Origin of the sequence: Collinsella aerofaciens (assembly GCF_040926185.1) — a bacterium.
GTDB lineage: Bacteria > Actinomycetota > Coriobacteriia > Coriobacteriales > Coriobacteriaceae > Collinsella > Collinsella aerofaciens_BC.
The window spans coordinates 1-47,023 of record NZ_JBCOIQ010000016.1 but is presented as its reverse complement, the minus strand read 5'-3'; the positions used below and the strand labels follow the sequence as shown (position 1 = coordinate 47,023).

Annotated in this window: 40 protein-coding genes and 1 tRNA gene; 12 read left to right on the top strand and 29 right to left on the bottom strand. The window is 59.5% G+C overall.

Features of this window, described 5'->3' with window-relative positions; all coding sequences use genetic code 11:
• Positions 1-274: 274 nt before the first annotated feature.
• Positions 275-2,056, bottom strand: coding sequence for a tRNA adenosine(34) deaminase TadA (gene tadA / locus AB5750_RS07345; protein ID WP_368154967.1), 1,782 nt, complete (start codon positions 2,054-2,056; stop codon positions 275-277).
• A gap of 51 nt (positions 2,057-2,107) precedes the next feature.
• Between tadA and AB5750_RS07340 the strand changes: the two genes are divergently transcribed.
• Positions 2,108-2,197 (top strand) — tRNA-Ser (locus AB5750_RS07340).
• Between the two features lie 2 nt (positions 2,198-2,199).
• On the opposite strand, the gene AB5750_RS07335 is transcribed toward AB5750_RS07340, so the two are convergent.
• Positions 2,200-2,784, bottom strand: a complete 585-nt coding sequence (locus tag AB5750_RS07335) for a TetR/AcrR family transcriptional regulator (RefSeq protein ID WP_368145953.1) — start codon at positions 2,782-2,784, stop codon at positions 2,200-2,202.
• 211 nt (positions 2,785-2,995) lie between these two features.
• On the opposite strand from AB5750_RS07335, the gene AB5750_RS07330 reads away from it, so the two are divergent.
• Positions 2,996-3,547 (top strand): LemA family protein, encoded by a 552-nt coding sequence (locus AB5750_RS07330; RefSeq protein ID WP_171021549.1) that lies wholly within the window; start codon positions 2,996-2,998, stop codon positions 3,545-3,547.
• Positions 3,548-4,026: 479 nt separating this feature from the next.
• On the opposite strand, the gene AB5750_RS07325 is transcribed toward AB5750_RS07330, so the two are convergent.
• Together AB5750_RS07325 and AB5750_RS07320 are read right to left on the bottom strand one after the other, a co-directional pair.
• Complete coding sequence (locus AB5750_RS07325) at positions 4,027-5,079, bottom strand: branched-chain amino acid aminotransferase (protein WP_368145954.1); 1,053 nt, start codon at positions 5,077-5,079, stop codon at positions 4,027-4,029.
• 289 nt (positions 5,080-5,368) lie between these two features.
• A complete protein-coding gene (locus tag AB5750_RS07320; RefSeq protein ID WP_117800261.1) occupies positions 5,369-6,016 on the bottom strand; it encodes a VTT domain-containing protein in 648 nt (215 codons plus the stop codon).
• 223 nt (positions 6,017-6,239) lie between these two features.
• On the opposite strand from AB5750_RS07320, the gene cysE reads away from it, so the two are divergent.
• The gene (gene cysE / locus AB5750_RS07315; protein WP_349110954.1) at positions 6,240-6,944 is read left to right on the top strand and encodes a serine O-acetyltransferase; all 705 of its coding nucleotides are present in this window, start codon (positions 6,240-6,242) and stop codon (positions 6,942-6,944) included.
• A 108-nt stretch (positions 6,945-7,052) separates the two neighbouring features.
• On the opposite strand, the gene AB5750_RS07310 is transcribed toward cysE, so the two are convergent.
• The 4 genes from AB5750_RS07310 to AB5750_RS07295 all read right to left on the bottom strand — a co-directional run bounded on the left by AB5750_RS07310 (position 7,053) and on the right by AB5750_RS07295 (position 11,755).
• Entirely contained in the window at positions 7,053-9,059 is a 2,007-nt protein-coding gene (locus tag AB5750_RS07310) for an ABC transporter ATP-binding protein (protein WP_368145955.1), read from the bottom strand.
• A gap of 1 nt (position 9,060) precedes the next feature.
• Complete coding sequence (locus tag AB5750_RS07305; protein ID WP_368154965.1) at positions 9,061-10,785, bottom strand: ABC transporter ATP-binding protein; 1,725 nt, start codon at positions 10,783-10,785, stop codon at positions 9,061-9,063.
• Positions 10,785-11,285: a MarR family winged helix-turn-helix transcriptional regulator gene (locus AB5750_RS07300; RefSeq protein ID WP_368145957.1), complete on the bottom strand. Its 501-nt coding sequence runs from the start codon at positions 11,283-11,285 to the stop codon at positions 10,785-10,787. The genes AB5750_RS07305 and AB5750_RS07300 overlap by 1 nt, the downstream gene beginning before the upstream one ends.
• Before the next feature lie 179 nt (positions 11,286-11,464).
• On the bottom strand, positions 11,465-11,755 hold the full coding sequence (locus AB5750_RS07295) for a hypothetical protein (protein WP_006235631.1): 291 nt from the start codon (positions 11,753-11,755) through the stop codon (positions 11,465-11,467).
• A gap of 294 nt (positions 11,756-12,049) precedes the next feature.
• Between AB5750_RS07295 and AB5750_RS07290 the strand changes: the two genes are divergently transcribed.
• The gene (locus tag AB5750_RS07290; protein ID WP_196033289.1) at positions 12,050-12,571 is read left to right on the top strand and encodes a nitroreductase family protein; all 522 of its coding nucleotides are present in this window, start codon (positions 12,050-12,052) and stop codon (positions 12,569-12,571) included.
• 64 nt (positions 12,572-12,635) lie between these two features.
• Here the strand turns inward: AB5750_RS07290 and AB5750_RS07285 are convergent, their stop codons facing one another.
• The 3 genes from AB5750_RS07285 to AB5750_RS07275 form a co-directional block, all read right to left on the bottom strand.
• A complete protein-coding gene (locus AB5750_RS07285; protein ID WP_368145958.1) occupies positions 12,636-13,211 on the bottom strand; it encodes a hypothetical protein in 576 nt (191 codons plus the stop codon).
• An 84-nt stretch (positions 13,212-13,295) separates the two neighbouring features.
• Entirely contained in the window at positions 13,296-14,513 is a 1,218-nt protein-coding gene (locus tag AB5750_RS07280; RefSeq protein WP_368145959.1) for a helix-turn-helix domain-containing protein, read from the bottom strand.
• A 266-nt stretch (positions 14,514-14,779) separates the two neighbouring features.
• The gene (locus tag AB5750_RS07275; RefSeq protein ID WP_368145960.1) at positions 14,780-15,814 is read right to left on the bottom strand and encodes a YeiH family protein; all 1,035 of its coding nucleotides are present in this window, start codon (positions 15,812-15,814) and stop codon (positions 14,780-14,782) included.
• 193 nt (positions 15,815-16,007) lie between these two features.
• Between AB5750_RS07275 and AB5750_RS07270 the strand changes: the two genes are divergently transcribed.
• A complete protein-coding gene (locus AB5750_RS07270; protein ID WP_226790702.1) occupies positions 16,008-16,709 on the top strand; it encodes a GntR family transcriptional regulator in 702 nt (233 codons plus the stop codon).
• 113 nt (positions 16,710-16,822) lie between these two features.
• On the opposite strand, the gene glmS is transcribed toward AB5750_RS07270, so the two are convergent.
• Entirely contained in the window at positions 16,823-18,670 is a 1,848-nt protein-coding gene (gene glmS, locus AB5750_RS07265) for a glutamine--fructose-6-phosphate transaminase (isomerizing) (protein WP_368145961.1), read from the bottom strand.
• 312 nt (positions 18,671-18,982) lie between these two features.
• Between glmS and AB5750_RS07260 the strand changes: the two genes are divergently transcribed.
• Positions 18,983-20,092 (top strand): LacI family DNA-binding transcriptional regulator, encoded by a 1,110-nt coding sequence (locus tag AB5750_RS07260; protein WP_227790790.1) that lies wholly within the window; start codon positions 18,983-18,985, stop codon positions 20,090-20,092.
• A 113-nt stretch (positions 20,093-20,205) separates the two neighbouring features.
• Here the strand turns inward: AB5750_RS07260 and AB5750_RS07255 are convergent, their stop codons facing one another.
• Entirely contained in the window at positions 20,206-20,856 is a 651-nt protein-coding gene (locus AB5750_RS07255) for an HAD family hydrolase (protein ID WP_368145962.1), read from the bottom strand.
• Positions 20,857-21,029: 173 nt separating this feature from the next.
• On the opposite strand from AB5750_RS07255, the gene larE reads away from it, so the two are divergent.
• The gene (larE, locus tag AB5750_RS07250; protein WP_368145963.1) at positions 21,030-21,908 is read left to right on the top strand and encodes an ATP-dependent sacrificial sulfur transferase LarE; all 879 of its coding nucleotides are present in this window, start codon (positions 21,030-21,032) and stop codon (positions 21,906-21,908) included.
• A gap of 783 nt (positions 21,909-22,691) precedes the next feature.
• On the opposite strand, the gene AB5750_RS07245 is transcribed toward larE, so the two are convergent.
• From AB5750_RS07245 to AB5750_RS07220, 6 genes are all read right to left on the bottom strand, one after another.
• Positions 22,692-23,144 (bottom strand): PTS sugar transporter subunit IIA, encoded by a 453-nt coding sequence (locus AB5750_RS07245; RefSeq protein ID WP_117746490.1) that lies wholly within the window; start codon positions 23,142-23,144, stop codon positions 22,692-22,694.
• An 11-nt stretch (positions 23,145-23,155) separates the two neighbouring features.
• The gene (locus AB5750_RS07240; RefSeq protein ID WP_368145964.1) at positions 23,156-24,094 is read right to left on the bottom strand and encodes a transketolase family protein; all 939 of its coding nucleotides are present in this window, start codon (positions 24,092-24,094) and stop codon (positions 23,156-23,158) included.
• Positions 24,094-24,924, bottom strand: a complete 831-nt coding sequence (locus AB5750_RS07235; RefSeq protein ID WP_117746489.1) for a transketolase — start codon at positions 24,922-24,924, stop codon at positions 24,094-24,096. Before AB5750_RS07235 ends, AB5750_RS07240 begins: the two co-directional genes overlap by 1 nt.
• Positions 24,925-24,987: 63 nt before the next feature.
• Entirely contained in the window at positions 24,988-25,671 is a 684-nt protein-coding gene (fsa, locus tag AB5750_RS07230; protein ID WP_006235616.1) for a fructose-6-phosphate aldolase, read from the bottom strand.
• Between the two features lie 125 nt (positions 25,672-25,796).
• A complete protein-coding gene (locus AB5750_RS07225; RefSeq protein WP_006235615.1) occupies positions 25,797-27,071 on the bottom strand; it encodes a class II D-tagatose-bisphosphate aldolase non-catalytic subunit in 1,275 nt (424 codons plus the stop codon).
• 144 nt (positions 27,072-27,215) lie between these two features.
• Positions 27,216-28,688 carry a PTS fructose transporter subunit IIC gene (locus AB5750_RS07220; RefSeq protein WP_006235614.1) on the bottom strand — a complete coding sequence of 491 codons (1,473 nt, stop codon included), beginning with the start codon at positions 28,686-28,688 and terminating at the stop codon, positions 27,216-27,218.
• A gap of 415 nt (positions 28,689-29,103) precedes the next feature.
• Between AB5750_RS07220 and AB5750_RS07215 the strand changes: the two genes are divergently transcribed.
• Positions 29,104-30,114, top strand: a complete 1,011-nt coding sequence (locus tag AB5750_RS07215; protein ID WP_040359542.1) for a LacI family DNA-binding transcriptional regulator — start codon at positions 29,104-29,106, stop codon at positions 30,112-30,114.
• Between the two features lie 119 nt (positions 30,115-30,233).
• Positions 30,234-31,217 (top strand): DNA/RNA non-specific endonuclease, encoded by a 984-nt coding sequence (locus AB5750_RS07210; protein ID WP_368145965.1) that lies wholly within the window; start codon positions 30,234-30,236, stop codon positions 31,215-31,217.
• A gap of 114 nt (positions 31,218-31,331) precedes the next feature.
• On the opposite strand, the gene AB5750_RS07205 is transcribed toward AB5750_RS07210, so the two are convergent.
• The 4 genes from AB5750_RS07205 to AB5750_RS07190 all read right to left on the bottom strand — a co-directional run bounded on the left by AB5750_RS07205 (position 31,332) and on the right by AB5750_RS07190 (position 36,127).
• Complete coding sequence (locus tag AB5750_RS07205; protein ID WP_128620655.1) at positions 31,332-33,407, bottom strand: elongation factor G; 2,076 nt, start codon at positions 33,405-33,407, stop codon at positions 31,332-31,334.
• Positions 33,408-33,717: 310 nt separating this feature from the next.
• Positions 33,718-34,482 (bottom strand): amino acid ABC transporter ATP-binding protein, encoded by a 765-nt coding sequence (locus AB5750_RS07200; RefSeq protein ID WP_349070973.1) that lies wholly within the window; start codon positions 34,480-34,482, stop codon positions 33,718-33,720.
• Positions 34,475-35,128: an amino acid ABC transporter permease gene (locus AB5750_RS07195; protein WP_006235606.1), complete on the bottom strand. Its 654-nt coding sequence runs from the start codon at positions 35,126-35,128 to the stop codon at positions 34,475-34,477. Before AB5750_RS07195 ends, AB5750_RS07200 begins: the two co-directional genes overlap by 8 nt.
• A gap of 138 nt (positions 35,129-35,266) precedes the next feature.
• The gene (locus AB5750_RS07190) at positions 35,267-36,127 is read right to left on the bottom strand and encodes a transporter substrate-binding domain-containing protein (protein WP_368145966.1); all 861 of its coding nucleotides are present in this window, start codon (positions 36,125-36,127) and stop codon (positions 35,267-35,269) included.
• 338 nt (positions 36,128-36,465) lie between these two features.
• On the opposite strand from AB5750_RS07190, the gene rlmD reads away from it, so the two are divergent.
• Complete coding sequence (rlmD, locus tag AB5750_RS07185) at positions 36,466-37,908, top strand: 23S rRNA (uracil(1939)-C(5))-methyltransferase RlmD (RefSeq protein WP_368145967.1); 1,443 nt, start codon at positions 36,466-36,468, stop codon at positions 37,906-37,908.
• Positions 37,909-37,987: 79 nt separating this feature from the next.
• Here rlmD and AB5750_RS07180 read toward each other — a convergent pair whose 3' ends face one another.
• From AB5750_RS07180 to tilS, 5 genes are all read right to left on the bottom strand, one after another.
• Entirely contained in the window at positions 37,988-38,809 is an 822-nt protein-coding gene (locus AB5750_RS07180) for a phosphatase (RefSeq protein WP_349117146.1), read from the bottom strand.
• 165 nt (positions 38,810-38,974) lie between these two features.
• Positions 38,975-40,159 (bottom strand): pyridoxal phosphate-dependent aminotransferase, encoded by a 1,185-nt coding sequence (locus AB5750_RS07175; protein WP_368145968.1) that lies wholly within the window; start codon positions 40,157-40,159, stop codon positions 38,975-38,977.
• A 189-nt stretch (positions 40,160-40,348) separates the two neighbouring features.
• The gene (ftsH, locus tag AB5750_RS07170; RefSeq protein ID WP_368145969.1) at positions 40,349-42,484 is read right to left on the bottom strand and encodes an ATP-dependent zinc metalloprotease FtsH; all 2,136 of its coding nucleotides are present in this window, start codon (positions 42,482-42,484) and stop codon (positions 40,349-40,351) included.
• Position 42,485: 1 nt separating this feature from the next.
• Entirely contained in the window at positions 42,486-43,034 is a 549-nt protein-coding gene (gene hpt / locus AB5750_RS07165; RefSeq protein WP_006235600.1) for a hypoxanthine phosphoribosyltransferase, read from the bottom strand.
• Positions 43,035-43,181: 147 nt separating this feature from the next.
• Entirely contained in the window at positions 43,182-44,720 is a 1,539-nt protein-coding gene (tilS, locus tag AB5750_RS07160) for a tRNA lysidine(34) synthetase TilS (RefSeq protein ID WP_368145970.1), read from the bottom strand.
• A 48-nt stretch (positions 44,721-44,768) separates the two neighbouring features.
• Here tilS and AB5750_RS07155 point away from each other — a divergent pair, with 48 nt between their 5' ends.
• Positions 44,769-45,578 (top strand): MBL fold metallo-hydrolase, encoded by an 810-nt coding sequence (locus AB5750_RS07155; RefSeq protein ID WP_368145971.1) that lies wholly within the window; start codon positions 44,769-44,771, stop codon positions 45,576-45,578.
• Positions 45,579-45,660: 82 nt separating this feature from the next.
• Here AB5750_RS07155 and AB5750_RS07150 read toward each other — a convergent pair whose 3' ends face one another.
• Complete coding sequence (locus AB5750_RS07150) at positions 45,661-46,092, bottom strand: Hsp20/alpha crystallin family protein (protein ID WP_055286214.1); 432 nt, start codon at positions 46,090-46,092, stop codon at positions 45,661-45,663.
• Positions 46,093-46,369: 277 nt separating this feature from the next.
• Here AB5750_RS07150 and AB5750_RS07145 point away from each other — a divergent pair, with 277 nt between their 5' ends.
• Positions 46,370-46,837 carry a hypothetical protein gene (locus AB5750_RS07145; protein WP_368145972.1) on the top strand — a complete coding sequence of 156 codons (468 nt, stop codon included), beginning with the start codon at positions 46,370-46,372 and terminating at the stop codon, positions 46,835-46,837.
• Positions 46,838-47,023: the final 186 nt, after the last annotated feature.

Sequence of the window (47,023 nt, the reverse complement as noted above, 5' to 3'; positions counted from 1 at the left end):
CGAGCTCCTGTGCGAATTGAAGGGAGCGCTCCCGCAAACTGCCTATTGACAACTTATAGGAGCGTCGGTTTTGTTTTTGCAAATTCCGGAATGGTCGAGGGTGGCCGGTTTAACGTAGTAGATGGTCGCATTTCGTGGCAAACGGTCCGACCCAAGACCCAAGGCAGCCAACCTCGAATGGACATTCTCGAAGTTGCGGTGGAATACGGACTGAATTGGCACCTTAAAGGCAAAAACACTCCGTATTTCACCGCAAGTTATTGGGGGATGGGTTTTAGAGGCGGGCGAGGTCGTAGGCTTGGGCAGTTGCCTCGCCGGCGCAGATGAGGTTGGTTGTGGCTTCTTGCGGATCGAGTGCCTGCTCCAGATCCATGGGCTTGCGGCAAATCGGCAAAACCAAGTCGATACCCTGCTCATACACCGTGTCCAGGTTGACGGCGCGACCGCCCACGACGGCGACCACCGGCTTGCCATATCGCTTCGCACGACGAGCCACACCCACCGGCGCCTTACCGGCGGCGGACTGCTCGTCCATATTGCCCTCGCCCGTTATGACTAGGTCGACATCGCATACGCGCTCGTCAAACCCAATCAGATCGAGCACCGTCTCCACGCCCGAACGCAGCTCCGCGCCGAGCGCCAGCAGCGCGGCACCCAGGCCGCCGGCGGCACCGGCACCGGGCACGCCGAGCACCGAGCCAAATGTCCGTGCGCCCTTGGGCGTGCGCAGCAACCCCTGAGCCCGCGCCCTAGCAATTGCCGTATCGAGCAGGCGGCCGTAGCCGACCATCCAGCTGTCGCACTTGTGAAGCGCCTCGGCGTCATCTGTCGGCAGGCCTTTCTGCCCACCGAACACCGCTAGGGCGCCTCGGCGTCCCACAAGCGGATTCTCGACATCGGAAAGCACCACGACACGCGCGCCGTTCAGCGCCCGAAGCGCTGGCGCCAAATCGATACTCACCACGTGTTCGAGACCTGCGAGACCGGGAGCGATATTGCGGCCACACTCATCGACAAGGTGAGCGCCCAGCGCCTGCAGCATGCCGGCGCCGCCGTCGTTGGTGGCACTGCCGCCCAAGCCAATATAGATCGTCTTTGCACCCGCGCGAACCGCACGAAGCATCAGTTCGCCCACGCCATAGGTTGTGGCCGCCAACGCCGCCGACTCCGTGCAAGGCGAATACCCAATACCCGCCGCCTCGGCCATCTCGATTACGGCCGAGTCGCGCTCGTCGTCCACCAGCATCCGGGCAGACACGCGATCGCCTAAGGGGCCTGCAACCTCGTAGGTTGAGAGTTCGCCACCGCATGCGGCAATGGCATCGAGCGTTCCCTCGCCACCATCTGCCAGCGGCAATGCGGCCACCTGGGCATCGGGCCACACGCGGCGCACACCTTCGGCAACCGCCGACTCCGCCTGTGCACTCGAAACGCTGCCCTTAAAGGAGTCGATCGCCAACAGCACACGGCGGGGCCGGCGACACGCGACACCAAAGTCAACCGCCTCAACGGCAATATCTTCGGCACACGTGAGCGCCTCGGCATGAGCGGCATGCGCCTCAAGATCGGCCCCACAACCGCAGCCAGCACCATCGGCGCCACGCAGCCCACTAAAATAGCCGCTCAACACCTCACGACACTCATCCGCCAGCACGCCGGCGGTCACATTAAACCGATGGTTCAGGCGCGAATCGGCATTGAGGTCGTACAGCGAGCCCAGCGCACCCGCCCTGGCATCGGCCGCGCCATACACGCAGCGTCCCACGCGCGCGTTAACCATAAGCCCCGCACACATGCAGCAGGGTTCGAGCGTTACGTAGACCGTGCAATCGGAAAGGCGCCAGCGTCCAAGCGCCTGAGCGGCGGCGCACAGGGCCGCGAACTCTGCATGCGCCGAAGGGTCCTGATCGAGCTCGCGACGATTATGCGCCCGCGCGACAATCTCACCCGCGCGCACCACCACGGCGCCAATGGGCACTTCGCCCACTGCCGCGGCAGCGCGCGCCTCGGCCAGCGCCTCGCGCATGAACTTCTCGTCGATTTCGGTGATCGTCATCGTTCGCCTTCCCTGTTGCAAATTCAAAACGATGCTATCATTACGACTCACGGAGAGATGGCAGAGCGGTTGAATGCGGCGGTCTTGAAAACCGTTGAGCGCGAGAGCGTTCCGGGGGTTCGAATCCCCCTCTCTCCGCCACTTTAGTGATTCACCGGTGTCATGGTCCGCTCAAACAGTGCATCGACCACGTCGGCTATCTCGGGTCGACGCTCAAGATCGTGGCCCGATTCCCACCATATCGTGAAAAGTCGAATAATACCGCCGGCGACAAACTCAGACGTCGTCTCGAGTGACACGGGGGCCAGGGCATCCTCGGCAAGCATGTTCATCACACGCTCGCGGATGGAGCGGGCAATGCGGTCGCAAATAACGTTGGTCAACATACCCGACATGCTGCTTGCCAAAATGTTATCCATGAGCCGCTCGTGTGCCAGAATCAAATCCATGGCATCGTCCAAAATCGCGTGTCGAAGCGCGTGCACGTCCTCGGCAGACACTGCGCCGGCCTCATCGGGCTGTTTTTGCGGCAAGCCCGACATAAGCTCATCGATATAAAAGGCAAAGTAATCGTTCTTGTCGCGAAAATGCTTGTAGAACGTCGTGCGGCGAATCATGGCACGGTCGCACAGCATGGCAACCGTCAGGTCCTCAAAACGATGCTCTTCCAAAAGCTCGGTAAAGGCATCGAACAGGGAGCGGTAGGTTTTCTTAATGCGAAGGTCCACTGGTATCGCCATCCTCAGGGCAAAGACAACACTCGTCAATCTGTCGCATATCTTACACCTGTACCTCGCGCGCTTTGCCCCGGTGCCGACCCCGCCGAAAACACAACGCTTACCGGAAAGTTCGGCACGGCAAAACGTTGCGGGTATACTAGTAGCGTTATACCAACGGCAGCTGGCGCATGCCGCCGCGGCCATTCGAAACGGAGACATCATGCTTCCCGTCATCATCGGCATCGTTGTTGTCATTGTGATTGCCTGCGCCATCGCCGGCATCTACAACAACATGGTCACCAAGCGTAACCGCATCGATAACGCCTGGCAGAACATCGATACGCAGTTGCAGCGCCGCAACGACCTGATCCCCAACCTGGTCGAGACCGTCAAGGGCTACGCCAAGCACGAGCAGGAGACGCTCTCCGCCGTGATCAGCGCGCGTAACACCGCCGTCAAGGCCACCACGCCCGAGGCCAAGATGGAAGCCGACAACGTGCTGACCGGTGCGCTGCGCCAGCTCTTCGCCGTAGCCGAGGCCTATCCCGATCTTAAGGCAAACACCAACTTTACGCAGCTGCAGGCATCGCTCGAGGATACCGAGAACAAGATTAGCTATGCACGCCAGAGCTACAACGATTGCGTGCTCAGCTACAATAACGCCATTCAGACGTTCCCGGCTGTCATCTTTGCCGGCATCTTCCAGTTTAAGGAGCGCCAGGGCTTCGAGGCCGCCGAAGCAGCCCGCCAGGCCCCGACTGTCAAGTTCTAGTAGTTTGGCAGCGCATCCTTAATCGGCCAAATGCATAAACCGCCCCGTCGAATGCATACTTCGACGGGGCGGTTTCCTTTTTCGCGAAGGTCCCCCTCTAAGCGCCGTGCATTTTTAGGAGTATTCAACATAACCAAGAGCTTCGGGCGCCACGATAAGTGCCAAAGACCGCGAATATCCCTGCAAATCAAACGCTGTCAGCCCGTAACCCCGCCCATCATCCGTAGAAAACATCGAGAAATCCCGATTTTTTGCCCGAGGTCGGTATGCAGGGGCCTTCGATTGCAGAATACTCGCAAAAATGCACGTCGCCACCGGCCCCACATGGCGCGAAGCAAAACAAAAGGGCGACCTTCCTTTCCGGCGCACTCCGCAGGACGAAAGAACCTCCGCCGCACAAAGTGCGCAGCGGAGGTTCTTTCATGTCCGAGGACGCGCCGGAAAGGAAGGTCGCCCTCGGGCCGGACAGCTAAGACAGCTTACGCGACGGTGTAAACCCAGTTGTGCTTGTCCTCGACAGCACCGGACTGGATACCAGTCAGGGTCTCGCGAAGCTTCTTCATCACGGGACCGATCTCGGTGTAGCCAGCCGGGAAGGTCACGGTCTCGTCGGCACCATAGACCTTGTTGTCGATCTCGCCAACCGGGGAGATGACGGCAGCGGTGCCGCACAGGCCGCACTCCACAAAGGTGCCGGCCTTGACCTCGGCCCACTCGACGGGACGCTGCTCAACGGTCATACCCAGGTCCTGAGCAACCTGAACGAGCGAACGACGGGTGATAGAGGGCAGGATGGAGTCGGTGTGCGACTGCGGAACGACGAGCGTGCCGTCCTCCTTCACGAACAGGACGTTGGCGCCACCGGTCTCCTCGACATAGGTGCGGGACTCGGAGTCGAGATACAGGTTCTCGGCATAGCCCTCGCGATGGGCCTCCATCGTGGGCTTGAGGGACATGGCGTAGTTCAGGCCGGCCTTGATGTTGCCGGTGCCGTGAGGTGCCGCACGGTCATACTCGGAAACGCGCAGCTTGACGGGCTTGAGGCCACCCTTAAAGTACGGACCGACCGGGGTCACGAGAATGCGGAACGTGTACTCAGGAGCGGGAGCCACGCCGATCACGTCACCGGAGCCGATCATAAACGGACGCACGTACAGGGTCGCACCGGAACCGAAGGGCGGAACCCAGGCGGCGTTGGCAGAAACGACCTGCTTGACGGCTTCAACGAACTTGTCCTTGGGGAACGGGGGCATCTCGAGGCGCTGCGCAGAGTTGTACATACGCTCGGCGTTCATGTCGGGACGGAAGCAGACGATGCTGCCGTCCTCGGCGGTGTAGGCCTTCAGGCCCTCAAAGACCTCCTGGCAGTAATGGAAGATGCCGCCGCACTCGGAGACATGCAGGGTGTGGTCGGTGGTCAGGCCGCCCTCGTCCCACTCGCCATCCTTCCAATGAGCCTCGTAGCTGTAATCGGTCTTCATGTAGCCAAAGCCGAGGCTACCCCAATCGATATCCTTCTTCTCGACAGTCATATGTCGCTCCTTACATACACAGTTGCAAACTCGCGAACCCGCACGCAAGGACCGAGGCCGACCGCGTCGCAACGTCGCACGCCCGGAGCGTAGAGCCGGACGGGACACGCGAACAGCATCAAAGCCGATGGCACGTCGATTCGCATGCACGAGATTGTACTCCCCGTACGCGTCTGATAAAACGCTTTTCTTTAACTAAGTAAAGTATTTTCATTTGACCGAAACTAAAGAGGCCCGCCACCGTAAGCGGTGACGGGCCTCAACGGCACGGTTTGCGCGCTGGCTCGAGCTACGCGTTCTTTTTGCCCAGCTTAGCCTTAACCAGGCCGACCACGGTCGGGATGATCGACACGGCAACGATGCCGACGATTAGCAGCTCAAAGTGCTCCTGCACAAAGGGAATGCCACCAAAGAAGTAGCCCAGCAGTGTAAAGAGCGTTGACCAGGTAATGCCGCCCAGCACGTTAAAGATAACGAAGTTACGCCAGTGCATGCCGCCCATGCCGGCGATAAAGGGCACAAAGGTGCGGATAAACGGGAAAAAGCGGCCCAGGAAGATGGCCAGGTGACCCCACTTGTCCAAGAAGTCCTCGGACTTTTTGATGCGCTCGGGCGTCATGGCCTTGACCTTGCCCGAAGCGATGATCTTTTTGCCAAAGAAGTGGCCGATCATAAAGTTGCACTGATCACCCAAGATGGCAGCCGCCCATGCGACGGCCAGCAGGGCCACGATGTTAAAGCCGCCATTGTGGGCAAAGAAGCCCGAAGCAAACAGCAGTGAATCGCCGGGAAGGAACGGGAAGAACACCACGCCCGTCTCGATAAAGATGATCAGGAACACACAGCCGTAGGCCATAAGCGGGCCGGCGGCGATCCAGCTGGCGATCGCGGTGCGCGGGTCTTTGAGCAGCTCGGCAATAAAATTGATGAAACCCATGAAGTAAAACCTCTCAGTTGTGGGCGCGGATACGTCCAAGTTGACCAGTATACGGTTGCGGTGCCCCCTCGTGCGCAAACCCACAAAAGCATGACTCCATTACCAGCAAGTTTGCATAACTGACACCTGTAGCGCAAAGCCGCCAAGATTGTCCTTCCTAATCCCTAGCGAATCGCTATACTTTATTGAATCGCATTGCCATGGCGCTAAGGGAGGGCGGCCGGTGAGCTTTATCAATACCATTCGCGAGGACATCAAGACCGTCCAAGCGCAGGACCCCGCCGCGCAAAACGGTCTGGTCATCTTCCTTTCCTATCCTGGCCTGCACGCCAAGTGGAACCACGTGCCCGAGCACTGGCTCTGGGAGCACGGTCATCGCTCGCTCGCCCGCGTGCTCTCGCAAATCACCCGTCACATCACCGGCGTCGAGATTCATCCCGCCGCACAGATCGGCAAACATTTCTTTATCGACCACGCCATGGGTGTCGTCATCGGCGAGACCACCATTGTGGGTGACAACTGCGTGCTCTACCAGGGCGTCACGCTCGGCGGCACCGGCAACGAGACCGGCAAACGCCACCCAACGCTCGGCGATAACGTCACCGTGGGCACGGGTGCCAAGGTGCTCGGCAACATTCGCATCGGCAACAACGTCAAGATCGGCGGCAACTCGGTTGTCGTCAAGGACGTGCCCGACAACTGCACCGTCGTGGGCGTGCCGGGACGCATCATCAAGCGCAACGGCTGCCGCGTGTTCGAGGAGAGCTTCGATGCCAAGCAGCATCGCGAGTACATGCCCGACGATGCCGCCGAGCAATCCGCGCTCAACCGTCAAGGCATCACCGAGAACGCCCGCCGCGTCAAGGAACTCGAGCGAGAGGTGGCCGAGCTCAAGGCCCTCGTCGCCAAGCTCGCGGACGAACGCTAGGGCTGCGAACGGTACAAGCCCGCATCAACACAAGAAGGCGCGCCAGGGAATTCATCCCCGGCGCGCCTTTCTTTTTGATGTGACATGCGGGACTGTCCCTTTGCCACATTATGCGAACTGGCTCAGATAGAGGTCGGCGTAGGCACCCTCGGCAGCCAGCAGCTCCTTATGCGTGCCCTGCTCGATAATGTTGCCGTGATCCATGACCAAGATCAGGTCGGCATCAACAATCGTCGACAGGCGGTGCGCGATCACAAAGCTCGTGCGCCCGCGCATGAGCGCGTCCATGGCACGACCGATGGCAAGCTCGGTACGCGTATCCACGCTTGAGGTCGCCTCGTCCAGGATGAGAATCGCCGGGTTGTTGAGCAGCACGCGTGCGATGGTCAGCAGCTGACGCTGGCCCTGGCTGATGCTTTCGGCATCGTTGGCCACGCGCGTGTCGTAGCCCTGCGGCATGGTGCGCACAAAGAAGTCAACCTGGGCGGCGCGCGCAGCCGCAACAATCTCCTCGCGCGTTGCCTCGGGGCAGCCGTAGGCGATGTTCTCGGCAATCGTGCCATCGAACAGCCAGGCGTCCTGCAGCACCATGCCAAACTGCTGCCGTAGCTCGCCGCGATCCATGCGGCTCGTATCCACGCCGTCGAGCGTAATACGCCCGCCGTCAATCTCGTAGAAGCGCATGAGCAGGTTGATGAGCGTCGTCTTGCCTGCGCCCGTGGTTCCCACCACGGCAATCTTCTGGCCCGGCTCGGCGGTAAACGACACGTCGCGCATAAGCGGCTTGTCGGGCGAATAACCAAAGCGCACATGCTCAAAGGAGACGCGGCCCTCCACGCGACCCGGCAGCTTGGCGGCCTTGTCCGGCAGCGGATCGGCCTCCATCTCGGGCTCATCGAGCAGGTCGAACACGCGCTCGGCGCTCGCCAGCGCGCTCTGCAGCGAGTTAAAGGTAAACGACAGCTGCGTCATGGGCTCGGACGCCTCATAGATAAACTGGAAGAACGCCTGGAACACGCCGACGGTCATATGCCCGGCAACCAACATGCTGCAGCCCACAAGCGCAATAACGATCTGCGCCAAACGGCCGATAAAGCGCACTGCGGGGCCGACAGCATTGATCATAAAGTCGGCCTTGGTGCTCACACGAGCCAGTTCCTTCGAAGCCTCGTGCACCTCAGCGGAGCTCTGACGTTCGCGGTTAAACGCGCGGATCACCAGACGGCCCGAATAGCCTTCCTCGACCGCACTCGTAATCTTGGACACCCACTCCTGGCGCTCGCCCGTCACATCGTGTGTGCGGCGCGAGACGACCTTCGTCACCAGCAGCGACAGTGCCGTAAAGAACAGAAAGACGAGCGTAAGCTGCACGCTGAACACGAACATCACGCTCACAGCACCAACAACCGTGCCGATCGACACGAGCAGCTGCAGCAATCCGCGCTGCATGCTCTCGGACATCTTGTCCAGGTCGTTGGTCGCGCGGCTGACGACCTCGCCGGGACGATGCGCGTCAAAATAGGCGAGCGGCAGACGATTGAGCTTTTGGGCGATGCGGTTACGCAGACGCAGGTTGAGGCGTTCGGCCACGCTCGACATCAAAAAGCTCTGGAGCGCGTAGAACGAGGCAGCGGCCGTCCAAATCATAAAGTAGATGAAGATGGTCCTGCCGCAATTCTCCCAGGTGATGTTGAAGGTGGTGTCGTTGGCAAACGCCACCTGAATGTGGCCCCACAGCTCATCGATCACACGGGCGCTATATGCCGGCGCAGCGGTGTTAAAGATGGCATAGAACACAATGCTCGCGAACACGATATAGAAGCGCCAATGGTCGCCGGCAGCCTCGCTCCACAGGCGGCGCACCGTCGCCCAGGTGTCGCGGGGTTTCTCGTCTTCGTCTTCGTCGTCCACGTCGCGCATACGCTCTGCCTCAGCGCGAGCGCGCTCGTCCTCGGCGCGCTCGTTTTCCTCGTAGAGCGCTTGGCGGCGAGCCTCGCGCTCGGCTGCAGCCTTGGCGGCGTCATCCAGCTCGGTCGACGCGGCAGCCGTTTCCTCGACCAGTCCCGCGGCAGCGGTGTCATCAACGCCGCCCTGCTTCTTGAGCTCCTCGGTCATGCTACTCACCTCCCTTCATCTGCGATTCCGCGATGGCGCGGTACACCTCGCAGGTTTCCATAAGCTCGCCATGCGTGCCCAGACCCACAACCTCGCCATCCTTGAGCACGACGATCTGGTCGGCGTGCAAGATCGTCGAGATGCGCTGCGCGATGATGAGCACCGCAGCGTCACGCGTCTCGTCTTGCAACGCATGACGCAGGGCGGCATCAGTCTTAAAGTCCAGGGCCGAAAAACTGTCATCGAAGATATATAGATTGGCATGCTTCATGAGCGCACGGGCGATTGCCAAACGCTGGCGCTGGCCGCCCGAAAAGTTCGTACCGCCCTGCGCCACCGGGGTATCGAGCCCCTGCGGTTGGTCGAGTACAAAGGTGCTCTGGGCAACCTCAAGCGCGTGAAGCATGTCGCCCTCGGTCGCGCCTTCGTTACCAAAGCGAAGGTTGCTCGCCACCGTGCCCGAGAACAGCCACGCCTTCTGCGGCACATAGGCAATGCGCCCGCGGATTTCATCTTGCGTAAGCTCGCGCAGGTCCACACCATTCAGGCGAATGGAGCCCTTGGTGGCATCGTGGAAGCGCAGCAGAAGCTTTGCCACCGTCGATTTGCCCGAGCCTGTCGAGCCAACGATCGCAGTCGTCTGACCGCGACGGCAGGCAAAGCTCAGGTCGCACAGGGTGTCCTCGTCGGCATCGTCAAAGCGAAACGACATATGGTCGAACACAGCCACCGCATCGGCTTCGTCTTGGGGCTCGCGCGCCCCGTCATCCAGCGTGCGCTCGCCATCGACGATGCTCGGCTCAATCTCCAACACCTGCTGCGCGCGGTTGAGGCACGCCGCAGCGCGCGGAAGCGTCAGAATCACCATCTGCGCCATCATCACAAAGAACAGGATCAAGATCGCGTATTCCAACACGGCCGAGATGCTGCCGATTTGCATGGCGTGGACGCCCGCGCGGTTGCCGCCCACCCACAGCACCGCCACCTCGGCGATATTCATCAAAAAGAAGCTGGAACTGTCGAGACCCACAAACAGGTGGTTGACCTTGATGGCGTTGGCCGCGTAATCGCTAAACACCTCGTCCAGGCGCTGCTCCTCGTGGCGCTCCTTGTTAAATGCGCGGATGACGCGCACGCCCACGATGTTCTCGCGCAGCACCACGTTCATGCGGTCGATAAAGCTCTGCAGGCGCATAAAGATCGGCGCGGCGTTAGCCACCGTAAAGACCGCCGCCACCAGCACGATCGCAACGACCACACCCAGCAGCGTGCCCATGGCGGGATCGATGAACCAAGCAAAAATGATGCCTGCCACGGCCAAGAACGGCACCGGCAGCACCAACTGAATCGTCTGAAGGACAGCTTGCTGAATCACGTTGATGTCGTTGAGCGAGCGTGTGATCATCGAACCCGTGCCAAAGCGCTCAAAGTCGCTAGCCGCGAGTTCGAGCGACTTGTCGTACACGGCATTGCGGATATCGCAGGCCACGTTGGCGGCCAGGCGCGCCGAAAGATAGCAGCCCAGCACCGTGCCGCCGCTGGCCATGCCGGTCGCGATAAGCATGTACAGGCCGTTGCGTAAAATATAGTCGATATCGCCCGTGGTAATACCGGTGTTGACCATGTTCGCCAGCATCGTGGGAACCAACAGCGTACCGACGTTATCTATCAGCACCGCAAACAGCGTCACCGCAATCAGCCCGCGATACGGCCTCATAAACCTCATTAAGAGTCGCATGTCTCCCCTTCGCTCTTATCGTCAGCCTCGTTCTCAGCGGCCACTTGCCGTTTAAATGCCTCGCACTCTTCGTTAAGAACATGGGAGAACTTACCGACCAAGCGCATGATCTCGCGCTGTTCCCACGGCTCGAGCGCCTCGAATGCCTGTTGCTCGGCTTTTTGCGCTGGCAACGCGTAGCGCTTGGCAAACCGCACGCCTTCTTCGGTCAGTCGCACAACCTTGTTCTTACGACTACCTTCGGCAAACTCCAACGTCGCAAGCCCTCGCGCCCTAAGCGTCTTGATCGCCGAATTGATGGTCTGTTTGCTGTAGAACCATTCACTCGTCAGCCGACTCACGGCAACGCTTCCGCCCGCCGCACTCGTGTCGACGAGCATCCAGTAGGCGCAGTCCGAAAGACCGCAGGCGCGCGCGAACTCCGAATAGATACGGTCAGGCCCGTTGAGCATCCGGTCGAAATCGACCGGGCTAACTGCACTATTCATCTCTCCCACCATTCGATAGTCCGAGTTTTGACCAATTAATATCTCTTCATTAGTCCGAGTTTTGACTATCGTCAACAAGCTCGTTGTTTATGGTCGGCTCTACATAAGCATATCGACAAAAAAGACCGCCGGCGCGGGGGCGGCGCCGGCGGTTGCGAGAGAATATCGAGTGTTGGCTGTTAAGCAGCGACGGCCTCATAGACCGTAGCACCCGAGAAGCTGTCATGCAGGCTCTTGCCGGCAATCCACGGCAGCTCGACGACCTCGCAGACCGTGTTGACCAGCTCGGAGCAGTCAGTAAAGTGGCCCTTGTCGTTGAGGGCCTCGCAATCCTGAACACGCCAATAGCCATCGGTGTGCGTGATGTAGTACTCGTGATCGTTGATCGACACGAAAGCGCGCGTCTTGGAACGCAGCAGCTTCAGAAATCCTTCGAAATCGGTCTCGACGACATCTCCAGCCTGGAACATGATGTTACCTCCTGGCCCGGCGCCACCACGGCGCATTGATAAACGTTGGTACTCCTTTAGTAAAACCTTTATCAAAGGTTATGCGTTCGTCATTTAGGCAAGTGGTAAAAAACCGCAGGGTAGACGGGATAAAACGTTTAACCATCCCATTTGTTTGTCACATTCTGAAGGTACTTTTATGCAAACCTACTTTCCCAATTGGAATCTATCCTTTTGGCCGGGCAATTGACCGTCTATCGTTTAAGCCCGACGGGTATGAACGGGGCATCTGCAACGCCACCGCAAGGAGACACCATGGAGACTATCGAAGCACTCATTCACCGCCGCAGCTGCCGCAACTACAGCGATCGTCCCGTCGAGGCTGAAAAGCTTGCACGTATTATCGAAGCCGGCCAATATGCACCGAGCGGCATGGGCCGCCAGCCGGTGACGTTTGTCGCCGTCACCGACCCCGCGACCGTCGAGCATCTCTCACAGCTCAACGCCCAGGTCATGGACAGCAACAGCGACCCCTTCTATGGCGCCAAGACCGTTGTGGTGGTGCTGGTTGACCGCAGCGTGCCCACACATCTGGAAGACGGCTCGCTCGCCATGGGCAACTTGCTCAACGCCGCCTATGCACTGGGTGTCGATTCGTGCTGGATTCACCGCGCGCATGAGGTCTTTGACTCGCCCGAGGGCCTGGAGCTGCTGGCCAGCTGGGGCCTGCCCGCCGACGGCAGCCTGCGCGGCGTCGGTAACTGCATTCTTGGCTACGCCGAGGACACGCTACCCGAGGCAAAGCCGCGCCGCAACAACGTGGTGTACGTGAAATAGTACAGGAACGTCAGCAGGGGTAGCTAATTTGGGACGGGGCTATTTTAGCTACCCCACTCGCAACTTATATTGACGTCGCCGTTGTCGTTGTTTCGTTCGTCTGGGCCGTTTCGACGTCGTCGCCTTGCTTGTCTTCGTCCTTTTGCGCATCGGCGATGGTGGAGGCCGCCGCGACGATACCGCGCTGGGGCGCAACGCCCGTCTGGGTCTGTGCGCCCTCGACAACTTCTGTGCCTGCATGCGCGAGCTCGGGCGATTTAAACATTGCGTCCAAGTTGGCGCCACCGCCGGCATATCCGAGCGCAGCGAGCGCGATGACGATCACTGCAACGGCGGCCACAATCGGCACGTAGCGATGCCAGCCGGCGGGATTGAGCCCGCTGCGGCGAGCCGCCCCGCGGCTGATGTAGCCGAGCGTTCCGTCGTGCTTGAGCTTTGATCCCACCACGCGTTTGCGGCCCAACAGCGAGGACTCTGCCTGCATTGCCAAGCGGGCGCTTGCCGAAGGATAGCCGTATTTAGTGCGCTTGAACGAGCCATCAAACCCCGAGGCGTGTTTGCCCCACGTCACCGATGTTGTGCGTCGGTTGACCGGCGCGGCACTCCGCCTTCTGCGGCTCGGTTTTGAAGTCTCAGCCATATGCCCTCGCACGCCGTAACCAAATCGAAGCAATAACGCTTTGGACTGTAGCACACGCGTCGCGCGCGGTCACGGGCGCCTCGCTCAACGGTCATCGTCCTTCAGCAAGCGCCACAGCGTTGTACGGCTTATGCCCAGCACCTCCGCCGCACGGGTTCGGTTGCCGTGGAGATGATCTACAACCAGATGCGCGATATCTCGCTCGGTATCGGCCAGCGGTCGCAGGATATACAGGTCACTTTCGAGCGTCGGGGCGCCAAAGGTTGCGGTCTTAATCACGTCCTCTTGGGCGAGCACTTCCTCCGCCACAGCGCGGTCCACCGTGCCCGCCCCCACCAATATATACAGTCGTTCCGAGACCTCGCGGAGCTGCAGATAATTGCGCGGCCAGCGGTAAGCATCGAGCGTCTTCGTCGCCGCGACAGACAGCGTGGGCGCTGCCGTCCCAAATGCATCAGCGAGATATTCCAAATAGCGCGCAGCCTTCGTCGACGCGGCTCCCTGCTCGGCGATTGCCGGCGCCACGCTCACCGCACAGGCGAAGCGCTCGGTCACAAAGGCGGCTTGATCACTTTCGCCGCCGCCCGGCATGTCATTCGCCGTCAGCACCACATGGCAGCGCGTCGCCAACGCGGTGTCGGTCATCGTGGAGACAAGCTCGCGGAGGCGCTGGGGGCCAACCGCGTTCCAGCCCTCAATGCAAAGTGTCAGCCCCGTTTGGAACAGCGGCGATTCGGAGCTTTTGAGCACATGGCGCCAACCGCGATCGGTGAGTTCATCGAGCGCGACGGAAACAAAGGGTTGATCGACAAAAGGGCCAGCCAGATAGAGGCGCTTGGCAATCTCGACCTGACCAGCGCCAAGCTCGCCCTCGAGCATAAGGGGCACGCCGCGCGCATAGCTCTCGGCAACCGGCGCAGCCACCGAGGCCGCCCCCTCAACGATGCCGTACGCACTCGATTCGTAGCGGGCCTCAACTTCGTCGGCGTTGAGCCACTCGATGCCCGCATGCGCCGCGGCGCCGCGCACCTCGCGGACCACGACGACCCAAAGGCCCCCGCCCTCTTTGTCGGTGGGGCGAACGGTCAGGCTCAGGCGCGTACCCGCACGCCCCATAACAAGGCGCGCACCGTCTCCTATACGGTCGAGGCGTTCGGCAACAAAAGCCGCCACATCCCGCTCAAGTGCCGCGTCATTCATGGTCGAGATCGCGACGTCCCCACGCGCATCGATTGCCAATGCCGAGGCCCCGGCAGCAGCCAGGGCCCCAGTCAAGATGTTCAGCTTGGCATCGCTATCCATGATTTGCCCCTGTCCGCAGCGACGTGCAACCGCTGACGGTCGCACGACCAAGTGTTTCAAAATTGAACGATATTGCTCACCAAACACTATAGGGCAGAAAGCGCCGTCCTGCGAGTATAGGTGTTGCCCCGCATCGCCATCCTGGCGGGGCGATAAGAGCTCTTCGGGACTTATAAACCTGCGGACAAGCCATACCCGCAAGAGCTCCTATCGCTCCACCGTGAGAATGCGCTCACCGGCACGCAGCACGCAAATAAGCTACTTCTCTACCAGATTCCCAGCACGTGCTGCATTCCCAAACTCATGCACGCAATGCCAATCCAGCAGCAAAAGCCCAGCGCGATGGGCTTGCCGCCCTTTTTGATCAGCTCGACGATATCGGTATTAAAACCAATAGCCGCCATGGCCATCACGATAAAGAACTTCGACAGCTCCTTGATGGGCGCCGTAAAGGACGCGGGAAGCTGAAGCACCGTGGTGATCACGCTCGCCAGCACAAAGAACAGCACAAACATGGGAAACGCGCGTTTAATCGAGAACGTGCTTTTGGCGTCGCCGCCGGCCTTGCGCGCCAGATGCATCTGCCAGCAAGCAAGCGCCAACGTGATGGGAATAATGGCCAGCGTCCTGGTGAGCTTGACCACCGTGGCGCTCTCGAGCACATTGGCGCCGGGATGCATGCTGTCCCAAGCGCTCGCCGCGGCCGTTACGGACGAGGTGTCGTTGATGGCGGTGCCGGCAAACAGGCCAAAGCCCTCGTTGGTCAGCCCGAGCATGCCGCCGAGCGTCGGAAACACGAGCGCCGCGATAACGTTAAACAGGAAGATGACCGAAATGGCCTGGGCAATCTCGCGATCGTCGGCATCGATGACGGGTGCAGTCGCGGCGATAGCAGAACCGCCGCAAATCGACGAACCCACACCCACAAGCGTCGCGATCTTACCCGGCACATTCATAACGCGGCAGAGCACAAAGGCGATGACAAGCGAGGTCGAGATTGTCGCCACGATAATGGGCAGCGACTGGGCGCCCTTGGACAGGATCTGGGAGAGGTTCATGCCAAAGCCAAGCAGGATAACCGCGTACTGCAAGACTTTTTTGGACGTATAGGTAACGCCGGCGGCGAGCTGTTCGCGACGATTCTTGGGAAAGACGAGCGCCAGGACCATGCCAAAGAGGATGGCAAATACCGGACCGCCGACCACTTCAATCTGTTTGCCGAGCAACGTCGCGGGGATAGCGATGATCAGGCAGAACAAGACGCCTTTCCAGCGCTCGCGTACGATATTTGCCAGTTGCATATGGGATTCCTTCTTTCTATTTCACGTTTGCGACGGCTTATGATACGGCAACATTGAGCGCAGCCTTGCGCAAACACAGACTAAGATGCCGCAATAGTTCTCGGGCGACAGCCGAATTACCCACCGCGGAGAGCTGATTCGCGGCATAATTAACAACTGACATATGAGTTTGATAGAACAGTTGCGAGGCGCTATGGAAGAATCGATGCACGTCGGCGAGCAGGAAACGAGCCTACAGGACCAGTCCTACCACACCATTCGACGCAAAATCGTCTACCTGGACTACAAGCCGGGCGAAAAGCTGGGCGTCAAGCAACTCTGCGACGACCTGGATATGGGTCGCACGCCCGTGCGCGAGGCTTTGGTTCGCTTGGCGCAGGAAGGCCTGGTGCGCACCGTGCCCCAGAGCGGCACCTACGTCTCACCCATCAACCTCACCCTTGCCGAGAGTGCCTGTTACATCCGCGAACATCTGGAAAAGCAGGTGATCGTGGAATGCTGTGCGCGCGCCACGTCGGCCGGCATCGAGCAGCTCGACCGCGCCATCGCGCTGCAGGAAAAGGCCATGGCCGAAGAGGATCGCATCGGCTTCTTTTTGAGCGACAACCTCATGCATCACATGATTTTTAGCATCGCATGTCGCAGCACCGTGTGGTCGTGGCTCGAAGAGACCAATGCCGACCTGGAGCGCTTCCGCTGGCTGCGCGCTGCCACGCAGGTTCTCGACAATCAGGACATCGTGAACGAGCACAAGCAGATTCGCCGCGCTATCGCCGGTCGCGACCCCATCGAAGCGAGCTTTTTGGTCAGCAAGCACCTGCACATGATGTTCCGCAACCAAACCGAGGTTCTGGACCAGTTCCCCGAGTACTTCGAGACCAGTAAGCTCCGCTAACCTGCCAAATAGGGACAGGTTCATTTTGGCAGGTTTTATCCGGGCAAATGCAACAAGGCCCGGCTCCGTCTTGATGCGGAGCCGGGCCTTAGTCGCTAGAACGGCGGAACCAACTACTCTACCGTGACGCTCTTGGCGAGGTTTCGGGGCTGGTCAACGTCGCAACCGCGCAGGATGGCGACCTCGCGGGCGAGCAGCTGCAGCGGGACACTCGCCGTGATGGGGCTGAACACGTCGCGGACTGCTGGCACGCGGATAATGCAGTCGGCGATCTTGTTGATCTCCTCGTCGCCCTCGGTGGCAACGACGATGACCTTGGCACCGCGCGCCTTGCACTCCATAAGGTTCGACACGGTCTTGTCGTAGGTGGCACTCTTGGTGGCCACAGCGATGACAGGGAAGCCCGGGTCGATCAGGGCAATGGGGCCGTGCTTCATCTCGCCGGCGGCGTAGGCCTCGGCGTGCAGGTAGCTGACCTCCTTGAGCTTGAGCGCACCCTCGTAGGAAATAGCGGCACCCATGCCGCGGCCCACGAACAGCGCCGACTGCGCATCCTTGCACAGCAGGGCAGCCTCATGCACGGCATCGGTCTGCGTGTCCAAAATCCACTGGATCTGCTCGGCAGTATCGGAAAGCTCGCGGAACAGCATGCGTGCCTGTTTGGTGGTCAGGCGGTACTTGACCTGCGCCAGCAGCAGGGCCAGCAGCGTCAGGCTCACAACCTGGCCGATGAAGCTCTTGGTCGAGGCGACCGCGATCTCCTTGTTGGCCTTGGTGTAGATGACGCCGTCGCTCTCACGCGCCACGGGGCTGCCCACCACGTTGGTGATGCCGAAGACCTTGGCACCCTTGATGCGCGCGTCGCGAATGGCGGCAAGGGTATCGGCCGTCTCGCCCGACTGGGACACGGCAACGACAAGCGTCGTCGGCGTAATGATGGGGTTGCGATAACGGAACTCGCTGGCCGCCTCCACCTCGGTGGGGATGCGAGCCCAGCCCTCAATGAGATTCTTGGCAATGAGGCCAGCGTGATAGCTGGTGCCGCAAGCGATCACGTAGACGCGGTCGATGTCGTTGAGCTCCTCGAGCGAAAGGCCCAGCTCGTCGATGTCGAGCTCGCCGGCCGGCGTCATACGACCAACCAGCGTGTCGCGCACGACGCGCGGCTGCTCGTGAATCTCCTTGAGCATAAAGTCGGGATAACCGCCTTTTTCTGCCATGTCCAGGTCCCAATCGATGTGGGTGACCTTGGGCTCGATAACGTTGCCGGCCTCGTCGGTGTACTCGACGCCTGCGGGCGTGAGCTTGGCAAACTGACCGTCCTCGAGCACCACGACATCGCGGGTGGCGTCGATGAGCGCGATGACATCGGAGGCGACATAGGAGCCGGTTTCGCCCACACCGACTACGATCGGGGAATCCTTGCGGGCCACGGCGATCACGCCGGGCTCGTCAGCGCACACGGCGGCCAGACCATAGGCACCGACCACGTGGGTGCAAGCCTCGCGCACGGAGGCCATCAGGTCGTGCGTCTCGGCATAGGCCTCTTCGATCAGATGCGCGAAGACCTCGGTATCGGTCTCGCTCTTAAAGTGGTGGCCTCGACCCTCCAACTCTTCGCGCAGCTCGGCGAAGTTCTCGATGATGCCGTTGTGGACGATGGCGATACGACCGTCGCAGCTGGTGTGGGGGTGAGCGTTAACGACGGAGGGCTTGCCGTGGGTGGCCCAACGGGTGTGGCCGATACCGCAGGTAGCGTCGCTGTCGATGTTGGAAAGCTCGCTCTCCAAGCCCGCGACCTTGCCCACGCGGCGGATGACGTCGAGGTGCACCGCGGCGTCCTCGCCCACCTCGAGCGCGACGCCCGAGGAGTCATAGCCGCGATACTCCATACGCTTGAGGCCCGTGACCAGGATGTTCTTTGCAATATCAGAGCCGGTGTAGCCGACGATTCCGCACATAAGATAAATCCCTTCGTTCGCGTGACTGCAAGACGTCCACGCACAAAGGGCGCTGAGACGTACAACGTTCGAGTATTGTACTCACGCAAACGCAAGCTGATATACCAGAAGTGGTATCTCAACTTAGATACCACTCGATGCACACACGTCCAGCCGGTCCAAACCACCACAAAGGTACCTGCCCCCTTCGTGGTGGTCGCGCTGGCAACAGCGTTTCCCCAGATAAAACCTGCCAAAATAAACCTGTCCCTTTTTGGAAGGTTTGGGATGCTACAATCTGGCTTGTACTTGAAACGCATCAAAGGGGCCGCTATGGCAAAGGTTAAAATCAGCGACGTCGCGCGCGAAGCCGGGGTTTCGTTGGGCACGGTTTCCAACGCGCTCAACCATCCCGAAAAGCTGCGCCCCGAGACCCTCAAGCTCATCAACGAGACCATCAGTCGCCTTGGCTACCTGCCCAACCAAAGCGCTCGTCAGCTCGCGGGCGGCGCCACCAAGTCCTTTGGCCTGGTGCTCCCCCGTCTCGATCACGGCTTTTCGCTCCAAATCGCCAGCGGCGCCCACAACGAGGCCCGCAAGCACGGCTACGACTTGCTCATCGCCAACGCCGATAACGACGATATTCTCGAGGACCATTACCTGCGCTACTTTATGGGCACCCAGATGTCCGGCGTCATGGTTCAGCCCATGGCATCCCCCGACTGGCACCCCGCCATGACCAAGATGCCCGTGCCGATCGTCCATCTGGACATCCATTGCTCTGAGCCCGGCTACTACGTAGCGGCCGACAACGAGGCCCAGGGTCGCATCATTGCCGAGCTTGCTATCGCCCGCGGCGCGCACCATATTGTCGTCGTCGGCCGAGCAGCATTTATGCAACTCACCCTGCGCGTCCTTGGCATTCATAAGGCGCTCGCCCTGCACCCCGATATCAAGATCGAAGTCATCGACGCCGGCGAATGGAATACCGCTGCCGACGGCTACGGCATCGGTGCCCAAATCGCCGAGCGCCCCGCGGACGAACGTCCCGATTTTGTCGTCGGTCTGACCGATGTGTTGGCCTCGGGCGTCGTTTCGGCACTGGTCGACAAGGGCATCTCTGTCCCCGGGCAAGTACGCGTGGCCGGATGCGACGGCAACCCGCTCGCTTGGAGCGGATCGGTCCCGCTCACTACGGTAGCGCCCCCGGGCTACGAGATTGGCCGCAAGGGTGTCCAACTGCTGATGGAGCAAATCGAGAACAAGGCCCCGGCAAAGATCAAGCATATCCGTGTCGGCTCCGCAGCGCGTACCGTCACCGCAGTCGCCGCCGAGGATATCAACCGCCAAGAACTGGTACGTCCGTTCCTACTGGAACGCGCCAGCACCCAGGCAAGCAGCCAGACCGACGCCACGGCCATCAACCTCGGTGCGTATCTATAGCACGCCCGCGAGTATGCTAAGTCGCCGCTTAAGCAAAAGGGGCCCGACCATTGCCGGACCCCTTTTGCTTAAGCGCAAACGTAAGCAATTGCTCGTTTCAACGCCGCAATTGTCTAGCGCACGGCCTTGACCGCCGCCGCCAGATCGAACAGCGTATCGAGCACGGCCTCGCAGCCATCCACCACGTCCTGCGGCAGCGGCACGATATCGGGGACGGCAAAGACATGGCAGCCGGCCGTAATGCCCGAGACGCAGCCGTTGCGCGAATCCTCGACCACGGCACATTCCTCGGGAGCAAAGCCCGCGCGCTCGCAGGCAAGCAGATACATCTCGGGGTCGGGCTTGCCGTGCACGACGTCCTCGCCACACGTTACCGTTTCAAACTTGTCAAAGAGGCCAACCATCTTAAGGTTGCGCTCGGCCGTAACGAGGCGCGACGACGTCGCTAGACCAACGTGATAGCCCGCAGCCAGCAGCTCGTCTAGGCACTCGGCGGCGCCGGCCTTAAGTTCCAGTTCGGTCTTGACCATCTCGTCGCGAATCTCCTTGTGGCGACGATAGATCGCCTCGGTGGTTTCGTGGCTGCCGCAATGCTCATCAAGGATATCCATAACATCGGGCAGCGTGCGGCCGATAAACTGATGGATCAGCGCTTCATCAATCGCGAGCCCCAGCTCAGCGGCGCCTGCCTTCCAGGCCTTAATCCCCAAACGCTCGGTATCGACCAGCGTTCCATCCATGTCAAAAATAACAGCCTTGATCATATCGGTCCCCCATCGACTCTCGCTGTCGCGTTGCTGTAACTCTACCGCATTTGGCAACTTGTATATAACGTATATACCATATTGCACTTTCGTTACATAGGTAGAAGTCTTATGGCAAGTAACGCATTAGGATTATAGTTTTCGATCGAGTACTCAACGATAAGGACCGTTTCATGATTTTAGACACCACGGCACCCGCAGAGGAGCTTCAAGACAAGCTATCGGCGCTCGAACAGCTGCTTTTGGCATACGGGCGCGTGGCTATCGGGTTTTCCGGCGGCGTTGACAGCAGCTTTTTGGCCGCCGTATGCGCCCGCATCATGCCTACCAATACCCTCCTCGTCCATCTCACCACGCCGCTCATCGGCACGCCCGAGCAGGCCTCGTTTGAGCGGTCCGTTGATGGACAAGCCAATGAAGGGGCACATTTTAAGCTCCCCGTGCTCAATCTTTCGGTCGATCAGCTGCAGCTCCCCCAAGTAGCCTGCAACGATGCTAATCGCTGCTACCACTGCAAGCACGCTGGCTTTACCGCCATCGTCAACCACGCCAAGTCGCTCGGCTTTCCCACCGTCATCGATGGCAGCAATGCAAGCGATCGCGGTGACTACCGCCCCGGCATGCGTGCGGCAGAAGAGCTCGGCGTACGCTCACCCCTTATGGAGGTCGGCTTTACCAAGGACGAAGAGCGCGAGCTGCTGCGCGCATGGGGTTATCCCGTTTGGAACCTGCCGGCGGGAGCATGTCTTGCCACGCGCGTCCCCACGGGCGAGGAGCTTACGCGCGAGAAGGTCTCCCTGATTCGCGCCTGCGAGGATTACCTGCACGATCTTGATCTGGCACAGGTACGCGCGCGCCTGGTCGGCGGCTGCATGCATATCGAGGCCGCACCCGCAGATGTCGCCAAGATTGCCACCCTCGGCGGTGCCGCCGTCGACGACAAGGGCAAGACCCCGCTGCCCGCCGTTATCAAGTCCGCGCTGCGCGAACTGGGCTGCGACCATATCTCCCCCGAGGTCACCCCCTACATTCACGGCAACATGAATCTTTAAGTTACGCCGTTTTACAAACGGCGTAACCGCTCGGCGCTGCGCAGGCCCCGGGCACGGCAATCTGACGCTCAACTTCACGGGCGCGACCAAAAGGTCAGCGCCCGCTTGTTTCACGTCACCTTACCGCACCCGGAGCCCGCTCGCTCGCATATGCTCAACCTGCACTGCGTTAACTGACCTGCCAATAAGGGACAGGTTTATTTTGGCAGGTTTTATCTGGGGAAATATCGCGAGGCAGTCGCCCCCCCTAGCACCCATCTCACTTCGAGAGACACAAGAGGGGCGACTCGCCTGCATCTACTTCTTCCGATAGCGGCGGTTGCGGCTCGTCGATGAACCCATTACTTCGATGAGCCCTTTATCCGTCATTTTTGGCAGATGGTAGCTGACGGACGAATTTTGGCATTCCGTCTCTCTAAAACAAGGCGCTCATCTCTCTAAAGTTAGAGAGATGAGCGCCTTGTTTTAGAGAGACATTAAGAGAGATGTATCGAATTCGCTGCTAGATTGCCTAATGCTATCTCTCTAACCAACCTTCTCTTTAGAGAGACATTTAGCGAGATGAGCGCGACCTCTCTAATCATGGGCTCCACTCTTTAAGGTGCACACTTCCTAACCGTGCCCTAAGTTGCGGTGAAATAGTCCCCGATTAACCTGCCAAAAAGGGACAGGTTTATTTTGGCAGGTTTTATCTGGGGAAACGCAAATAGGGCCGTGACACCCATACGGCGTCGCGGCCCTTTTCCTTGGAGAAGGATCAATTGATTGAACGGGATGACCGTTCTAGTCTTCGAGTCCGCTATTGATGAGCTCCGCAATCTCAACGGGATCGGTGCTCGCGCGCACCTTGTCACGGAAGCCGGCGTCCATCAGCATCACGGCAGCCTTGGAGAGCAAGCGCAGGTGCGTGGTTCCTGCCTCGCCGGCAGGCACGTACAGCGCGAGCGCAACATCGACGGGCACACCATCGAAGCTCGGCCATTCAACGGGCTCGACCAGCTTAAGCACGGCAACGCCCGGCGTGTGGATAGCATCGCTTTTGGCATGTGGAACGGCAAAACCGGCGACAAGGCCAGTCTCGGCCTCGTTCTCGCGAGCCATGAAGGCAGTCTCTACGGCAGATGCGTCGTCAGCAAAGCCGAGCTCGACGGCCTGATCGGACAAATAATGCAGGGCATCCTCGCGCGAGGCGGCGGTATACCCTATCGTCACTTGGTTGGCAGATACAAATCCCATGGAAACCTTCCTTACAACACAGACCTGACCGCAGCTTCGATGCCGTCGGCGTCCAAACCGTACTTGTGCAGCAAATCGACCGCAGGGCCGGACTCGCCATACACATCGCGCACGCCGACGCGACGCATCGGCACCGGATACTGCTCCGCTAGCACCGAGGCAACGGCCTCGCCAAGACCGCCGATAATCGAATGCTCCTCGGCAGTGACCACGCGACCGGTCTTCTTGGCGCTGGCTACAACCAGGCGTTCGTCGAGCGGCTTGATCGTATGCATGTTGATGACCTCGGCATCGATGCCATCGGCAGCGAGCGCCTCGGCAGCCTCAAGCGCCTCGGCGACCATAAGGCCACAAGCGATGATGGTCACATCGGACCCCTCGCGCACGACCACGCCGCGACCAATCTTGAACTCATAGTCCTCGCAGTCGTTGATGACCGGTGTTGCCAGGCGGCCGAAGCGCATGTAAACCGGGCCCTCAAACTCATAGGCGGCGCGCACACAGGCACGAGCCTCGACGTCGTCGGCGGGAACGACCACCGTCATACCCGGAATCGTGCGCATGAGTGCGATATCCTCGCAGCACTGGTGCGTGGCGCCGTCCTCGCCCACCGAAATGCCGGCATGAGTAGCGCCAATCTTGACGTTGAGGTGCGGGTAGCCGATGGAATTGCGGACCTGCTCGTAGGCGCGACCGGCGGCAAACATCGCAAAGGTGCTCGCAAAAGCAACGCGGCCCGTGGTCGCGATGCCGGCGGCAAGACCCATCAGGTTGCTCTCGGCAATGCCGGCGTCGTAGAAGCGCTCAGGGTGCGCAGCCTTAAACTTACCGGTCTGCGTGGCGGCGGCCAGGTCGGCATCGAGAACCACAAAGTCATCGCGCTCATTGCCCAGCTCGACAAGTGCCTCGCCATAGCTAACGCGCGTGGCGACTATCTTGACGTCTGCCATTAGAGCTCCTCCCCTGCTGCTGCGAGCTCGGCCATGGCCTGCTCAAACTGTTCATCGTTGGGTGCCTTGCCGTGCCAGCCCACCTGGTTTTCCATAAAGGAGACGCCCTTGCCCTTCACCGTCTCGGCGATAATGGCCACGGGCGAGTCGCTCACTTTGCGGGCCTCGGCAAAGGCGGCGGCAATCTGCGCCATGTCGTTACCGTCGGCGAGCTCGATCACATGCCACTTAAAGGCGCGGAACTTGTCAGCGAGCGGCATGGCCGAGTTGACTTCATCGATCGTGCCGTCAATCTGCAAGCCGTTGTGGTCGACGACGGCAACAAGATTGTCGAGCGCATGGTTGCCGGCGAACATGGCCGCCTCCCACACCTGGCCTTCCTCGCACTCACCGTCGCCCAGCAACGTGTAGACACGGTAGCCGTCGCCCCAGTGCTTAGCGGCAAGCGCCATTCCAACTGCAGCAGAGATGCCCTGACCGAGCGATCCGGTGGACATATCGATGCCAGGGGCGTCGTTCATGTTGGGATGGCCCTGCAGTCGGCTGCCAATATGACGGAGCGTCTCGAGCTCTTCGACGGGAAAATAGCCGCGATTTGCCAACACCGAATACAGGCCCGGCGCCGCGTGACCCTTGGAGAGCACAAAGCGATCGCGATCGGCCTTGTGAGGGTCGGCAGGATCGATATTCATTTCCTCAAAGTACAGATACGTCATGATGTCGGCAGCACCGAGCGATCCACCCGGGTGTCCCGACTTGGCCGCGTGAACCGCAGTCACGACACCCTTCCTGACCTCATTGGCGACCTTCGCCAGCTCCTGGTTGGTCATACGAATTCCTCTCTTGAGAACAACCCCGGCACCGGATGACGCGATGCCGGGGCAATCCACTCGTTAAGCCTGAGCGACGACCTTCTGCCAGTCAGCCTCAAAAGAGGCGAGGCCCTGGTCGGTCAGCGGATGATGCAGGCACTTCTTGAGAGCGGCCATGGGCACGGTCGCAATATCGGCACCGAGTAGCGCGGCCTGGGTCACGTGGTTGGGCGTACGAACCGAGGCGGTGATGATCTCGACGGTGTCGTCGACGTTCTTGCCCGTCCAGTCGTAGTTCTTAATGCAGGTCACGACGTTGTCGAGCTGCGAGATACCGTCCTCGGCGATGTCATCGAAACGACCGACAAACGGGCTGATGTAGCGAGCACCGGCATTGGCGGCCATAAGGGCCTGCGTCGGCGAGAAGACGAGCGTCATGTTGACGCGCACGCCAGCATCGGCCAGTGCACGGCAGGCGGCAAGGCCGGCCTCGCACACGGGAAGCTTGACCACGATGTTGGGGGCGAGGGCGGCAAGGCGCTTGCCCTCCTCGATCATACCCTCGGCAGTGGTAGCGGTAGACTCGGCGGAAACGGGCAGGCCCTCGCAGAGCTCGGCAATCTTGAGCATATGCGGCTCAAAGTCGGCAAGCTTGCCGCCGGTCTTGGCGTACAGGGACGGGTTGGTGGTAACACCGGCCAGGCAGCCCCAGCTCTTGGCCTCGGCGATCTCGTCCAGATTGGCAGTATCGATAAAGAACTTCATGGTGCAAACTCCTTCGAAGGAATCCAAAACTCAAAAAATAGGACAAAGGGGATGTCCCTTTGTCCTATGTGCCGGGCCTGCGGCTGGGACATGCCCCAGGCCCGGCGTCGTGTAGGAAAAGCTACTTAGTCCTCGAGAGCCTTCTCGATGCGGCTCGTGACGCCCTTGAGGTTAAGACCGACGACGTACTGCTTGATCGGGCGCTTGATGTGCTCGATCACAAAGCGCTTGCCGTCGATGTCCTGGGCAGCGAGGTTGCGATAGAGCTTCTCGACCTGCTCCTTGACCTCGGGATCGTTGAACGCATAGTGGCCGGAGACATCCAGGATCTTCAGGCTGAGCTCATCGTCGGCAAGGATGTCATCGACCTGCAGGTTGACGTCGTCGCCAGTCATCCACTTGCGCCAGCGCTCGGTCTTGATAGCCTTGACCAGCAGCGTGTGATACAGGTCGGAGGGGTCATCGCACAGACCGTTGTCGACCAGGATCTGCTCGGTGGCGCAGAGCTTGAGGTAGGCGCGGGTCTCCTCGGTGCCATACTGCGGAGCGACGTTGGAGGCGGTCACGTGTGCCGGGATGTGCTCGAGCAGCGTCGCGTCGTCCAGATAGTCGGCGTTGTGCTCCTTCAGGCCCACGCCATAGCGCTTGGCCATATCGGCAAGCTCGCGGGCGTTCTTGAAGTTGTAGTGACCGACCTGCTCCGTCCAGCGGGTAAGGGTGCCGGTCTGGCCGACGATAAAGGTGGGCATGGGGCAGCCGCGCTTCTCGAGCTCGGGCTGCAGCTGAGAAATGAACTCCTCGTACTTATCGGTAGAGGTCAAGCCGCCATTGGTCTCCTCGGTACCGACCTCATAGGCGACCTCGGGCAGGTTATGCTCGCGACGGTACTGCTCAAGGTAGTCGATAAGATCGATCGTGCGGCGAAGCACCACGTCGAGCGGAATAACCTTGCCGATCTGATAGGGGTCCTTGGTGGGGTCGACCATCAGCAGGTCAAAGCCCGCCTCCATGTCGGCGACGAAGGACTTGCGGGCGAGCTCCATGGCCTCGTCCTCGGGCAGGTGGGCGTTACGCTCCTCGTCGCGCTGCCACGGACCGCCGTGATCGCGGCACAGGTAGTACGGACCGGTGTAACCCACCTCGTCGGCAACCTTCTTGATGTCGGCGGCAAAGCGCGTCTGGTCCCAACCGTTGACGTAGCCGGCGCCCATCTCGTCCATATCGACCTGGTTGCGGCTGGCGATAAACATGGGCGGGAAATCCTCGTCCTTGGCAAGCTCGAACACGGCCTGAATCAGGTTGGGGCTCATGGGGCCAATGCCGACCATGGTTGCGTGATCGCCGCTATCCTGCAGCTTGAGCATGCCCTGAACGGCCTGACGGATGGTGAGGTTGGACATTTTGTTCTCCTTCTCCAGAGGATTTTTGACAAAAGTTCCCTGGGACCCAGATGTGGGCCCTATCAGTACGGATGGATTTTGTTGTGTAGGGGCGGTTGTGCGGAGTCAAATCCATCCCTCCGCACAACCGGAGTCCTTAAAGGTTTACTTGGCCTGCTTATCGAGCGTGGGCTTCATGGCAATCAGGATTGCAGCGGCGACCACGGCGCCAATCACGATGTCCAGGCAGAACAGCGCGACGTTGTTGGTGGCAAGGGCGACGATAAAGCCACCGTGCGGGACGTAGCAGTCGATGCCCTGGAAGGCGGCAAGTGCCGCACCCACGGCAGAGCCGATGCAAATGCCGGGCAGGGTGTGACCGAGGTCCTTGACCGCGAAGGGGATAGCGCCCTCGGTAATACCGATGCAGCCCATGAACAGCGCGGAGATGCCCATCTGGCGGTCAGCGTCATCGAACTTGTTCTTGGCGATGAGCGCAGCGAGGCCACAGGCGATCGGGGGAACGGCGACGGCGACGCGGAACATACCGTTAGGACCGTAGATACCGGAGGCCATGATGGCCATGGTGAAGGTCGAGGCGGTCTTGTTGATGGGGCCACCCATATCGAAGGCGGTCATAACGCCAATGACCAGACCCAGGACAACTGCGGAACCGCCCTGCAGGCTGCCGAGCACGCCGGTGAGCCAGTCCATCACAAAGCCAAGCGGCGTGGCCAGGATGTAGATATAGGCCATGCCCAGGACAAGCGAGGTCAGAATCGGGATGATCAGGATGGGCATGATGGTCTGGATGGTGTTGTTGACCTTCCAGGTCTTCATCCAGCGGACAAAGTAGCCGCAGATGACCGCCATGATCATGGCGCCCAAGAAGCCGGTCGAAACGCTGTTGCCGTTAGGGGTAACGACTGCGTTATTGACCAGGTAGCCCAGGACAAAACCGGGGGCGAGCGCGGGCTTGCCGGCCATCGAGTAGGAGATGTATGCCGCAAGCACCGGGATCATCATGGAGATGCCGGCCATGCCGATGGTGTTAAGGCTCACCATCAGCGGGTTCGTAACCTCCATGCCGTTGGCGCCGGCGGTACCGGATGCCAGCGAGAAGGCAAGAAACACGCCGCCGATAACGACGATGGGGATAAAATAGGAAACGCCGGTATTGAATGCATTGAGCAGCGTCTTGCCAGGATCGGCAAAGATAGACTGCTTGGACGCCGGTGTCGGGGCCTGCGGGGCAGCGGAGACGGCCTTCTTCTCTGCCTTGGCCTCGGCCTTGGGCGCGTCAACGGCGCCACCCGTCGCCTTGATGATCTCAATGGCCTGGTCGATGATCTTTACCGGATCGGCGATTACATCAGAGGTGCCGACCTTCAGGAACTTGCCCTCGGCCATCTTCTGCTCAAAACGGTCCTCGTTCTCGACACCCACGTCGACGGACTCCAGGACCAGGTCGGCGGAGTCCACGTCTTCCTGCGTGAGCTCATTCTCGATACCCAGGCCACCCTGAGCCTCGACCTTGCACTCGATGCCACGGGCGGCGCATTCATCCTGAATCGCCTTCTGGGCCATATACGTGTGGGCGATACCCACAGTACAGGCGGCAACGCCTACGATCTTCATTGCTTCCCTCTTTTCATAGAGTTGCGTGCGCAAGACACCGTTTGCGGAGGCCTCCGGAGCATCCCCTGCCGTTTGGACTTGCTGTCTTTTCGACAAGAACAATATAGGTGCTCGTTTTTCTTAATGCCAGCTTATTTCGGTAAACGCGCAGGTCAGAGCGTTGGTTATGCGATTTAGTTATGCGTTTAACCAAAAATGAATCCTGCGATTTTGCCCTCGATTTCAAAAGTCAAGAAGTATTTGGTTTTCTCGGTAGACGGCAGATGCGCATGCCGGTCACAAATTTCGACCCCACCCGTATGCCGCATTTGTTGCATACTCATATGAAAGGAAAAAGCCGCTCACCGAAGCGTATCCTTCACCAAGACTCAAAGTCATCATGTTGGAAAATGCTCATCTGTCGGAAGGAGTCGCTGTGGCAAAACAGCGCGTTACGATCGCAGACGTCGCTCGAGAGGCGGGAACCTCGACGGCAAGCGTCTCGTATTACCTCAACGACAAACGAGAAAAGCTTAGCGAGAAGACGCAGAACAAAATCGCGCGCGTCATTAAGGAACTCGGATACGTTCCCAACGCCCAAGCGCAGACGCTCACCGGCAAGCAAACCCACGTCATTGCCATCATCATTTTGGATAACACCAACAAATGGGCGGGGCTCGTTCTCAATGGCATGGAGCAGGTCATGCTCCCCGCGGGCTACCAGACGGTCGTTTGCACGAGCAACTTTAACCCCGAGACCGAGCTCATGTACGTCGACAAGATGCTCTCGCTGGGCGTCGATGGCTTTATCATCCAGCCCACGGCAAACTTCAAAGCCGTGCATGACCGCATTAGACGCGCCGGCAAGCCGGTCGTCTTTTTCGATGCGGCCATCTATAGCCCAGGTACCAGCTGGATCAAAACCAACCTTTACGACGGCGTGTACAACGCCACACAGGCACTCCTCGACGCCGGCTACGAAGATTTCTTTTCCATTGCCGCCAACATGACCGAAATGCGCACCCGCATGGAGCGTTTTCAGGGGTATGCCGAGGCGCTGGCAGCGAACGGGCAGCTCTACAAAGCGATTCCCATCGATCACAACAAGCCGTCAATCAACGAGCTCACTGAATACTTTAAATTCAAGTTCAATCCCGCCAAGCGAACCCTTATCTTCGTGCAAAATCAGTGGGCACTTCCCCGTGTCTACAAGGCCCTCCAGCCAATGGCCCATCTGCTTCCGCAGCAAATCGGCCTTTTGGGACTCAACTGCGAAGACTGGACTAATCTCACCACACCGACCGTCTCCACCATCATCGAGCCCGTCGACCAAGAAGGTCGCGAAGCAGCCGAGATGCTGCTCGCCCTACTTGACGGAAGCAGCGAACCCGGCGAGCAGCGCATTCTCGAGTGCAAGCTCAACTGGCTCGACTCCACCTCGATCTAGACCGCGGGACAAATGAATCAGTAGCGTTTGTCTCAAATCTTAAGTATTTGTTCGACAGAACGGCCCTTGCCGGCTCCTGCTAGACTGGTAGATTCCCAACCGTCCATCCAGGAGCCTCAATGTCGCGCAAGTCCACCTACAAGCAAGTACTTTCCATCGGCACCGCCGTGGTGCTGGGGTTTGCGCTGTTTACGGGATCGCTCGACGGAGCTCCCAAGCTGCTGTCGCCGCAAAGCGATGAACAGGCGACGGCTCTGGCCGAAAAACAAAACGAGAGCCCCAGCCGCACCGACGACGAGGCGGACCTGGTCGCCCGGCTCGAATCGGGAACAGCGAGTTCCTCGGACTCTCAAAATAGCCAAGACTCTGGCGATGGCTCCGATTCCGCCGCAACCGACACCGGCGACGGCGCTTCCGCGGACAGCGCCGCCACCCCCATCGACGAAGTCGAAAACCCCGACCTCAACCGCGCCCGCGGTGTTTATCTCAGCAGCATTCCCGACTATGCCGGCAACCCCTACGTTGCCCTTCGCGCCGACAGCACGCACCCGCTCGGCACACCATCATTCACGCTCGATGAATACGAGCGCGCTACAGAAGAGGGCTGCTTTAAGAAGTTCTCCAAGCTCGACAGCCTGGGCCGCACCCGCAAAGCACTCGCCTGCGTGGGCCCCGAATCACTCGGTCAAGGCGAGCGCGGCGATATCTCGCGTATCCATCCTGCCGGTTGGCACCAGCAGCGCTACGACTTTATTCCGGGCCAGAGCCTCTACAACCGCTGCCACCTTATCGCCTGGTCGCTCTGCGGCGAAAACGCCAACCGCAAAAATCTCCTCACCGGCACGCGCTATCTCAACGAAACGAGCATGCTGCCGTTTGAGGAGCAGATTCTCGGCTACATCCGCGACACGGGCAACCATGTGCTCTACCGCGTCACGCCCATGTATAACGAAGAGGAACTTGTCTGCCGCGGTGTGCGCCTTGAGGCGCAATCGGTCGAGGACCACGGCAAGACCCTGTGCTTCCACGTGTACTGCTATAACCTACAGCCGCACGTTCAGATCGACTACGTCACCGGCCGCAACCAGGCCTCGGGGAACTAGCCCCAAGCCACGACAAGAACCGATTTGCAACCCCACCGGGGACCAAAAAGGGCCGCCCTGGATTGCCCAGAGCAGCCCTTGCATCGGCATGCATGTTGCAGGCAAAGTCCCACGCTACTTGGCGCGGCCCTCCTCATAGCGCTCGACCAGCTTGGCCTGAACGTCATAAGGCACCTGCTCATAGCCAGCGGGCTTCATGGTAAAGTCACCCGTGCCGCGCGTGATAGAGCGCAGGCGCGTCGAGTAATCCGTCAGCTCGGCCAGCGGCGCCTGGGCGATGACCACGGTGTCTCCGCGCTCATCGGTCTCCATGCCCGTCACGCGACCGCGCGATGCCGAGATGTCGCCCATCACGGCGCCGGCGTAGCTCTCGGGGATAGTCACCGTGATTTCCTCGATGGGCTCCAGCACCACCGGATCGGCATCGGCGCATGCCTTGCGCAGGCCGATGCGAGCCGCCGCGCGGAACGCCATCTCGTTGGAGTCGACGCTGTGATACGAGCCGTCGTACACAGCCACGCGAATGCCCGTGAGCGGATAGCCGGCAATAATACCGTCCTTCATGGTCTCCTGGACACCCTTGTCCACGGCGGGGATCAGCGAGCGCGGAATACGGCCACCTACGACCTCGTCCACAAACTCATAGCCATCGCTCGTGCCGTCGGGCCCAATGAGCGGCTCAACGCGCAGCCAGCAGTCGCCATACTGACCGGCGCCACCGGTCTGCTTCTTGTGGCGGCCCTGAGCGCTCGCCGTGCGGCGGATGGTCTCGCGATACGGGATGCGGATCGGCACGCTCTTGGCAACGACCTTGGTGCGGTCCTCCAGACGGTTGAGCAGCACCGAAACCTGCGCCTCACCAACGGCGGAGATAATGGTCTGGCCGGTCTCCTCGTCGCGGTCGATGCTCATGGTCGGATCGGCCTTGCAGGCCTTCTCGATAAACGTGTAGAGCTTCTCTTCGTCGCCGCGATTCTCGGCCTCGATGGCAATGCGGTACTGCGAGTTGGGGAACTTAAACGCCGCAGCCTCGACCTTGCCGGTAATCGAGAGCGTATCGCCCGTCTCGGCCGCCAGCTTGGGTGCCACGATAATGTCGCCGGCATAGGCGTGACCGACCTCGGTCATGTCGCGGCCGCACATCACATACAGGTGAGCCAGACGGTCGCCCTTGCGGGTACGCGCGTTGATCAGCTCAAGACCCGGCTCAAGCGTACCCGTCAGCACCTTGATAAAGCTGATGCGACCCTGCTGCGGATCGGCCAAGGTCTTAAACACAAACGCCACCGGACGGTCATCGTCACTCGAGATCTTAAGCGAATCGCCGTCGATAAGCGGCATCTCACCGTAGTCGGTCGGCGCCGGGAAGTACGTCGCGATGTCGTCCATCAGCGAGTTGACGCCCTGCTCCTTGATGCAATCGCCCGCAAAGACCGGCACAAAGATGCGCTCGGCAATCGCCTTCGACAGCAAGCCCTCAAGCTCCTCCTGCGTCAGCGTCTCCTCGCCTTCCAGGTACTTCATCATCAGCTCATCGTCGGCCTCGGCCACCAACTCGCACAGATGGTCATGGGCCTCCTCGGCCTGGGCACGATACTCCTCGGGAATCTCCGACTCAACGGCTTCGGTGCCGTTGCAATGGCGCGCCTTCATGCGCACCAGGTCGATAATGCCGTCAAAGTCCTCGCCCTCGCCCCAGGGAAGGGTCACGGCGCCCAATCGCGTGCCAAAGCGCTCCTGCAGCAGGTCCATCGTGGTCGCAAAGCTGGCCTCGGAGCGCGACAGGCGGTTTACGAACACCGCACGCGCCAAGCGCAGGTCCTCGGCGGCATACCAGAGCTTAACCGTCGTAGGCTGCGGGCCGGCCTCGGCGTCGACCACAAACAGAGCCGTCTCGCAGACGCTCATCGCGGCAAAGGCGTCGCCGATAAAATCGGGGTAACACGGGGCATCGAGCACATTGATGCGCGCGCCCTTCCAGTCGATCGGTGCAATGGTCGTCGAGATGGAAAATGCACGCTTGACCTCTTCGGGGTCATAGTCGAGCGTGGGCTTGGTGCCGTCGTGGCCGCCCAGGCGGGCGGTCTTGCCAGAAAGGTGGAGCATGGCCTCGGCGAGTGAAGTCTTGCCCACCCCGCCTTGGCCTACGAGCACCACGTTCCTTACATTGCCGGTCTTGGGAGCACCCATGATGACCTCCTTGCAGGGCCGCGCGCATTGCGCGACGCCAACGGGGAGAGTTCGCGGTCGGTGCCATCCCGGGAGCAGCATGGTCGGCAGCCGAGCCGACTCACCCTCCAAATGTCCTATGTCACCACCCTACCCTCACGGGCGACCGTCCATGCACACCTTTCGGCACACGTATGAATACAGGCGGCGAGAGGAAGAGACAAGCTTGTGAGGCGATTATTGAACCCCGCCGATGCAAACAAAAAGCCGCCACAGACCGTAAGACCTGCGGCGGCTTCGCCTCAATTAATAGTTGAGCAAATACCTGAGCCTATCCCTCGATACGGCTCAAAAACTCACGCGTGCGCTGCTCGCGCGGATGGTCGATAACCTGCTCGGCCGGACCCTCCTCGACAATGCGGCCTCCGTCCATAAAGACCACGCGATCGGCAACATCGCGCGCAAACTGCATCGCGTGGGTCACGATCACCATCGTCATATTCTGCGCGGCAAGGTCTTTAATGACACGCAGCACCTCGGCCGTTAGCTCGGGATCGAGCGCCGAGGTCGGCTCGTCAAAGAACAAGATTTCCGGGTCGAGCGCCAAGGCGCGGGCGATACTCACGCGCTGTTGCTGACCGCCCGAAAGCTCACACGGAACCTTGTTCTCGTTGCCCACAAGCCCCATCTGAGCAATCAATTCATGCGCACGAGCTTCCGCCTGCTCGCGCGGGCGCTTAAGAACGCGGATCGGCGCATCGGTGATGTTTTTCATCACGGTATAGTGCGGGAACAGATTGTAGTTCTGAAACACCAGGCCAAATCGCGAGCGCGCCTGCCTGGGCACATCGCCCTTCGCATAGACCGCGCCCGAACCCGCATCCGTCGCAACGGCAAGGTCGCCAAACGAGAGCGAGCCTCCGTCGAGCGTCTCGAGCAGCGTGGCACACCGCAGCAGCGTGGACTTGCCGCCACCCGAAGGCCCGATAATCGCCACGACCTCTCCACGCTTTACCTCGAGCGAGATATCCTTGAGCACCTCATTGCCGCCAAACGCCTTGCGAGCGTTCGATATATTCATTACCGAATTAATCATGGTAGTAATCCAATTTTTTCTCGGCGGCGCCCAGCAGCATCTCGACAACGAAATTAAAGACCCAGTAAATCAGCGCCGCAATCGCAAACGGCACCATGCTCACCTGCGAGGCGACCAGCGCCTTGGCCGTCGAGAACATCTCACCCACGCCGATGGCGAATGCCAGCGACGTATCCTTGACCAGCGTGATGATCTCGTTGCCCATCGCCGGCAGAATACGCTTGGCGACCTGCGGCATCACGATATACAGAAACGTCTGCACGCGCGAATAGCCCAGCACCTCGGCAGCCTCGTATTGACCGCGCGGAATGGACTGCAAGCCCGAGCGATAGATCTCGGCAAAGTAACCGGCGTAGTTGATGATGAACGCCACGACGCACGCCGTCCACTTGGAATCGGGCGTGAGCGAAATGCCAAACACGTAATACGGGGCAAAGTAGATGGCAAACATCTGCAGCATGAGCGGCGTGCCGCGCATGACCGAGATATAGATGCGCGCAATCCAGCGAAGCGGCGCGATTTTGCTCATGCGCATAAACGCCACGGGAATTCCCAGCGGAATCGACCCGAGCAGCGTCAACACAAACAGCTGCAAACTGACCAAGAACCCCTGGCCAAGCATCTGCATCATGACTTGGATAGACAACCTACCCTCTCTTTCACAGCAACAGAACAGCGGGCGTTAATTGAAATAGGCACAGTGCCCAAGATTGCGAGCGACAAGCCCGACGAAGCGTACTTTGGTACGCGAGGAGGGTTGGAGCCGCAAGGTTGGGTGCTGTGGCTATTTCAAAACCCAATTATCGAAAGATAGACCATAGCTTGAATATTTATCGCAGAGGTCCTTGACCGTGCCGTCCTCGTAGAGCGCCTTGAGCGACTCGGCTACAGCATCGGCCGACTTGGTGTCGCCCTTCTTAAAGCCAACGGCGTAGTGCTCGCTGGACAGCGGCTCATCAAGCTGCGTATAGGCATCGGGCTTGGCGGCAAGCTGATACTGGGCAATCGAAAGGTCGCACGCCACGGCATCGACCGCGCCGCTCTCGAGCTGCATAAAGGCCGTGTTGTACTCGCCGATCGTGTCGAGCGTGGCAAACGTCGCTACCAGATCCTTCTGGTCACCCTCAAGCACGTCCTGCGCAGCGGAATCAGTCTGGGTAATCACGGTCTTGCCGGCAAGATCGTCCCAGCCCTTGATGCCCGCATCCTTCTTGACCACCAGCACCTGCTCGTTGAGCATGTACGGCTCGGAGAACGTGTAGTCGTCCTCGCGGCCCTCCACGGTAAAGCCGTTCCAGATGCAGTTGATAGCGCCCGAGTTAAGCAGCGTATCCTTGGCGTCCCAGTCGATGGCCTCGTATTTGACCTCCCAGCCCTGCTTATCGGCAACAGCCTTGGCCAGATCGAGATCAAAGCCGGTGTACTCGCCATCGTCGCCCACAAAGCCGTACGGAGGATAGGACTTATCAAAGCCCACCACGAGCTTCTTGGACTCCGCAGCGCCCTTCACATCCTTGGCCGCGGCAGAGCCAGCAGCGGAGCCCTTGCCGGCACCACCGCCGCAACCGACAAGACCAAGGCCAAGCACCGTAGCGAGCGAGCCGGCTAGACCAACAAACTGACGACGAGACATATCGGTGTTCATGGTATCCCCCCTTGATGGCACTTTAGTTAAGTAAAGTGATTCGTGTAACGTTCAGAATCATACACTTTAGCGTGATAGAGCACAAGGCGAGTTTGCCCGCCGCGTGAGGGGTGTGGGGGTTAAGTTTCCTGCTCTACAGTCCTGCTCACGACGGAGGCCACATTAAGTGGCCTCCTGTTCGTGCGGAACTCGCGATAAACTTAACCCCCACACCCCTCACGCGGCGGGCAACCGTCGTTGGGCTTATCACTGACACGAATAAACCGCTTGCATATCGTCTGCTGGCTTGGCACGGTACAATACTTGCAGCTTTAATTCATGAATTAGTGGAGTTATTGATGGCAGAATCTCGTGCGGAGCGTAAGGCTCGTCGTGCTTTGATCGAGGCGGCTGAGGGGTCAGAGGAGAAAAAATCTTCTAAGAAATCCAAGTCGTCTCAGGACGCGAAGGGTAAGTCGGCCAAGGGCAAGGCCAAGCGTCCCGGCTCTCGTCGGAACGACGATAAGGCATCTCAGACTCGCTCCAAGCGCCCGTATAAGAATCCGGTTCCGTCTGCGCGCAAGGCCGTTGATCCCAAGTCTCCTTGTTCCATCATGAAAGCTTGCGGTGGGTGTACGGCGCTCAATCGTCCTTATAAGAAGCAGTTGGCAGCCAAGCAGGCCGCCATGGAGGAGCTTTTTGCTACCCTTTGCGAGCGCGAGGGCATTAGCGTCGACCCCATTCGCGGTATGGGCGTCACCCTGGGCGACCCGGGCAAATATCCTGCGCCGCGCGGTTTTCGCCATAAGGCCGCCACTCCCTTTGCTCCAGGTAAGGAGGGTGCTGTCCGTTGCGGTTTCTTTGAGCGCGGCACGCACAAGATCGTTGCCGTACCCGAGTGTCCTGTCGAGGCACCGGGTGCCCGTCAGATTCTCAACGGCATCGCACGCGAAGCTGAGCGGCTGCATATTCCCGCCTTTAATGAGGACAAGCATCTTGGTTTGCTTCGCTATGCCGTCGTCCGCTGCGGCTGGCGTACCGACCAGGTCATGGTCACGCTCGTGACCGCTCAGCGCGACTTGCCGCATGCGCAGGAGTTCTTTGAGGCTGTCGCCGCACTCAATCCGCACATCGTCACCGTCGCCCAAAACATCAACGGACGTCCCGGCAACGCCATCCTCGGCGAGGAAACCCGCATTGTATATGGCGCCGAGTGCATGCGCGACCAGCTGCTCGGCTGCGAGTTCGATATCTCCCCCACCGCGTTCTACCAGACCAACCCGCAGCAGACCGAGCTGCTCTATCAGCTCGCGATTGACGGCATGGACCTGCAGCAGGGCGATGTGCTCATGGATGCCTACTGTGGCAGCGGTACCATCGGTCTTTGCGCAGCTAAAGATGCCCAGAACAAGGGCGTCGGTATTATGCTGCTTGGCGTGGAGCGCAACCACGCCGGCATTGCCGACGCACGTCGTAATGCCGAGCTCAACGGCCTCACCCGCAGCGCTTGGTTTATGGCCGACGATGCCACCGACTACATCCTAGATGCCGCCGACAACAACGAGCGGGTCGATGTCCTTTCCATCGATCCGCCGCGCGCCGGCTCTACCCCCGAGTTCCTCGAAGCTGCCTGCGCGCTTAAGCCGCGCCGCATCACCTATATCAGCTGCAACCCCGTGACTCAAGAGCGCGACCTGCATCAGCTCCTCGACGGAGGCTATCGCCTGCTCAAGATCACGCCCGTCGACATGTTCCCTCACACCGACCACACCGAAACCGTAGCGGTCCTCGAACGCCGCTAACCAACCTCAGTAGATTTTTGGGACAAGAAAGGGGGGCGACCCGCCTGGGCCGCCCCCTTCGCTTGGTTTATAAACTCCGCTACATCCCATTGCGCAGATCGCACACGCCGGCTGCCGCCATCTCGCGCAGCAGCGTCTCGCGGTCGCGCGTCACGATCAAATCCAGCGGGAAGTGAATCTCGTCGAGCATCTTGCGCGCGTGATCGAGCTTGCCAATGGCCATGCCAATGTGGGCATCGGTCGACACGCCAATGCCCACGCCCAGCTCGGCGCAGCGCTCGGCAATCTTGCGGCATACGGCCCAATGCTCAGTGTCGACACCGTGTTCAAGACTATGGTTGTTGATCTCAATAATCTTGTGCTTGGCCTTAGCTGCCAACAGCACCTCGTCGATATCGAACGGCACGCCCGAACGCCCCGTGTGGCCCAGCATGAACACCTTGGGGTGCTCCAGGGCATTGATATACATCTCGGTCGTCTGGGCCAGCGTCGCGCCCTCAGCAATCTGCGGATTATGCACGCTTGCAACCAAATAATCCAAATTACGCGTAACCAAATCGAACAGTGAATGCTGACGGCTGTACGAATCGCCGGCGATATCGAGCGTGACAGGAGTGTCCTCGCCAAACAGGCTTCCGTCCAGCGAAACGATATCGGCCTCGGCACCACGCAGCACCAGCACGCCGCTCCAAATGCGCGGCCAGATATCCTGGTTGATAAAGAACTGGTAACTGCGCAGGTCATTGGGGCAAGCCGTAACCATAGAGCTCAAATGGTCGGCAGATCCGAGCACCTGCAGACCACGCTCTGCCGCCCAGTACACATTCTCCTCAATGGTCGAATATGCATGCGCAGAGAACATCGTATGGGTATGAATGTCACAAGAAAGCAGGTAGGGCATCAGGTCTCCTTATCTGGCACGGCCGTCGCTTATATTCATTGTACGCATAGCCTTCGATAGTCGTAAAACCACTCCATCCCAAAGACACAACGTCCATGACAACGGGGTCCGGCTTAACACCAAACCCCGTTTCACGTAAAACATTGTAGGCAGAGCGCTTTACTTTTAACGATACTCGTCCGCCAACTGTTTCCAAGCGGGTAGCGAATTGACAATCGTTTCGTAGCTCACGCAATAGCCCAGGCGGAACCAACCTGGCATACCAAAGCTGTCCGAGGGAACCGCAAGCAACTCATACTTCTTTGCGCGCTCGCAAAACGCATTCGCATCGGACTCCAACGCTTTCACCCATAGGTAGAACGCGCCATCCGGCTCAACATAGGTGTAGCCATACTCCGCTAGTGCGTCGGTAAGCGCGGTGCGGTTACGTGCATAGGCCTCAACGTCACTCGGCTCATCGATGCAGTCGATAATTACGCGCTGAAAGAGCGCCGGCGCGCACACGAAGCCCATCGTACGGGCAGCACCCGCAACAGCCGGCATCAGACGGGCAGCCTGCGGATTGGTGTTGGGAACCAAGATCCAACCCACGCGCTCACCAGGCAGCGACAGCGACTTGGAATACGAGTAGCACACGATGGTGTGCTCGTAGATCGAGGGCACCCAAGGCACCTCGGCACCGTACACGATCTCGCGGTACGGCTCATCCGAGATGAGCATAATCGGATTCTCGGAATCGCGCTGAGCGTTGGCCTCGCGCAGAACATTGGCCAGTCGCGTCAACGTGTCGCATGTATATACGGCACCGGTCGGATTGTTGGGAGAGTCGATGATGACGGCCGCCGTCTTATCGCTGATCGCCTTGAGCACGTTGTCCACGCTCAGCTGGAACGTATCTTCATCGGCGAGCGCCTCAACACACGTACAGCCGGCCTTCTCAATCCAAACGCGATACTCCGGAAAGTACGGGGCGATAACAATAACCTCGTCGCCCGGATTCGTAACGGCGTTGAGCGCGCAGGTGAGCGAAGCCGCGGCACCCACCGTCATAAAGACGTCTTTGCCCTCATAGCTCGTGCCAAAGCGGCGGTTGAGCGATTCGGCGACGGCTGCTCGACATTGCGGCAGGCCCGGAGCGGGGGTGTAGCCGTGCAACTGGTCACTCGGCAGCTCCAGGGCCTTCTTAATCGACTCAGCCACAGCAGCGGGCGCCGGAACGCTCGGATTGCCCAGCGAAAAATCGAATACGTTTTCCGCACCGATCTGCACCTTGCGCTCAAGGCCATAGCTAAAAATCTCACGGATGATGGAGCTTTCCGCACCGCGAGCATACATAGTTTCGTTGATCATCTGTTCCCCTTTCGCATAGGCGCTATTGTACGCTTTAGCCGAGCAAAGTGCCGCAGCAATGTTGATTGGGGACAGACTTAAATGCGTGAAAACGCTCATTTAAGTCTGTCCCCAATCAACAGACGGCCCCATATCGCTCAAAAGAAAAAGCCTCCGCAGGTTTCCCCGCGGAGGCTTTCGCCACAAAGACTATTTGTCGGCGTCGGTGTCGGCATCGACGACGGCATGGTCATCGTCAGCATCATCGGATGCGGCTTCGGCATCCTCCTGCATGGCCGCCTGCGCAAAGGCCGCGGCATCAGCCGCCAGCTCCTCCTCGCTCATACGAGGCGCACGCTTCTTGGTCGGCATGCCGGCCGCCTTGGCATTGCGCTCCTCCTTGGCCGCCAGGATATCGCCCTCGCGCTCAAGGTAGGCATCCCACTCGTTGTCGAGCAGGGCGTTCACGGCGTCGCCTTCGACGGTTTCGCGCTCAAGCAGCACCTTCGCCATCAGGTCAAGCTGATCGCGACGAGCATCCAAAATCTCGACCGCACGACGATGGGCCTCACGCATAATGCGCTGGACCTCAATGTCGATGCGACGCGCCGTCTCCTCGGAGTAATCCTGGTGATCGGCGTAATCGCGGCCCAGGAACACCTGATGCTGCGCCTCGCCAAACACCTGCGTTCCAAGCTCCTCGCTCATGCCCAGGCGCGTGACCATCTCGCGCGCCATCTTGGTCGCGCGCTCCAGATCGTTGCTCGCGCCCGACGTGATGTCGTCGCACATGAGTTCCTCGGCAACGCGACCTCCCAAGAACACGGCGAGCTCGTCGAGCATCTCGTTCTTGGTCTTGAGGAAGTGGTCCTCCTGCGGAAGCTGCAGCGTGTAGCCCAGGGCCTGACCGCGGCTGACGATCGAGATCTTGTGGACCGGATCGGAGTGCTCCAGGATATGGCCCACCAAAGCGTGACCGCTCTCGTGGTAGGCAATCGTGATGCGCTCGGCCTCGGTCATCACGCGACCCTTGCGCTGCGGACCGGCAATCACGCGCTCCATCGACTCCTCGACCTCGTCCATCGAGATTACGGAACGATGGCGGCGGGCAGCAAGCAGCGCAGACTCGTTGAGCAGATTTGCCAGATCGGCGCCGGTGAAGCCAACGGTCATCTGGGCGAGCTTCTCAAACTTCACATCCTCGTCCATCGGCTTGTTCTCGGCATGCACGCGCAAGATCTGCTCGCGGCCCTTCACATCCGGACGGTCGACCGTGACCTGACGGTCAAAACGACCGGGGCGCAGCAACGCCGGATCCAGGATGTCAGGACGGTTGGTTGCAGCGATCAGGATGACCGACTCGCTCTCCTCAAAACCGTCCATCTCGACCAGCAGCTGGTTGAGCGTCTGCTCGCGCTCGTCGTGACCGCCGCCCAAGCCGGCTCCGCGCTGACGTCCCACGACATCGATCTCATCGATGAAGATGATCGACGGGGCCTGGGACTTGGCCTCCTTAAAGAGGTCACGCACGCGGCTGGCACCGACACCTACGAACATCTCGACAAAGTCGGAACCCGAGATACTAAAGAACGGCACGCCCGCCTCGCCGGCAACGGCCTTGGCCAGCAGCGTTTTACCGGTGCCCGGAGGGCCAACCAGCAACACGCCACGCGGGATCTTGGCGCCCAGCTTGCGATAGCGATCCGGATCGCTCAAAAAGTCACGGATCTCCTCGAGCTCCTCGACTGCCTCGTCCACGCCGGCAACGTCTTCAAACTTGACCTTGGGGCGTGTGGCCTCGTTGGTCTTGGCGTTGGTCTTGCCAAACTGCATGTTCCTGTTGTTGGCGCCCATCATCTGGCGCATAAAGTAGAACATGATGGCGATAAGGGCGATCGTCGGAAGCACACTCATCGCCAGGTCGCCCCAAAAATCGGGATCGTTGGTGTTGACGATGTACTTGGTATCGGGGTGCTCCGCCATAAGCTCGGCAAGCGAATCGGAGCCGACATAGGTCGAGGAGAAGCTCTTGAGCTCGCTCGTATCGCCCTTGTCCTTCTTCGTCTTCCAGTAATGACCCGTCACGCTTCCGTCTTGAACCGTATAGGTCAGATCTTCGACGCGATCCTGCTTGATGGCACTCACCATCTCGCTCGTCGCGAGCTTAACGGTATTGCTGGAATTGGCAAAGCCGGAGCCCATGTTAAAGAAGGCGTAGCCCAGGAGCGCGCAAGCCAAAATAAAATACAGCCAGCCCGTACGCGTGGGCTTCTTGCCTCCGGGCACCCCCGGGATCTTAGGCTCCCGGGGAGTCTGGGAATTGTTATCGTTACGGTCGTCGGGCATCTTACGAATAAACCTCCGGTTTCAAAATGCCCAGATACGGAAGGTTACGATAGCGCTCGGCATAGTCGAGGCCGTAGCCCACCACAAAGGCATCGGGGCAATGGGTTCCAACATACTTGGGCGTGATGGCCGAGGTACGGTCCTCAACGTCCTTCCACAGGAAGGCGGCGACCTCCAGAGAAGCGGGCTTGCGGCTCTCGAGGTTCTTCATCAGATACTTGAGCGTCAGGCCCGAGTCCAGAATGTCCTCAACGATCAGCACGTCGCGACCGCGGATGTCGATATCCAGATCCTTAATGATACGCACGATACCCGAGGACTTCACACCGTCGCCATAGCTCGAAACAGCCATGAAATCGATGTTGGTCGGCAGCTCGATCTTGCGCATCAGGTCGCCCATAAAGACCACGGCACCGCGCAGGACCGCAATCAGCACCAGATCCTTACCCGCGTAGTCGCGCGTAATCTCCTCGCCCAGGCGAGAGACGATACCGTCGATATCCTCCTGCGTGAACAGAACCTTCTCGATATCCGGATGTTGAGAAGCCATGACAACCCTTTCTTGTGCTTATCGCCCACACACCGCCGTATGGACGCGAACTTCACATTCTAGCAGCGCACGGGGTAAATTTACCAGCCCGTGCGCCATCAGCGCGGGAATACCGTCAACGTCGCACAGAATAGCAGACGTGGGACGCTATTCCGCATCGACCACGCGGAGCAGATATGCCACGCGCGTTGCGGCCGTGCACTTAAAACGCTCGTCCGCGCGAACTCCGGCGACCCACACCACGGCACCTCCCGGCGCCGTCCTCACCATGGGCACGCCGGCGCGCTCGGAAACGGGAATGCGAGCCTCGCCTAGCAAGTCGGATACTTTCTTGCTTCGGCCACTCATCCCTAACGGGCACATCACGTCTCCCGGTGCGGGACCGTCCACCCACAGGCGCGCCAATCGCGCCTCGACAGGGATCTCGCCACGCGAGCCCGCCAGGATCCGCTCACTATCGCTGTCGGCAAAACCCAAGGCAGCCGCGTCTACCAAAGCTGTCACTTCCCCGGCAGCCGCAAGCTCACGGGCGCGGCGCACGATATCGCATCCCAGCTCAACGGCCATCGGCTCTGTGACCAGCATACGTCCCCCGCCCAACGGCAAACGACCGGGTACGGTAACCCAGTCCGCGACCAGGCCCTCGCGAGCCACCGGGGCCTTAAACGCCAGCATGCCAAACTCAACGCGCGCGTCAATTCCCGCCGGAAGCGTGACCGAGCCGGCACCCTCGGCAACGCAGGAAAGGACTCGCTCAACATGCCGCATCTCGGGACGAGCGTCCGGATCGATGCGTTTGATCGCCAGTCGCACGATGCGCCGCGCGATTACCACCTCGGCCGCAGCAAGGCGCCTGGCATCGAGCACCAGTGCGCCCGCTGCCTCTTTGCGCAAACAGCTTCGAAACGCCTGTGCCGACAGCTGGGATAGAAACGCATCTTCATCACCCAAGATCTCACAGGCGGCGCCAATCGTCTTGCAGACGCTCGCGTTGCGCTGCGCCACCACCGGCATCACTCGATGGCGCACGTAGTTTCGCAGATACGAGATATCCTCATTGCTCTCGTCTTCACGCCACGGCTGACCATGTACCTGTAGATAGCCCACGAGCTCGCCGTGAGTTAGGTCGAGCAAGGGACGCACCACGATATTCCTCCGGCGAGGAATGCTCGATAGGCCAGCGGGCCCCGAACCCTTAATCGCGTTCATCAAAAACGTTTCCGCGCGATCCGAAGACGTGTGCGCGGTGCAGATACGAGCCGCCGTTCGCGGTGCCCCCGTCTGGGCGCAGAGCTCGCGAACATACCTCCGCGCCGCGGCATAGCGCACCTCGCGGGCCGCGGCCTCAATATTGCCCGACTCCCCATCAAAATAAGCGTGCTCCACACACAGCGGTAAACCATATTGCGCGCAGAGCTCACGCACAAAGGCCTCGTCGCCATCGGACGCCTTGCCGCGCAGATGATGGTTTACATGCAGCACATGCAGGCGCTCGCGAGCAATGGGGGCGACACCGCGTCCGTCTTGGATATCCAGCTTTGATGTGCACGCCATAAGAAGCAGTGCCGTCGAGTCCGCGCCGCCTGATACCATGAGCACGACAGGAGCAGCCTGCTGCCTCGTCCGGGTCTCATCGACTGCCCCAGGCACGGCATGGTGTCCATAATGCTGAGATACCGTAGGCATTTGCTTCCTCCTCTATTCGTCCGCACCCATTGTATCCTTTGGAATCTTATGTCTCGTCTGCACCTTCATATCCTCGGCAGTGGCTCTAAAGGCAACTGCGCACTCATCGAGGGCCCGCAGGGGCTCATTATGGTCGATGACGGACTGTCTCGCCGCGAGACATTAAAGCGCATGGCAGAACTGAGGCTCTCGGCAGACAACGTCTCGGCTCTTCTCATTACTCATGAGCATAGCGATCACATCAAGGGCCTCGATGTCTGGTGCAAGCACTGGCACGGCCCCCTCTTTGCCAGCAGGGGCACTCTTTCGAGCAAAGAAAATCTTTCGTATCTGCCTGTCGAGGAATTCGATCCCGGTGACACCCTATCCATTGCCGGCATCCACGTGCAAACCTACTCAACGTCACACGATGTCATCAATCCAGTCGGCTATCGATTCGACACCCTCGATGATTCCATCGGCTTTGCCACCGACACCGGAGAGCTATCGAGCCAAGCCATGAACACCCTCAAAGATTGTCGAGTCCTCGCGCTCGAAAGCAACCACGATGTGACCATGCTGCGCGAGGGAGAATATCCCCGCTTTCTTCAGGAGCGCATCCTGTCTGCAAGGGGACACCTCTCCAATGGCCAAGCCGCCGAAGCCGCGCGCGAACTTGTTACCGATCGCACCGAACAGCTCATTGCCATGCATATCAGCCAAGATAACAATCGTCTGAGCCTTACCGTCAAAAGCTATGCCAAAACTCTGGCCGCAACTCTGGATGACGAGGTCGGCAGCTCCGCAACCCTTCTCCAAGGATCGCGAAAACTCTCGATACGCCCTGCGAGTCAGTATCAACCGGCAACCATTCAATAGACTGTCCTAGACAGCAAAAGGGGCCGAGAATCGCTTCCCAGCCCCTTTTGCTGTCTTTTAATAGCGCAGAACACCAACGAAGTTAGTCGATGGAGATCTTCGTAACGTTCTTCTTCTCGACGATCTTGGGAACCGTAACGGTCAGGATGCCGTCAGCGTACTTAGCCGAGAGGCCCTCGCTCGAAGCGTCCTTTAGATACACGCCACGCGTCGCGCTGTACGAGTTGAACTCCTTCTGCAGGAAGTTCTTGCCCTCGTTCTCCTCGTCTTCCTCGACATTCACGCTAATGGACAGACGGCCCTCGTTAAGCTCGACATCGATATCGTCCTTGGCGACGCCGGTCAGATAAGCCTTGACCTCATAGCCGTCGCCCTTATCCTCAACGTCAACGGGGAACGCCTTGGAAGCAATCGAGTTGTTTGCAAGGTCGGTCATATCATCAAACAGATCGAACAACGAGCTAGCAGAAGGACGAACGCCAAAAACCGAACGATAAGGAACCATGCTTGCCATGTTTACCACTCCTTTTAAGGACTGCCGAGTCATCTTCTAGGTGACTGGGACTTCTTTTGACGCTCTTATATATGCCCACCCAGTGCTCATATATACATCGAGTATAAAGTTTTTTGAGTCCAGTACTATAAGCATATCTAAGTGCGTATGACTAAGGTTTTAGGAAGGTTAAGGTTCTTTGAACCAGAGCTTAAATACCGAGTATGTCCCCAGCTGCAAATAACAAGGGGCTTACAATGAGCGCGTACACGTTGTTGGTAACGAGCTAAAGGGCATCATGGACGACCAAAGCCAGAACAAAATGTTTATGCCGACGCAGGGGGAAGATACTTCCACGCAGCCGCCACGGTTCCATCGCCCCCACATCTCGCAAGAGCCCATTAATGATCCGGAGCCCGAGTATGTGACGAGAAATCGATATCAAACACTCGAGGATGCCCAAACGGGGCGTAAACATATGGGCGTCGCCTCGGGAGACCCTGTATATCTGAAAGACGCACCATTATCTAAAAACAGCGCAGCTAGTGATGAGCCGATGAAAGCATCCGCCACTCATCAACAAAGAGGTCCTCGACCAAAGCAAACCTTAACGCATTCGGCTCGCTATCTCGAAACGCCAAAACAGGGAAAATCAATCTTCGTTTCATCAAGTAAACGACGCAAGCAGCATCGACTGACAATCCTGCTTTTGATCATTGTGGCCATAGCAGTTGCCCTTGTTATTCGATTTATCTTCTTTAAATAAAGGCTCAATACCAAAAACGATAAGATCGTCTGGTGTAATAGAGTCATTTACGCCCCATAAACGCAAAAAGGGGGAGGCCGCGAGGCCTCCCCCTTCTTCATTCCATGTGACGGCTCGGTGCCGTCCACCGGTCAGCGGCGCCCTGGCCTCCCACGGGCTGACCCCGCAGTACTCTCGGCGCGATGG

Excerpts from the sequence above, each read along its gene's own strand:
- tadA (WP_368154967.1), bottom strand. The coding sequence starts at position 2,056 with ATGACGATCACCGAAATCGACGAGAAGTTCATGCGCGAGGCGCTGGCC.
- AB5750_RS07330 (WP_171021549.1), top strand. The coding sequence starts at position 2,996 with ATGCTTCCCGTCATCATCGGCATCGTTGTTGTCATTGTGATTGCCTGC.
- AB5750_RS07325 (WP_368145954.1), bottom strand. The coding sequence starts at position 5,079 with ATGACTGTCGAGAAGAAGGATATCGATTGGGGTAGCCTCGGCTTTGGC.
- AB5750_RS07320 (WP_117800261.1), bottom strand. The coding sequence starts at position 6,016 with ATGGGTTTCATCAATTTTATTGCCGAGCTGCTCAAAGACCCGCGCACC.
- AB5750_RS07310 (WP_368145955.1), bottom strand. The coding sequence starts at position 9,059 with ATGACCGAGGAGCTCAAGAAGCAGGGCGGCGTTGATGACACCGCTGCC.
- AB5750_RS07305 (WP_368154965.1), bottom strand. The coding sequence starts at position 10,785 with ATGAGGTTTATGAGGCCGTATCGCGGGCTGATTGCGGTGACGCTGTTT.
- AB5750_RS07300 (WP_368145957.1), bottom strand. The coding sequence starts at position 11,285 with ATGAATAGTGCAGTTAGCCCGGTCGATTTCGACCGGATGCTCAACGGG.
- AB5750_RS07295 (WP_006235631.1), bottom strand. The coding sequence starts at position 11,755 with ATGTTCCAGGCTGGAGATGTCGTCGAGACCGATTTCGAAGGATTTCTG.
- AB5750_RS07290 (WP_196033289.1), top strand. The coding sequence starts at position 12,050 with ATGGAGACTATCGAAGCACTCATTCACCGCCGCAGCTGCCGCAACTAC.
- AB5750_RS07285 (WP_368145958.1), bottom strand. The coding sequence starts at position 13,211 with ATGGCTGAGACTTCAAAACCGAGCCGCAGAAGGCGGAGTGCCGCGCCG.
- AB5750_RS07280 (WP_368145959.1), bottom strand. The coding sequence starts at position 14,513 with ATGGATAGCGATGCCAAGCTGAACATCTTGACTGGGGCCCTGGCTGCT.
- AB5750_RS07275 (WP_368145960.1), bottom strand. The coding sequence starts at position 15,814 with ATGCAACTGGCAAATATCGTACGCGAGCGCTGGAAAGGCGTCTTGTTC.
- AB5750_RS07270 (WP_226790702.1), top strand. The coding sequence starts at position 16,008 with ATGGAAGAATCGATGCACGTCGGCGAGCAGGAAACGAGCCTACAGGAC.
- glmS (WP_368145961.1), bottom strand. The coding sequence starts at position 18,670 with ATGTGCGGAATCGTCGGCTACACCGGCTCTGATATTGCAAAGAACATC.
- AB5750_RS07260 (WP_227790790.1), top strand. The coding sequence starts at position 18,983 with ATGGCAAAGGTTAAAATCAGCGACGTCGCGCGCGAAGCCGGGGTTTCG.
- AB5750_RS07255 (WP_368145962.1), bottom strand. The coding sequence starts at position 20,856 with ATGATCAAGGCTGTTATTTTTGACATGGATGGAACGCTGGTCGATACC.
- larE (WP_368145963.1), top strand. The coding sequence starts at position 21,030 with ATGATTTTAGACACCACGGCACCCGCAGAGGAGCTTCAAGACAAGCTA.
- AB5750_RS07245 (WP_117746490.1), bottom strand. The coding sequence starts at position 23,144 with ATGGGATTTGTATCTGCCAACCAAGTGACGATAGGGTATACCGCCGCC.
- AB5750_RS07240 (WP_368145964.1), bottom strand. The coding sequence starts at position 24,094 with ATGGCAGACGTCAAGATAGTCGCCACGCGCGTTAGCTATGGCGAGGCA.
- AB5750_RS07235 (WP_117746489.1), bottom strand. The coding sequence starts at position 24,924 with ATGACCAACCAGGAGCTGGCGAAGGTCGCCAATGAGGTCAGGAAGGGT.
- fsa (WP_006235616.1), bottom strand. The coding sequence starts at position 25,671 with ATGAAGTTCTTTATCGATACTGCCAATCTGGACGAGATCGCCGAGGCC.
- AB5750_RS07225 (WP_006235615.1), bottom strand. The coding sequence starts at position 27,071 with ATGTCCAACCTCACCATCCGTCAGGCCGTTCAGGGCATGCTCAAGCTG.
- AB5750_RS07220 (WP_006235614.1), bottom strand. The coding sequence starts at position 28,688 with ATGAAGATCGTAGGCGTTGCCGCCTGTACTGTGGGTATCGCCCACACG.
- AB5750_RS07210 (WP_368145965.1), top strand. The coding sequence starts at position 30,234 with ATGTCGCGCAAGTCCACCTACAAGCAAGTACTTTCCATCGGCACCGCC.
- AB5750_RS07205 (WP_128620655.1), bottom strand. The coding sequence starts at position 33,407 with ATGGGTGCTCCCAAGACCGGCAATGTAAGGAACGTGGTGCTCGTAGGC.
- AB5750_RS07200 (WP_349070973.1), bottom strand. The coding sequence starts at position 34,482 with ATGATTAATTCGGTAATGAATATATCGAACGCTCGCAAGGCGTTTGGC.
- AB5750_RS07190 (WP_368145966.1), bottom strand. The coding sequence starts at position 36,127 with ATGAACACCGATATGTCTCGTCGTCAGTTTGTTGGTCTAGCCGGCTCG.
- rlmD (WP_368145967.1), top strand. The coding sequence starts at position 36,466 with ATGGCAGAATCTCGTGCGGAGCGTAAGGCTCGTCGTGCTTTGATCGAG.
- AB5750_RS07180 (WP_349117146.1), bottom strand. The coding sequence starts at position 38,809 with ATGCCCTACCTGCTTTCTTGTGACATTCATACCCATACGATGTTCTCT.
- AB5750_RS07175 (WP_368145968.1), bottom strand. The coding sequence starts at position 40,159 with ATGATCAACGAAACTATGTATGCTCGCGGTGCGGAAAGCTCCATCATC.
- ftsH (WP_368145969.1), bottom strand. The coding sequence starts at position 42,484 with ATGCCCGACGACCGTAACGATAACAATTCCCAGACTCCCCGGGAGCCT.
- hpt (WP_006235600.1), bottom strand. The coding sequence starts at position 43,034 with ATGGCTTCTCAACATCCGGATATCGAGAAGGTTCTGTTCACGCAGGAG.
- tilS (WP_368145970.1), bottom strand. The coding sequence starts at position 44,720 with ATGCCTACGGTATCTCAGCATTATGGACACCATGCCGTGCCTGGGGCA.
- AB5750_RS07155 (WP_368145971.1), top strand. The coding sequence starts at position 44,769 with ATGTCTCGTCTGCACCTTCATATCCTCGGCAGTGGCTCTAAAGGCAAC.
- AB5750_RS07150 (WP_055286214.1), bottom strand. The coding sequence starts at position 46,092 with ATGGCAAGCATGGTTCCTTATCGTTCGGTTTTTGGCGTTCGTCCTTCT.
- AB5750_RS07145 (WP_368145972.1), top strand. The coding sequence starts at position 46,370 with ATGGACGACCAAAGCCAGAACAAAATGTTTATGCCGACGCAGGGGGAA.